53 protein-coding genes (1 of these 53 only partly in view) are annotated in these 55496 nt (G+C 71.6%); 25 read left to right on the top strand and 28 right to left on the bottom strand.

The genetic code is table 11. The features are described from left to right. Window positions 1-835 carry the 3' portion of an alpha/beta hydrolase gene (locus ACFVTF_RS26930; RefSeq protein ID WP_387817028.1) on the top strand. Its footprint begins 854 nt before the window's first position, so 835 of the gene's 1689 nt are visible here — the last part of the coding sequence; the start codon falls outside the window, past its left edge; it ends in the stop codon at window positions 833-835. Window positions 836-867: 32 nt separating this feature from the next. Further along, complete coding sequence (locus ACFVTF_RS26925) at window positions 868-1452, top strand: hypothetical protein (RefSeq protein WP_387817027.1); 585 nt, start codon at window positions 868-870, stop codon at window positions 1450-1452. 11 nt (window positions 1453-1463) lie between these two features. Here the strand turns inward: ACFVTF_RS26925 and ACFVTF_RS26920 are convergent, their stop codons facing one another. Further along, on the bottom strand, window positions 1464-2396 hold the full coding sequence (locus ACFVTF_RS26920) for a hypothetical protein (protein WP_387817049.1): 933 nt from the start codon (window positions 2394-2396) through the stop codon (window positions 1464-1466). A gap of 265 nt (window positions 2397-2661) precedes the next feature. Between ACFVTF_RS26920 and ACFVTF_RS26915 the strand changes: the two genes are divergently transcribed. The 3 genes from ACFVTF_RS26915 to ACFVTF_RS26905 all read left to right on the top strand — a co-directional run bounded on the left by ACFVTF_RS26915 (window position 2662) and on the right by ACFVTF_RS26905 (window position 5074). Then, window positions 2662-3336: a papain-like cysteine protease family protein gene (locus ACFVTF_RS26915; protein ID WP_371517293.1), complete on the top strand. Its 675-nt coding sequence runs from the start codon at window positions 2662-2664 to the stop codon at window positions 3334-3336. Between the two features lie 8 nt (window positions 3337-3344). Then, window positions 3345-4193: a hypothetical protein gene (locus tag ACFVTF_RS26910; protein ID WP_387817026.1), complete on the top strand. Its 849-nt coding sequence runs from the start codon at window positions 3345-3347 to the stop codon at window positions 4191-4193. A gap of 398 nt (window positions 4194-4591) precedes the next feature. Then, on the top strand, window positions 4592-5074 hold the full coding sequence (locus ACFVTF_RS26905; protein WP_387817025.1) for a hypothetical protein: 483 nt from the start codon (window positions 4592-4594) through the stop codon (window positions 5072-5074). Here ACFVTF_RS26905 and ACFVTF_RS26900 read toward each other — a convergent pair. Next, the gene (locus tag ACFVTF_RS26900; RefSeq protein ID WP_371517290.1) at window positions 5045-5740 is read right to left on the bottom strand and encodes a hemolysin III family protein; all 696 of its coding nucleotides are present in this window, start codon (window positions 5738-5740) and stop codon (window positions 5045-5047) included. The two genes, ACFVTF_RS26905 and ACFVTF_RS26900, sit on opposite strands and share 30 nt — an antisense overlap. 285 nt (window positions 5741-6025) lie before the next feature. Here ACFVTF_RS26900 and ACFVTF_RS26895 point away from each other — a divergent pair, with 285 nt between their 5' ends. Next, the gene (locus tag ACFVTF_RS26895) at window positions 6026-7852 is read left to right on the top strand and encodes a phosphoenolpyruvate carboxykinase (GTP) (RefSeq protein ID WP_363585457.1); all 1827 of its coding nucleotides are present in this window, start codon (window positions 6026-6028) and stop codon (window positions 7850-7852) included. A gap of 193 nt (window positions 7853-8045) precedes the next feature. On the opposite strand, the gene ACFVTF_RS26890 is transcribed toward ACFVTF_RS26895, so the two are convergent. Continuing rightward, window positions 8046-9260, bottom strand: a complete 1215-nt coding sequence (locus ACFVTF_RS26890) for a pyridoxal phosphate-dependent aminotransferase (protein ID WP_350879977.1) — start codon at window positions 9258-9260, stop codon at window positions 8046-8048. Window positions 9261-9360: 100 nt separating this feature from the next. Then, on the bottom strand, window positions 9361-10059 hold the full coding sequence (locus ACFVTF_RS26885; RefSeq protein WP_387817024.1) for a hypothetical protein: 699 nt from the start codon (window positions 10057-10059) through the stop codon (window positions 9361-9363). Between the two features lie 96 nt (window positions 10060-10155). Here ACFVTF_RS26885 and ACFVTF_RS26880 point away from each other — a divergent pair, with 96 nt between their 5' ends. Beyond that, window positions 10156-10869 carry a prepilin peptidase gene (locus ACFVTF_RS26880; protein ID WP_387817023.1) on the top strand — a complete coding sequence of 238 codons (714 nt, stop codon included), beginning with the start codon at window positions 10156-10158 and terminating at the stop codon, window positions 10867-10869. Between the two features lie 140 nt (window positions 10870-11009). Here the strand turns inward: ACFVTF_RS26880 and ACFVTF_RS26875 are convergent, their stop codons facing one another. Next, entirely contained in the window at window positions 11010-12623 is a 1614-nt protein-coding gene (locus tag ACFVTF_RS26875; protein ID WP_387817022.1) for a chitinase, read from the bottom strand. Between the two features lie 444 nt (window positions 12624-13067). On the opposite strand from ACFVTF_RS26875, the gene ACFVTF_RS26870 reads away from it, so the two are divergent. The 4 genes from ACFVTF_RS26870 to ACFVTF_RS26855 all read left to right on the top strand — a co-directional run bounded on the left by ACFVTF_RS26870 (window position 13068) and on the right by ACFVTF_RS26855 (window position 18473). Further along, window positions 13068-13862, top strand: a complete 795-nt coding sequence (locus ACFVTF_RS26870; RefSeq protein WP_208869076.1) for an isoprenyl transferase — start codon at window positions 13068-13070, stop codon at window positions 13860-13862. Between the two features lie 206 nt (window positions 13863-14068). Continuing rightward, on the top strand, window positions 14069-15403 hold the full coding sequence (locus tag ACFVTF_RS26865) for a PhoH family protein (RefSeq protein ID WP_063347994.1): 1335 nt from the start codon (window positions 14069-14071) through the stop codon (window positions 15401-15403). Between the two features lie 433 nt (window positions 15404-15836). Continuing rightward, window positions 15837-16595 (top strand): transglycosylase SLT domain-containing protein, encoded by a 759-nt coding sequence (locus tag ACFVTF_RS26860; RefSeq protein ID WP_350879965.1) that lies wholly within the window; start codon window positions 15837-15839, stop codon window positions 16593-16595. A 471-nt stretch (window positions 16596-17066) separates the two neighbouring features. Next, a complete protein-coding gene (locus tag ACFVTF_RS26855) occupies window positions 17067-18473 on the top strand; it encodes an AI-2E family transporter (protein ID WP_387817021.1) in 1407 nt (468 codons plus the stop codon). 74 nt (window positions 18474-18547) lie between these two features. Here ACFVTF_RS26855 and ACFVTF_RS26850 read toward each other — a convergent pair whose 3' ends face one another. Next, window positions 18548-19090 carry an alkyl hydroperoxide reductase gene (locus tag ACFVTF_RS26850; RefSeq protein ID WP_063347992.1) on the bottom strand — a complete coding sequence of 181 codons (543 nt, stop codon included), beginning with the start codon at window positions 19088-19090 and terminating at the stop codon, window positions 18548-18550. A gap of 3 nt (window positions 19091-19093) precedes the next feature. Beyond that, window positions 19094-19645 (bottom strand): peroxiredoxin, encoded by a 552-nt coding sequence (locus ACFVTF_RS26845; RefSeq protein WP_371517285.1) that lies wholly within the window; start codon window positions 19643-19645, stop codon window positions 19094-19096. 192 nt (window positions 19646-19837) lie between these two features. On the opposite strand from ACFVTF_RS26845, the gene ACFVTF_RS26840 reads away from it, so the two are divergent. Next, on the top strand, window positions 19838-20788 hold the full coding sequence (locus tag ACFVTF_RS26840; RefSeq protein ID WP_387817020.1) for a LysR substrate-binding domain-containing protein: 951 nt from the start codon (window positions 19838-19840) through the stop codon (window positions 20786-20788). Window positions 20789-20827: 39 nt separating this feature from the next. On the opposite strand, the gene ACFVTF_RS26835 is transcribed toward ACFVTF_RS26840, so the two are convergent. Further along, a complete protein-coding gene (locus ACFVTF_RS26835) occupies window positions 20828-21451 on the bottom strand; it encodes a TetR/AcrR family transcriptional regulator (protein ID WP_387817019.1) in 624 nt (207 codons plus the stop codon). A gap of 155 nt (window positions 21452-21606) precedes the next feature. On the opposite strand from ACFVTF_RS26835, the gene ACFVTF_RS26830 reads away from it, so the two are divergent. Then, the gene (locus ACFVTF_RS26830) at window positions 21607-23793 is read left to right on the top strand and encodes an MMPL family transporter (protein WP_387817018.1); all 2187 of its coding nucleotides are present in this window, start codon (window positions 21607-21609) and stop codon (window positions 23791-23793) included. Window positions 23794-23907: 114 nt separating this feature from the next. On the opposite strand, the gene ACFVTF_RS26825 is transcribed toward ACFVTF_RS26830, so the two are convergent. From ACFVTF_RS26825 to ACFVTF_RS26815, 3 genes are all read right to left on the bottom strand, one after another. Beyond that, the gene (locus ACFVTF_RS26825) at window positions 23908-25773 is read right to left on the bottom strand and encodes a SpoIIE family protein phosphatase (RefSeq protein ID WP_387817017.1); all 1866 of its coding nucleotides are present in this window, start codon (window positions 25771-25773) and stop codon (window positions 23908-23910) included. Between the two features lie 81 nt (window positions 25774-25854). Beyond that, window positions 25855-26619, bottom strand: a complete 765-nt coding sequence (locus ACFVTF_RS26820; protein WP_387817016.1) for a methyltransferase domain-containing protein — start codon at window positions 26617-26619, stop codon at window positions 25855-25857. A 471-nt stretch (window positions 26620-27090) separates the two neighbouring features. Beyond that, window positions 27091-30054, bottom strand: coding sequence for a BTAD domain-containing putative transcriptional regulator (locus ACFVTF_RS26815; protein ID WP_387817015.1), 2964 nt, complete (start codon window positions 30052-30054; stop codon window positions 27091-27093). A 213-nt stretch (window positions 30055-30267) separates the two neighbouring features. Here ACFVTF_RS26815 and ACFVTF_RS26810 point away from each other — a divergent pair, with 213 nt between their 5' ends. After that, window positions 30268-30552, top strand: a complete 285-nt coding sequence (locus tag ACFVTF_RS26810; RefSeq protein WP_387817014.1) for a hypothetical protein — start codon at window positions 30268-30270, stop codon at window positions 30550-30552. A gap of 281 nt (window positions 30553-30833) precedes the next feature. On the opposite strand, the gene ACFVTF_RS26805 is transcribed toward ACFVTF_RS26810, so the two are convergent. Further along, entirely contained in the window at window positions 30834-31034 is a 201-nt protein-coding gene (locus ACFVTF_RS26805; protein ID WP_387817013.1) for a hypothetical protein, read from the bottom strand. A gap of 197 nt (window positions 31035-31231) precedes the next feature. Between ACFVTF_RS26805 and ACFVTF_RS26800 the strand changes: the two genes are divergently transcribed. Beyond that, window positions 31232-31990 (top strand): GntR family transcriptional regulator, encoded by a 759-nt coding sequence (locus ACFVTF_RS26800; protein WP_387817012.1) that lies wholly within the window; start codon window positions 31232-31234, stop codon window positions 31988-31990. A gap of 33 nt (window positions 31991-32023) precedes the next feature. On the opposite strand, the gene ACFVTF_RS26795 is transcribed toward ACFVTF_RS26800, so the two are convergent. From ACFVTF_RS26795 to ACFVTF_RS26785, 3 genes are all read right to left on the bottom strand, one after another. After that, window positions 32024-32284, bottom strand: coding sequence for a Txe/YoeB family addiction module toxin (locus tag ACFVTF_RS26795; protein WP_363372471.1), 261 nt, complete (start codon window positions 32282-32284; stop codon window positions 32024-32026). Then, entirely contained in the window at window positions 32281-32553 is a 273-nt protein-coding gene (locus ACFVTF_RS26790; protein WP_063351171.1) for a type II toxin-antitoxin system Phd/YefM family antitoxin, read from the bottom strand. The genes ACFVTF_RS26795 and ACFVTF_RS26790 overlap by 4 nt, the downstream gene beginning before the upstream one ends. 142 nt (window positions 32554-32695) lie before the next feature. Next, entirely contained in the window at window positions 32696-34363 is a 1668-nt protein-coding gene (locus tag ACFVTF_RS26785) for a fumarate hydratase (RefSeq protein WP_063347981.1), read from the bottom strand. Window positions 34364-34567: 204 nt separating this feature from the next. Here ACFVTF_RS26785 and ACFVTF_RS26780 point away from each other — a divergent pair, with 204 nt between their 5' ends. Beyond that, a complete protein-coding gene (locus ACFVTF_RS26780; RefSeq protein ID WP_371522693.1) occupies window positions 34568-35293 on the top strand; it encodes a DUF1707 domain-containing protein in 726 nt (241 codons plus the stop codon). 313 nt (window positions 35294-35606) lie between these two features. Beyond that, the gene (locus ACFVTF_RS26775) at window positions 35607-35990 is read left to right on the top strand and encodes a WhiB family transcriptional regulator (RefSeq protein ID WP_371522692.1); all 384 of its coding nucleotides are present in this window, start codon (window positions 35607-35609) and stop codon (window positions 35988-35990) included. 87 nt (window positions 35991-36077) lie between these two features. Here the strand turns inward: ACFVTF_RS26775 and glpX are convergent, their stop codons facing one another. Next, window positions 36078-37118, bottom strand: a complete 1041-nt coding sequence (gene glpX, locus ACFVTF_RS26770; RefSeq protein WP_063347979.1) for a class II fructose-bisphosphatase — start codon at window positions 37116-37118, stop codon at window positions 36078-36080. Window positions 37119-37354: 236 nt separating this feature from the next. Here glpX and ACFVTF_RS26765 point away from each other — a divergent pair, with 236 nt between their 5' ends. Then, window positions 37355-37870, top strand: coding sequence for a DUF4245 domain-containing protein (locus tag ACFVTF_RS26765; protein ID WP_063347978.1), 516 nt, complete (start codon window positions 37355-37357; stop codon window positions 37868-37870). Between the two features lie 149 nt (window positions 37871-38019). On the opposite strand, the gene ACFVTF_RS26760 is transcribed toward ACFVTF_RS26765, so the two are convergent. Then, window positions 38020-38622 carry a malonic semialdehyde reductase gene (locus ACFVTF_RS26760; RefSeq protein WP_363585443.1) on the bottom strand — a complete coding sequence of 201 codons (603 nt, stop codon included), beginning with the start codon at window positions 38620-38622 and terminating at the stop codon, window positions 38020-38022. Window positions 38623-38735: 113 nt separating this feature from the next. Next, window positions 38736-38993: an exodeoxyribonuclease VII small subunit gene (locus ACFVTF_RS26755; protein WP_363585442.1), complete on the bottom strand. Its 258-nt coding sequence runs from the start codon at window positions 38991-38993 to the stop codon at window positions 38736-38738. Window positions 38994-39144: 151 nt separating this feature from the next. Between ACFVTF_RS26755 and ACFVTF_RS26750 the strand changes: the two genes are divergently transcribed. Continuing rightward, window positions 39145-39639: a GNAT family N-acetyltransferase gene (locus ACFVTF_RS26750; RefSeq protein WP_387817011.1), complete on the top strand. Its 495-nt coding sequence runs from the start codon at window positions 39145-39147 to the stop codon at window positions 39637-39639. Window positions 39640-39667: 28 nt separating this feature from the next. Here ACFVTF_RS26750 and xseA read toward each other — a convergent pair whose 3' ends face one another. Together xseA and ACFVTF_RS26740 are read right to left on the bottom strand one after the other, a co-directional pair. Then, window positions 39668-40888, bottom strand: coding sequence for an exodeoxyribonuclease VII large subunit (xseA, locus tag ACFVTF_RS26745; protein WP_387817010.1), 1221 nt, complete (start codon window positions 40886-40888; stop codon window positions 39668-39670). A 46-nt stretch (window positions 40889-40934) separates the two neighbouring features. Then, window positions 40935-42299, bottom strand: coding sequence for an APC family permease (locus ACFVTF_RS26740; protein ID WP_387817009.1), 1365 nt, complete (start codon window positions 42297-42299; stop codon window positions 40935-40937). An 87-nt stretch (window positions 42300-42386) separates the two neighbouring features. Here ACFVTF_RS26740 and ACFVTF_RS26735 point away from each other — a divergent pair, with 87 nt between their 5' ends. Together ACFVTF_RS26735 and ppgK are read left to right on the top strand one after the other, a co-directional pair. Continuing rightward, window positions 42387-43361 (top strand): 4-hydroxy-3-methylbut-2-enyl diphosphate reductase, encoded by a 975-nt coding sequence (locus ACFVTF_RS26735; protein WP_387817008.1) that lies wholly within the window; start codon window positions 42387-42389, stop codon window positions 43359-43361. A gap of 208 nt (window positions 43362-43569) precedes the next feature. Beyond that, window positions 43570-44316, top strand: a complete 747-nt coding sequence (ppgK, locus tag ACFVTF_RS26730) for a polyphosphate--glucose phosphotransferase (protein WP_387817007.1) — start codon at window positions 43570-43572, stop codon at window positions 44314-44316. A gap of 22 nt (window positions 44317-44338) precedes the next feature. Here ppgK and ACFVTF_RS26725 read toward each other — a convergent pair whose 3' ends face one another. After that, on the bottom strand, window positions 44339-44971 hold the full coding sequence (locus ACFVTF_RS26725) for a DUF6542 domain-containing protein (RefSeq protein WP_387817006.1): 633 nt from the start codon (window positions 44969-44971) through the stop codon (window positions 44339-44341). A 254-nt stretch (window positions 44972-45225) separates the two neighbouring features. Here ACFVTF_RS26725 and ychF point away from each other — a divergent pair, with 254 nt between their 5' ends. Continuing rightward, window positions 45226-46299, top strand: a complete 1074-nt coding sequence (ychF, locus tag ACFVTF_RS26720) for a redox-regulated ATPase YchF (RefSeq protein ID WP_371517267.1) — start codon at window positions 45226-45228, stop codon at window positions 46297-46299. Window positions 46300-46433: 134 nt separating this feature from the next. Here ychF and ACFVTF_RS26715 read toward each other — a convergent pair whose 3' ends face one another. From ACFVTF_RS26715 to ACFVTF_RS26705, 3 genes are read right to left on the bottom strand one after another with little or no spacing between them, the layout of a single operon-like run. Next, complete coding sequence (locus ACFVTF_RS26715; protein ID WP_387817005.1) at window positions 46434-47567, bottom strand: glycosyltransferase family 4 protein; 1134 nt, start codon at window positions 47565-47567, stop codon at window positions 46434-46436. Beyond that, the gene (locus tag ACFVTF_RS26710) at window positions 47564-48871 is read right to left on the bottom strand and encodes a hypothetical protein (RefSeq protein ID WP_387817004.1); all 1308 of its coding nucleotides are present in this window, start codon (window positions 48869-48871) and stop codon (window positions 47564-47566) included. The genes ACFVTF_RS26715 and ACFVTF_RS26710 overlap by 4 nt, the downstream gene beginning before the upstream one ends. A 43-nt stretch (window positions 48872-48914) precedes the next feature. Then, window positions 48915-50171, bottom strand: a complete 1257-nt coding sequence (locus ACFVTF_RS26705) for a nucleotide sugar dehydrogenase (RefSeq protein WP_387817003.1) — start codon at window positions 50169-50171, stop codon at window positions 48915-48917. A 29-nt stretch (window positions 50172-50200) separates the two neighbouring features. Between ACFVTF_RS26705 and ACFVTF_RS26700 the strand changes: the two genes are divergently transcribed. Continuing rightward, a complete protein-coding gene (locus ACFVTF_RS26700; protein ID WP_387817002.1) occupies window positions 50201-50974 on the top strand; it encodes a glycosyltransferase family 2 protein in 774 nt (257 codons plus the stop codon). Here the strand turns inward: ACFVTF_RS26700 and ACFVTF_RS26695 are convergent. The 3 genes from ACFVTF_RS26695 to ACFVTF_RS26685 all read right to left on the bottom strand — a co-directional run bounded on the left by ACFVTF_RS26695 (window position 50971) and on the right by ACFVTF_RS26685 (window position 53750). Continuing rightward, window positions 50971-51924: a TauD/TfdA family dioxygenase gene (locus tag ACFVTF_RS26695; RefSeq protein ID WP_387817001.1), complete on the bottom strand. Its 954-nt coding sequence runs from the start codon at window positions 51922-51924 to the stop codon at window positions 50971-50973. The two genes, ACFVTF_RS26700 and ACFVTF_RS26695, sit on opposite strands and share 4 nt — an antisense overlap. 257 nt (window positions 51925-52181) lie before the next feature. Further along, window positions 52182-52688 carry an NUDIX domain-containing protein gene (locus ACFVTF_RS26690; protein WP_387817000.1) on the bottom strand — a complete coding sequence of 169 codons (507 nt, stop codon included), beginning with the start codon at window positions 52686-52688 and terminating at the stop codon, window positions 52182-52184. Between the two features lie 513 nt (window positions 52689-53201). Then, window positions 53202-53750 (bottom strand): ATP-binding protein, encoded by a 549-nt coding sequence (locus ACFVTF_RS26685; protein ID WP_387816998.1) that lies wholly within the window; start codon window positions 53748-53750, stop codon window positions 53202-53204. A 230-nt stretch (window positions 53751-53980) separates the two neighbouring features. On the opposite strand from ACFVTF_RS26685, the gene ACFVTF_RS26680 reads away from it, so the two are divergent. Further along, on the top strand, window positions 53981-54832 hold the full coding sequence (locus ACFVTF_RS26680) for a helix-turn-helix domain-containing protein (RefSeq protein ID WP_387816997.1): 852 nt from the start codon (window positions 53981-53983) through the stop codon (window positions 54830-54832). A 1-nt stretch (window position 54833) separates the two neighbouring features. Then, window positions 54834-55082, top strand: coding sequence for a DUF397 domain-containing protein (locus tag ACFVTF_RS26675; RefSeq protein WP_387816996.1), 249 nt, complete (start codon window positions 54834-54836; stop codon window positions 55080-55082). Between the two features lie 75 nt (window positions 55083-55157). On the opposite strand, the gene ACFVTF_RS26670 is transcribed toward ACFVTF_RS26675, so the two are convergent. Further along, the coding region (locus tag ACFVTF_RS26670; protein WP_387816995.1) for a hypothetical protein at window positions 55158-55496 on the bottom strand (339 nt) is incomplete at its 5' end.

The raw sequence follows: 55496 nt of genomic DNA, 5'->3' as shown, positions 1-55496 counted from the left end.
CGACCGGCTGGACGCGAACAGAGGAGACCCGAGCCGTCCCCCGATCTATCTCCTCGGCCTCGGCAGCGAGGGCAAGGGCCGGGCGATTCTCTCGTACGGGAACCCGGACTCCGCCACCGACATCTCTGCCTACGTGCCGGGGATCACCACCGAAACCGCCAGCCTGGGGACGGGGGGAGACGTGCACGACGGTACCAACGAGGCGGAGAACGCGCTGAGCCTCTATCGCAGCGCGAGCAAGAAGGCTCCGGACGGTCATTCGGTCGCCTCGATCGTCTGGCTCGGGTACGACCCGCCGGGAGCCGACCTGGGGGCCGCCTCGACCAAGGCGGGCAAGGACGGCGCTCCGGCGTACGCGAAGTTCCTGAGCGGAGTGCGGGCGAACCACGAGGGCGCCCAGCCGCCGCACATCACCGCGATCGGACACAGCTACGGCTCGTACCTGGTGGGCCAGGCCACCAAGCTCGCCACCCAGCCCGGGTCGCACTACGCGCCCCCGGACGACGTGGTCTTCATCGGCAGCCCGGGCGTAGGAGTGGACAAGGCCTCCGACCTCAAGCTGCCGCCCGGCCACGTCTGGGTCGGCGCGGCCGACAATGACGTCGTGACGCACGTTCCGTCCAAGTTCAGCATCGACCCGGACGAACGCTGGTACGGGCGGGATCCGGCGAGCAAGCACTTCGGCGCGAACCGCTTCGCCGTCGACGACTGGAGCAGGGGCAACCCCATCGACGCGCACACCAAGTACCTGACGGGCCGCGGCGGGCCCTCGCTGGACAACGTCGCGGCCATCGTCACCGGCAGCGGGGACGTCAAGCGGACAGGCGGACGATGAAGCGGCCGCGTCGGGTGCTTGGTTGTTCCATCGTGGCGGCGGCAGTATTGGCTGCCGGAGCGGGACTGTTCTACAACGGCTACGGGCCGATGGCCCTGAAGGATCGGGGCGCCAACCAACTGGGCTCGCTTGAGGCGAAGGGACAACTCGACGAAACCCTGCGGACGGCCATGGACGCGATAGCCCCACCGGTGACCTACTTCGGCGGTGGCTATGTCGTGGACCGCGATCCGGAGCACGCGGACGGTGAACCGAGCCTTCTGTCCCAGGTCATGCTCTCTGCCAGGTTTCGGACGAAGGTCGCCCCGGCGAAGTTGCCGGTGCTGCTGGACCGGCTGACGCAGCTCTGGGGCGAGAGGTGTTGGCGTCAGGACGACACCATTGGATCCGAGGCGAAGCGTTACGTCGAACTGAACTGCCCGGGGCGCGGTACGGCGGGCTTCAACCTGTTGGCGGTCAACACCCCGAGCGACCTGTACTTCGACGTGTCGATCAGCGCCCGGGTGACCCCGGTCCGCTACCAGCCCGAGAAGGACTACGGCGCCAGCCCCGTCGGCCCCCGCCTGACCGGTCACGAGGGCGCACCCGACGTCGACGACCCGTACTGGTCGCACTGACGGCGTGCCCGTCACTCCCAGTCCCACCTGATTCCCAGCAGGCACGGCCGCAGGGCCGTCGCGACCAGGTGGACGCAGTGGTGGCCGTCCAGGGTCAGTTCCTCCGTCTCGTAGGGGGCTTCGCCCGGGGAGTGGAGGGCGAAGCGGTGGCAGCGGACGGGGAGGGCGGCGGGGTGGAAGGTGATCTGGAGGACGTACTGGCCGGCGCCGGAGTTGAAGCCGCGGACGTATTCGCAGCTGGGGTCGGGGGAGGGGGCGTCGTCGAAGCCGTAGCCGAGGAGGTGGGTGTCGCCGGCGCGTAGGCGGCGGTCGAGGAGGAGTTCGGCGACGAGCAGGTGGTGGGTCTGGTCGCGGCGGATGCGGCCGGGGCGGCAGTTCTCTTCGGCGCGGACGCCGACGTGGGTGATGTCGCTGCCGGGGTCGCCCTGGTAGAGGGCGAGGTAGCGGTCGATGCCGTCGCGGTGGGCGCGGAGGGCGTGTTGGGAGTCGCGGCGGGCGAGTTGGCGGTCGGGGCCGAGGCGGATGCGTTCGATGTGGGTGATGGTGTGCAGGCCGGTGTCGCGGGGGCCGGCGATGGTGGCGAGCAGGTCGTCGACGGCGGTGGCGGGGGAGATAAGGTCGCGGTAGGGGCGGACGGGCGGGCCGGCGGGGGTGGTGTCGGCGGCGCGGCGGGGGCCGAGCAGGCGGGTGAGGGAGTGTTCGGGGAGGTCGAGGACGTCTTCGAGGGCGGAGACGGCGCGGAGGGATTCGGGGCGTTCGGGGCGGCGGCGGCCTTGTTGCCAGTAGCTGAGGCTGGTGAGGCCGACGTGGACGCCGCGCAGGGCGAGGTGGCGTCGGATGCGGTGGAGGGCGAGGCCGCGGGTGGCGATGGCGGTGCGCAGGGCGAGGTGGAAGGGGCCGGTGCGGAGGGCGGCGGTGAGGTCGGCCTGGTCGGTGCGGTGGATGACGGCCTCCTGGGGGACGGGTGCGGGCAGACCGTGTTTGACCGTGAATATTCACATCAGGGCGGCGGTTTGTCACCGGGCCTGGCGTGCCACGCGGGGGTCTTCGGGGTGGCGTTCACACCCGTGGCCGGTCGTTCACACCTGAACTGTGATGGTCCTGAAGGCCGTTGACCGGCTTCCGGGGGCGGCGGGATGCTCATGGCGCGATCCGGACCGCGCCCCCACACAGCACCTCGCTCCGCTTGTGCAAGGAGGCACTTCCCCCATGCCAGTTCCACGGATACGACTGCGCCGCGCGGTCTCGCTGCTCGCCCTCGGCGTGCTGGGCCCGGCGCTGACCGCGGTGGCGGCCACTCCGGCGCTCGCCGCCCCCGCCCAGGGCCTCGCTCCCGTCCAGGACCGCGCCCCGGCGCAGGTCCGCCAGGCTGCCGCGCCCGGCAGCACGGCCGATCTGGCCGGCACGTTCAAGAAGCTCAACATCACCATGCAGCAGCAACAGCAGACCAACTGGTGCTGGGCGGCGAGCGGGAACACGATCGCCACCTGGTTCGGCTACAACTACAGCCAGAACCAGTTCTGCAACGCCGCGTTCGGCCGTTCGGTCAACTCCAGTTGCCCCAACAGCCAGGCCTCGCTGGCCGATGTGCAGAACGGGCTGGACTGGGTCGGCATCAACCCGGGTTCGTACGTCACCGGCTACCTGCGCTACAACACCGTGCAGACCGAGGTGGACGCGAACCGGCCGATCGAGACCCGGATCCAGTGGAGTTCCGGCGGCGGGCACATGCACGTCGTCTACGGCTACGACACCAGCAGCAACTGGGTGTACTGGGGCGACCCGTGGCCGTCCAACTACCGCTACAACTGGGCGGACTACAACTACTACGTGAACAACAACACGTTCTCGTGGACCCACTCCCTGTACCGGATCGGCGCGTGAGGGCGACCATGACCGACCTCGGAAAGGCCCGTCGGGCCGCCGTCACCGCCCTGCTCGCCGCCGGCCTCGGGCTGGGCCTGGCCCCGGCCGCGCACGCGGACGGGCCGGCCGGCGCCCCGGTGCCGGTGCCCGCCGCGGATCTGGCGAAGGCCCGTGGCGTGGTCCAGGACCAGGCCGTCCTCGACAAGGTGGGCCACTTCTTCGCCCGCAAGGGCGTCCCGCCGACCCAGCAGCTGACCATCGGTGCGGCGCAGGAGGCGCAGGCGGCGAGCGCGGCCGCGCCGCGGCTGGCCGGCGACACCGTGCCGGTGTACACCCTGGACGCGGGTTTCGTGGCCGGCGCCCCGGGTGCGCCGGTGGCGAAGGCCGAGTTCACCGCGAGCAAGGTGGTCGCGGCGGACGGGCAGACGGCTTCGGTGTGGACGATCCGGCAGGGCGACTCCTGGCGGGTGGTCAACGTCGCCTCCGGCGGTGACGAGAGCGACTACGCGGCGAAGGCGGCCGGCGGCGGTGGCGGTACGGCGTTCCGCGAGCCGCAGGTGAACGCCTGGTACGTGCTGCGCGACGGCCGGGTGCTGCCGCTGGACGACGAGGCCCGGCGCTCGGTGGGCGCGGGCGGGGTGTCGCTGGCCGCGTACCAGAAGCTGGTGCACGAGCGGTACGGGGACAAGCTGCCGGGCTCGGCGTACGACCGGGAGGGCAAGGGCGGCGGCTACCAGCTGGCGGCCGACCAGGAGCGGGCGGCGGGCGGCGGTTCGGCGCTGCCGGCCGTGACGGCGGTCGCGGCCCTGGGCGTCACCGCGCTCGTGGGTGCGGGTGCGGCCGTGCGGCGCAGGGCGGGTGTCCGACGGGGGTAGGGCCTCTCGGGCACGACATGCGCGGCATGCACGCCATGCACGACATGCGCGCCATGCGAGACGTGCACGGCATGAGCGACATGCGCGGCATGCACGCCATGCGAGACAAGCGGCGGGGTCCGGCTGACACAGCCGGGCCCCGCCGTGCTGCGTGCGACCCCGGCCCGTCGGTCCGTAGTCGAGCGGGCGCGCAGCGTGATGTGTCCTGGAAGTAATGCTTCCGCACAAGGAATTGACGCAACGTTGATCTGTCGTTCGCCGCCCGGGGGCAGCTCCGGGTGACGGACGGTAGATACCATGTGGCAATCGGTCAGTGCTGACTGACGCGTGCCGAGAGCGGAGAAGGGGTGGGGCGGCCGGAGCCGACCACGAGCCCGGCGCCGGGAAAGGGGAGTCGAATGGCCGGCAGGGAGTCGAGCGCCCAGGTGTGGGGTGCGGCGGTGGTGGTGGCGTCCGCGCTCGCCGTGGTCGCGGCCTACCTGATCAACGGGGCGATGCTGGTCCTGGTCGTCGCCGGGGTCGAGGTGCTGCTGCTCATGGTCTACGTGGGCCGCCGTTGGCGGGCGCTCCACCGGCCGGTCGTCCCGCGGGGGCACCGGCCGTCGGTCGTCACCCCGGACGCCGCGCACTGCGAGCGCTGCCGCCGGGCCCGCGAGGCGTTGGACGCCCGGCAGGCGCGCGGCCGCACCACCGGGCCGGCGGTGGAGCCGTGGCCGGAGGCCGGCACGGGGGACCACCCGCCGTACCCGCGCCGCCCGCAGGGCCGGGCGCCGTACGAGCGCCCCTGGACAGCGGAGCGGGCGGTCGCCCGGTCCGTGGACCGCGCGGCCGCCCGCCGTGGCGCGCCGGGTTCAGCCGGCCGCGCTGTACGCCACCAGTGAGACCCCGACGTACTGCACGATGAACGCGCCGAGGGTGAAGGCGTGGAACACCTCGTGGAAGCCGAACCAGCGCGGTGACGGATTGGGCCGCTTGAGCCCGTACACCACGCCGCCGATGCTGTAGAGCACCCCGCCGACGATCATCAGCACCAGGACGGCGACGCCGCCGGCGTGCAGGAAGTCCGGCAGGAAGAAGGCGGCGGCCCAGCCGAGCGCGATGTACACCGGCGTGTACAGCCAGCGCGGCGCGCCGACCCAGAACACCCGGAACGCTATTCCGGCCAGCGCGCCGCCCCAGGCCACCCAGAGCAGCACCTGCTGGTCGGCGCCCTTGAGCAGCAGGATCGTGAACGGCGTGTAGGTGCCCGCGATGATCAGGAAGATGTTCGCGTGGTCCAGCCGCCGCAGCACGGCGTCCCCGCGCGGGCCCCAGTCGAAGCGGTGGTAGACCGCGCTGACCCCGAACAGCAGCCAGGCGCTGATCGAGTAGATCGCGCAGGCGATCTTGGCGGGGGTGGAGTCGGCCAGGCAGATCAGCACGATCCCGGCGGCGACGGTGGCGGGGAACATCCCGGCGTGCAGCCAGCCGCGCCACTTCGGCTTGCGTCCCGAGGCCCCGTTCTCCGCGCCCTCGTTCTCCGTGCTCTCGACGAGCTCAGCAGTCATGCGCAGCATGCTACCCGCTACCTACGGGGCCGTAGGTTACTGACGCGTAGGAAAGTGGCGATCATCACTCTTGGACGTTTTGGAGTGTTCGGGGTGTCCGCGAAGGCGTCCGGGCCGGGATGTGGACGACCTATTACTGGCCAGTAGTCATACTTACTGTAGTAAAAGATGAGTCAATTTCGACGCTGTGCCGCAGTTTGGCGTTGGAGCCGGAGCTACGCTGCAAGCACCCTCAGACCCCCGCTACGCCACCTCCTCGCCGAGATGGTGTGAAACGGAGCGATCGTGTCGTACGAGATCTCTGCTCTCAGCGCCTCCGCGCCCACCCGCCACCAGCGCCTGCTCGCGTGGGTGAACGAGATCGCCGAGCTCACCCAGCCGGACCGCGTCGAGTGGTGCGACGGCTCCGACGAGGAGTACCAGCGCCTCGCGGACCTGCTGGTGGCTCAGGGCACCTTCAAGAAGCTCAACGAGGAAAAGCGCCCCAACTCCTACTACGCCGCCTCGGACCCGACGGACGTGGCGCGCGTGGAGGACCGCACCTACATCTGCTCCGAGCAGGAGAAGGACGCCGGTCCGACCAACAACTGGAAGGCCCCGGCCGAGATGCGGGAGGTCTTCCAGGGCGAGAAGGGACTGTTCCGCGGCGCGATGAAGGGCCGCACGATGTACGTCGTGCCCTTCTCGATGGGCCCGGTCGGGTCCCCGCTGGCCGCGTACGGCGTCGAGATCACCGACTCCGCCTACGTCGCCGTGTCGATGCGCGTGATGACCCGCATGGGCAAGGCGGTGCTGGACCAGCTCGGCGAGGACGGCGACTTCGTCAAGGCCGTGCACACCGTCGGCGCCCCGCTGGCCGAGGGCCAGGCGGACGTGCCGTGGCCGTGCAACAGCACCAAGTACATCTCGCACTTCCCGGAGACCCGGGAGATCTGGTCCTTCGGTTCCGGCTACGGCGGCAACGCCCTGCTCGGCAAGAAGTGCTACGCGCTGCGCATCGCCTCGACCATGGCCCGTGACGAGGGCTGGCTGGCCGAGCACATGCTGATCCTGAAGCTCACCCCGCCGTCCGGCGAGGTCAAGTACGTCGCCGCCGCCTTCCCGTCGGCCTGCGGCAAGACCAACCTGGCCATGCTCCAGCCGACCGTCCCGGGCTGGAAGGTCGAGACGATCGGCGACGACATCGCCTGGATGCGCTTCGGCGCCGACGGCCAGCTCTACGCGATCAACCCCGAGGCCGGTTTCTTCGGCGTCGCCCCCGGCACCGGCGTGGACACCAACGCCAACGCCATCGACACCCTGTGGGGCAACACGGTCTTCACCAACGTCGCGCTGACCGACGACGGCGACGTGTGGTGGGAGGGCCTGACCGAGGAGCCCCCGGCGCACCTCACCGACTGGCGCGGCAACGACTGGACCCCCGAGTCCGGCACCCCGGCCGCCCACCCGAACGCCCGCTTCGCCGTCCCGGCCGCGCAGTGCCCGACCATCGCCCCCGAGTGGGAGGACCAGTCGGGCGTGCCGATCTCGGCGATCCTGTTCGGCGGCCGCCGCGCCACCGCCGTCCCGCTGGTGACCGAGTCCTTCACCTGGCAGCACGGCGTCTTCCTCGGCGCCAACATCGCGTCCGAGAAGACCGCCGCAGCCGAGGGCACCGTCGGCGAGCTGCGCCGCGACCCGTTCGCGATGCTGCCGTTCTGCGGCTACAACATGGGCGACTACTTCGCCCACTGGCTGAAGGTCGGCGCCCAGGCGGACGCCGCGAAGCTGCCGAAGATCTACTACGTCAACTGGTTCCGCAAGAACGCCGAGGGCGCGTTCGTCTGGCCGGGCTACGGCGAGAACAGCCGCGTCCTCAAGTGGATCGTCGAGCGCCTGGAGGGCACCGGCGAGGGCGTCGAGACCCCGATCGGCGTGCTGCCGACCGTCGACGGCTTCGACCTCGGCGACCTGAAGCTGTCCCAGGAGGACCTCGACCTGCTCTTCACCGTGGACGCCGACATCTGGCGCCAGGAGGCCGCGCTGGTGCCGGCCCACCTGGAGCTGTTCGGCGACCACACCCCGAAGGAGCTGTGGGACGAGTACCGGAGCCTCGTCGCGCGTCTCGGCTGAGCCTGAGCCTCAGCAGAGCGAGAGGCGGCCGCGCGGCACGAACCGCGCGCCCGCCGAGTGACAGGACGGCCGGAGTTCCCCCGGGCGGTCTTTCCCCGACCAAGGAGACCGCCCGGGCCGGGACTCCGGCCGTAGTGCTTTCCCCGCGCGCCGGGCGCGCGGGGGGTCACGGCTGGGTGCGGCCGTTCACGCCCTACGGCTGGGTGTAGCCGCTCAGGAAGTCGCCGATCCTGGTCACCGCGTCGGTGATCTCCTCCGCCCGGGGCAGCGTGACCAGCCGGAAGTGGTCCGGCTCGGGCCAGTTGAAGCCGGTGCCCTGGACCAGCAGGATGCGCTGGGAGCGCAGCAGGTCCAGCACCATCTGGGCGTCGTCCTTGATCTTGTAGACCTTCGGGTCCAGCCGCGGGAACGCGTACAGCGCGCCCTTGGGTTTGACGCAGCTCACCCCCGGGATCTCGTTGAGCAGCCGGTACGCCGCGTCGCGCGAGGCGAGCAGCCGCCCGCCGGGCAGCACCAGGTCGCGGATCGACTGCCGGCCGCCGAGCGCGGCGGCCACCGCGTGCTGGGCGGGCATGTTGGCGCACAGCCGCATCGAGGCCAGCACGGCCAGGCCCTCGATGTAACTGTGGGCCCGCTGCCGGTCGCCGGAGAGCACCATCCAGCCGGAGCGGAAGCCCGCGACCCGGTACGCCTTGGACAGGCCGTTGAAGGTGACGCAGAAGAGGTCGGGCGCCAGGGTGGCCAGCGGGACGTGCTCGGCGTCGTCGTAGAGGATCTTGTCGTAGATCTCGTCCGCGTAGACCACCAGCCGGTGCCGGCGGGCGATCTCGACGATGCCCTCCAGCACCTCGCGCGGGTAGACCGCGCCGGTGGGGTTGTTCGGGTTGATCACCACGATGGCCCGGGTCCGGTCGGTGACCTTGGCCTCGATGTCGGCGAGGTCCGGGTACCACTCGGCCTGCTCGTCGCAGCGGTAGTGCACCGCGGTGCCGCCGGCCAGCGAGACCGAGGCGGTCCACAGCGGGTAGTCGGGCGCCGGGACGAGCACCTCGTCGCCGTCGTCCAGCAGCGCGGTCATGGCCAGCTGGATCAGCTCGGAGACGCCGTTGCCGAGGAAGACGTCCTCGACGCTCAGCCCGTGCAGGCCGCGGTCCTCGTAGTGCATGACCACCGCGCGGCGGGCGGCGAGCAGGCCCTTGGAGTCGCCGTACCCGTGCGCGGTCGAGAGGTTGCGCAGGATGTCCTGGAGGATCTCCGGCGGCGCCTCGAAGCCGAAGACGGCGGGGTTTCCGGTGTTGAGCTTGAGGATGCGGTGGCCCTGTTCCTCCAGCCGCATCGCCTCGTCGAGTACCGGACCGCGGATGTCGTAGCAGACATTGGCGAGCTTGCTGGACTGGATGACCTGCATGCCTGCCTACTTTAGGGGCACCTCCGGGCACTTCGGTGCGCGTCCCGGGACGCGCACCGAACCGCCCGGAGCGGGCTCCTTTGATCGGCAGGCGGGGGTGTCAGCCGACCTTCCAAACCAGGGGCGCGGTGTCCAGGATGTTCCCGTACGTGAGGAAGCTGGGCGGGGTCTCGTTCGGGACGAGATAGACGGCACACAGCTTGACGGACTGCCCGTCCGCGAGCGTGACCAGCGACCGGGTGTCGCACTGGGGGATCGCCTTCTGTAGCGTCGCGGCCGGCAGCGCGCCCGCCGAGTGGTCCTTGGGCTTCACCCAGACCCGCATCATGTAGGCGTCCTCGGCCAGCGGGGCGCCGGTGCGGTTGGTGAAGGAGACGGTGACGTAGTACGGAGTCTTGCCGCTGGTGCTCGTCGACGGGAGGTTGAGCGGGGCGATCTCCGCGGCGGTGCCCTTGACGATCGAGACCGCGGCGGCGTCCACCACCGAGCTCTTGCCGACGTAGCGGCCGGCGCTGCCGAGCGGCAGCGGGCGGTCGTAGCTGACCTGGGTGACGTTGTTGCCGCCGGCGGTGGCGGACGGCTGCGGTCCGGCCGGGGTGGTGGGGGCCGCCGGGGCGCCCGGGGTGGTCGGGGCCGCGGAGCCGGTCGGGGCGCCGGGGGCCGTGGCGGCGCCGGTGGGCGGCGCGGTCGGGGCGGCCGCCGGGTCGGCGATGTCCGGCCCGCAGGCCGACAGCGCCAGGACGAGCGCCGCCGCCGGCAGGCCGGCCGCGATTCTCCGGATGGACTGGGTCTTCGTCATGGTCGTTCCCCCGTTGGATGATGTGGTCGGTGCGCCCCGCCCGGTCCCCGGGTGCCGCACGGGCGTGCGGACGTTGATCGAAAAGGGGGTGCGCCGGTGATGGTAGCCGCAGTCGGCGCGGTGCTGGCCGGAATTCTGGTGGCTCCGCTGCTGCGCGGGCTGGTCGCCCGGTTCGCCGTGCCGGAGGGCGAACCCTGGTGCGCTGCCTGCCCGTTGTGCGGGCGCGAGGTGCGACTGCTGCCGCCCACCGGGCGCTGCCCGGGCTGCCGGGAGCGGTTGGGCGCGGGCGCCTGGTCGGTGGAGCTGGTGGCGGCCGTGGTCGCCGCCGGGCTGGCGTACGCGGCGGACGGGCCGTCGGTCGCGGCGCTGGGCTGGGCGGCCGGGCTCGGCGTGGTGCTCGGCTTCGTCGACGCCCGGGTGCGCCGGCTGCCGTACCGGCTGACCCTGCCGCTGGCCGGCGGGGTGGCCGCCCTGCTGGTGGTGGCGGCGCTGGCCGCGGGGCGCCCGGGGGTGCTGCTGCGCTGCCTGCTGGTGGCCCTCACGGTCGGGGCCCTGCTCGAACTGGCGGTCTGGATCGGCGCGTTGGGCCCGGGCGACTCGCCGCTGGGGTTCGCCCTGGGAGGGCTGCTCGGCTGGTACGGCTGGCCGGTGGCGGTCGGCGGACTGTTCGCCGCGGTGGTGCTCGTCGGGCTCTGGGCGATCCTGTGCGCCGTCGTCGCGCTGGCCCGCCGGCGCCCGGTGCGCGGGATCGACGTCCCGGTCGGGCCGTTCCTGCTGCTCGGCGCGCTGCTGGCGGTGCTGGCCCGGTAGCACCCGGGCCCGATGGCGCTCGGACGGGCCCGGACGCGGAAGGGCCCGCCGTACCGGGTCGGGTACGGCGGGCCCCGCCGCCGGCGCGCAGGCCCCACCCTCAAGGGGAGGCGCGCCGGTGGGGGATTGGCGGTGGGGGGTTACGGCATCTTGTGGACGAACGGGCCGACCGCGTTGGAGAACGCGTTGCCGTTGTTGGCGTCCCAGTTGGTGGACCAGGTCATCGCGCCGCGGATGGTCGGCCACTTGGCCGGCGGGACGAAGCTGCCGCAGTTGTTGCCGGTGGCCAGGCAGTCCAGCGCGTTGTTCACCACGGTCGGCGAGACGTAGCCGCCGCCGGCCGCCCTGGCGGAGGCGGGGACGCCGATTCCGACCTGGTCAGGCCGCAGGCCGCCCTGGATGTGGGTGCAGACCTGCGAGGTGATGAAGTCGATGGTGCCCTGGTTGTAGACCTTGCCGTCGCAGCCGTTCATGCCGCCCGAGTTGTAGAACTGGGTGTTGACGACGGTCAGGATGTCCTTGGTGTTCAGCGCCAGCTGGAAGTAGGCACCGGCGGTGCTGTACATCCCGATCGTCTCGGGCGCCATGGTCAGGATGAAGCCGGGGCCGACCTTGGCCTGGAGGGTGTGCAGCGCGTTGCCGAGCGGGCCGGCCTGGACGCCGTTCTCCAGGTCGACGTCGATGCCGTCGAAGCCGTAGTCCTTGATGATCGCGTAGGCGCTGTTGGCGAAGTTGTTGCCGGCGGTGGAGTCGCCGACGGTGATCGCGCCGTTCTGGCCGCCGATGGAGAGGACGACCTTCTTGCCGGCCGCCTGCTTGGCCTTGATGTCGGCGCGGAACTGCGCGTCGCTGTAGCCGCCGAGGGCCTTGGACAGGCCGGGGTCGAGGGTGAAGCTGATCGCGCCGGTCTGGGTGGGCACGGCGTCGGCGAAGGACACCGCGATGATGTCGTAGGCGCTCTGCACGTCGCTGAGCCGCTGCGGGGTCGAGCCGTTGTCGAAGTTCTGCCAGTAGCCGGTGACCGCGTGCGCGGGCAGGCCGGTGACCGGCGGGGTGGTGGAGGTCGCGGTGGCCGTGGGGGTCGGCGTGGCGGTCCGGGTGGGCGTCGCGGTCGGGGTCGCGGTGGCCGTCGGCGTGCCGGTCGCGGTGGGGGAGGAGGTCGCGGTGGCCGTGGCGGTCGGCGACGGGGTGGCGGTGGCGGTCGGGCTCGGGGTGGAGGGGCCGCCGGGGCCGATCAGACTCACGTCGTCGGCGAGGTAGGCGCTCTGGCCGTACCAGCCGTGCAGGTAGACGGTGACGCTGGTGGCGTTCGCGCCGGTGGTGAAGGTGGAGGACAGCTGGTTCCAGCTGTTCTGGTTCGACCAGGTGGACGGGTCGGTGCCGCCGGTGCCGCGCGCACCGAGGTAGACGTACGGGCCCTGGACCCAGGCGCTCAGCGTGTAGCTGGTGTTGGGCAGCACGCTGATGGTCTGGGTGCACTCGGCGGTGTCGCCGGCGCCCGGGGTGGCCTGCAGTGCGCCGGTGCCGGAGTGGACCGGGGAGGAGACGGTGGTCGCCGCGCCGGCGCAGTTCCAGCCGCCCAGCCCGCTGTCGAAGCCGCCGTTGGTGACCAGGTTGCCGACGGCCGCGCTGGCGCCGCCGGCGAAGAGGGCCAGGCCGCCGCCGGCCAGGGCGAGGGCGGTGGCGCCGGCCGCGACGGCCGGGAGGGGGCTGCGCCGGCGCTTGTGCGCGGGCTGGTTCAGCGTACGGGCCATGGGGTGACGCTCCTGGGGAGGGAGCGGCCGCCGCGGTGGGGGGCGCGGCGGCCGCGTGTGGGGGAGGGGAGGTCCGTCGTGGTGCGGGGGGTCGTCGTACGTGGGGGTGGGCGACCGCGTCGGTGCATGGTGGTGCACGGTGGTGCGTGGGGGTGGGGCGGGGCCGTGGGGTTCGTTCCGCCTTGGATCAAAAGCTGGACTAGACCATTGCCGGTCGTCAAGCATTGGACAGTCGGCTTACGGATTCTTTAAGGATTCGGAGACCGTTCCGTGTCCGCCGTCGGAGCCGTCGGGCGAGGCCCGCGACACGCCCGTCGGGACGGACTCCGTACAGGACCGTGACCAGACCGCTACCTGCGGCTTTACCGTGTGCCTGCCCGCCGGAGTAGGCTGCGCCGGGGCGTTGACGCACCAGCTGAAACGAGCACGGAGGGGCCGGGAATCATGGGTCTGCGCGATGTCGCCGAACGGACGCCGGGTCTGCGTACCCTGCTGGGCGGGATGTACGGGCTCTACGGCCGCCGGGTCGAGGTCCACCTCGCCCGCACCCCGCACCACATCGGCGTGATCCTGGACGGCAACCGCCGCTGGGCGAAGGCCGCCGGGGGCACCACCGTGTACGGCCACCAGCGCGGCGCCGACAAGATCAGCGAGTTCCTCGGCTGGTGCGACGAGACCCACGTCAAGGTCGTCACCCTCTGGATGCTCTCCACCGACAACCTCGACCGCCCCGCCGACGAGCTCGTCCCGCTGCTGGGCATCATCGAGGACGCCGTGACCGGGCTGGCCGCCGCCCGCCGCTGGAAGGTGCACCCGGTCGGCGCACTGGACCTGCTCCCGCAGCACACCGCCGACGTGCTCAAGCGGGCCGCCGAGGAGACCGCCGACATCGACGGCATCACGGTCAACGTCGCGGTCGGCTACGGGGGCCGGCACGAGATCGCCGACGCCGTCCGCTCGCTGCTCCAGGAGCACGCCGGGCGCGGCACCTCGATCGAGGAACTGGCCGAGATCCTCGACGTCGAGCACATCGCCGAGCACCTCTACACCCGCAACCAGCCCGACCCGGACCTGATCATCCGCACCTCGGGCGAGCAGCGCCTGTCCGGCTTCCTGCTCTGGCAGAGCGCGCACAGCGAGTTCTACTTCTGCGAGGCGTACTGGCCGGCCTTCCGCAAGGTCGACTTCCTGCGGGCGCTGCGGGCGTTCGAGCAGCGCAACCGGCGACTGGGCCTCTGAACGGGTGAAGTGACCGCCGTAGGGCTGGCCTACCCGGAGCCCTCGTGAGGCCAAACGTTCACCGGCAATGATCCGTCAGTTCGCCGGGGGCGCGAATGCACCGCCCCTCGCCTGGGAATACTCCAGGCAGTCCGGTCCCGAGGCCACCGGGGCAGCGGGGGCCGGCTTGCCGCGGATGACGCAGGGTCATCCGCTCTGGAGGCCTAGTGGTCAGTTCCAAGAGCCGCCGGACGCCAGACCGGCGCACGTACGTTCTCGACACCAGCGTGCTCCTGGCGGACCCGCTCGCCATGACCCGCTTCGAGGAGCACGAGGTCGTCCTGCCGGTGGTGGTCGTCACCGAGCTGGAGGCCAAGCGGCACCACCCGGAGCTGGGCTACTTCGCCCGCCAGGCGCTGCGACTGCTCGACGACTACCGCATCCGCCACGGACGGCTCGACGAGCCGATCCCGGTCGGCGAGCTCGGCGGCACCATCAGGGTCGAGCTCAACCACTCCGACCTGTCGATACTGCCGGCCGGCTACCGGGTCGGCGGCGGCGAGGCGGACTCGCGGATCCTCGCGGTCGCCCGCAACCTCCAGGCCGAGGGGTACGACGTCACGGTCGTCTCCAAGGACCTGCCGCTGCGGATCAAGGCCAGCTCGGTGGGCCTGCTCGCCGAGGAGTACCGGGCCGAGCTCGCCATCACCTCCGGCTGGACGGGGATGTCCGAGCTGCACGTCCCGGCGGAGCAGGTGGACGCGCTGTTCGCGGCCGGCCACGACGCCGCGGTGGACGTCGAGGGGGCGGACGAGCTGCCCGTGCACACCGGGCTGGTGCTCACCTCGGAGCGCGGCCGGGCGCTCGGCCGGGTGACCGGCGACGGCCGGGTCCGGCTGGTGCGCGGCGAGCGCGAGGCGTTCGGACTGCGCGGGCGCAGCGCCGAGCAGCGGGTCGCGCTGGACCTGCTGCTCGATCCGGACGTCGGCATCGTCTCGATGGGCGGCCGGGCGGGCACCGGCAAGTCCGCGCTGGCGCTGTGCGCGGGGCTGGAGGCGGTGCTGGAGCGGGGGCAGCACCGCAAGGTGATGGTCTTCCGGCCGCTGTACGCGGTCGGCGGGCAGGAGCTCGGCTACCTGCCGGGCTCCGAGACGGAGAAGATGAGCCCCTGGGCGCAGGCGGTCTTCGACACCCTCTCCGCCGTCACCACTCCGGACGTGATCGAGGAGGTGATCTCCCGGGGGATGCTGGAGGTGCTGCCGCTGACCCACATCCGGGGCCGCTCGCTGCACGACGCCTTCGTGATCGTGGACGAGGCCCAGTCGCTGGAGCGGAACGTCCTGCTGACGGTGCTGTCCCGGATCGGCCAGGGTTCGCGGGTGGTGCTCACCCACGACGTGGCGCAGCGCGACAACCTTCGGGTGGGCCGGTACGACGGCGTGGTGGCGGTGGTGGAGAAGCTGAAGGGGCATCCGCTCTTCGCGCACATCACGCTCACCCGCTCGGAGCGTTCGCCGATCGCGGCGCTGGTCACGGAGATGCTGGAGGACATCCACCCGTGATCCGTCCCTGACCAGGACATAGTCGGACAATACGGTCAACTCTTGATGCGGGGCCCGCTCCTGACGGGGCGGGCCCTCATCCCTTTCATCACATCGAGTGCTTTCCGTCCGGGGAACTCCCGTGCGGTGAATGTGACGTGCGCCACGCGAACGGGAATTGCGTCGACAGCGTCCGGTGCGGCATGGTGAGGGTTCTGTCAGGCCCCGCGTACGGCGTGGCAGGGCTTCCGGACTCCACGAGTCCGGCCCCGGATGGTCCACCAACTCCGGTCGGTGGACGCATAATTGAAGACCGATGAGCCGTACGCCGCCCGATTCCAACGCCCGGTCGCCTCACCTCGGCCGGACGCCGGGCCAGCACCTCCCGTGACCAGAGCACCTGCGGAGGTCAGTGCCAAGGGGCATGTTGCGCCCGCACGGTCACGCGTGGGCGATGCTGGAAGGAATCCATGTGACTCGGATCTCGGTCCGGGGAGTCGCTGTGGCCTCCGCCACCGCCGTCACCGCTGTCGGTGCCGTCGTGGGTGTGGCCTCGGGCAGCGAGGGCAAGACGACGCAGACGGTCGACGTCGCGGGCGCGACCCTGCTTGCCGAAGTCCCCTCTGGCGCCCAGGCGCAGACCATCAGTGACAACATCGGCCAGCAGGCATCCGCCCAGCAGGCCTCCGCCGACGCCGCGGCCAAGGCCGCCGCCGAGCAGAAGGCCGCCGAGGAGGCCGCGCGCCAGAAGGCCGCCGCGGACGCCCAGGCGAAGGCCGATGCCCAGGCCAAGGCCGACGCGGACAAGGCTGCCAAGGCCGCCGAGGACAAGCGCAAGGCCGACGAGGCCGCTGCCAACCGTTCCAAGGCGCGTTCGGCGATGGCCGCCACCGACAACAGCGCCCCGCCGGTCTCGGTCAGCCCCGGATCCGTCCAGGACATCGCCCGGCAGGTCGTCGGCGACGACGCCCAGTTCCAGTGCTTCAGCCAGATCGTGAAGCGCGAGAGCGGCTGGGACTACACCGCGACCAACCGGAGTTCCGGCGCGTACGGCCTGGTCCAGGCGCTGCCCGGCACCAAGATGGCCTCGGCCGGTGCCGACTGGCGCACCAACCCGGCCACCCAGATCAAGTGGGGTCTGGGCTACATGAACAGCCGCTACGGCAGCCCCTGTGGCGCCTGGTCGTTCTGGCAGTCCCACAACTGGTACTAGGAGCCGCCACCGCCCGGCGGTGGACTCCCGTACGGCCCCCGGTCGCTCGTCCCGCCCGACGAGCGACCGGGGGCCGTCGCGTTCCCGCCCGCCGGGAGCCGGGTCGGGCCGCGCCGCCCGGGCTGCGCTGACCAGTGCGCCTGCGGGCGGTGCGGACCCGGTGCGGACGCGGGGTGCGGGAAGGGGTCCTGGTTGCTTCCCGCACCGGCCGGTCCGCCGACAGTTGGTCCGTGGTCCGAGGCCTCGCTCTCCCCGGGGGCCTCGTTTCGACTCCTCCCCAGCGATCCCGGCCCGAAACCAGCTGAAACCTGATGTTTTGCCCCGGTTTGATGACGAGGTTGTTCGAGCCGAACCCGGCGGGGGCCGGACTCGCCGGGCCGCCGCCGGGTAGCGTCATCCCTGACGGCCGTGGCGGGACCCACGGCGTACCGCCGGGCACGGCGGCTCAGCAGGGGAGCGGTGGTAGCGAGGATGGCGCGGGGCGGAAAGGCCTTCAAGGCCGTGGCCAAGGGCATGGCCGTGGTGGCGAGCGCGGCCGCCGTGATCGAACGGCGCCGGCGTGCCGCGATGGCGGCCGACCCGCACGAGCTCGCCGTCCCCGCACTGGCGGAGGCACCCGATCCGGTGCCGGCCCCGCGGGTCGAACCCGCCGCGGTTCCGGCCGCCGCCCCGGTGGCCCCCGCGCCGGCGGCCCCCGCGCCGGCCGCACCGCCCGGCCCGGCGCGGGAGTACCACCCCGGACGGCCGGCCACCCCGGCCGAGGCCGTGCCCTGGGGGCTGCGGGTGGCCGCCGAGTCGACCTGGCGGCTGCTGCTGCTCGGGGGCGCGCTCTACGTCGTCTTCTACATCGTCGACATGCTGAGGCTGGTCGCCTTCGCGGTGCTGGCCTCGCTGCTGATCTCCGCGCTGCTGGAACCGACGGTCTCCTGGCTGCGCCGGCACGGGGTGCCGCGCTCGCTGGCGGCGGGCGCGGTGTTCCTGAGCGGGCTGGCCGGAATCGGGCTGGTCGGTTGGTTCGTGGTCTGGCAGGTGTCCACCAACCTGTCGACGGTCACCAGCAAGGTGAAGGACGGTGTGGACCAGCTGCGGGACTGGCTGAGCACCGGTCCGCTGCACCTGACTCAGCAGCAGATCAACGACTACGCCGACCAGATCGGCAAGGCGATCACCACCAACACCGACCAGATCACCTCGGCCAGCCTGACCGGCGCGCAGATCGCCGTCGAGGTGCTGACCGCCGTGGCGCTGGCCTTCTTCACCACCTTCTTCTTCCTCTACGACGGCTCGCGGATCTGGAACTGGGCGTTGCGCGGACTGCCCCGGCACTCCCGCTTCGCCATGGCCGGCGCCGGCCCGAAGGCCTGGGCGACGCTCACCGCGTACGTGCGCGGCACCGTTGGCGTGGCCTTCATCGACGCGGTCTGCATCGGCATCGGCATCGACCTGCTGGGCGTGCCGATGGCGATGCCGCTGGCCGTGATCATCTTCCTGGGCGCCTTCGTCCCGCTGGTCGGCGCACTCGTCACCGGCACGGTCGCGATGCTGATCGCGCTGGTCACCGAGGGGCCGTGGACGGCGCTGATGGTGCTGATCGTGCTGGTCGCGGTGATGCAGATCGAGAGCCACATCCTGCAGCCGCTGATCCTCGGCCGGGCCGTCCGGGTGCACCCGCTGGGCGTCGTCCTCGGCGTCGCGGCCGGCGGCATCATCGGCGGCATCGGCGGCGCGGTGGTGGCCGTCCCGCTGATCGCCGTCACCAACACCGTGATCACCCACCTGCGCCGCCGCAACGAGGCCGGCCAGGCCGTCTTCACCGCGATGGAGGCCGCCCGCGAGGCCGCGGGCCGGACCTCCGCCGCCCCGGCCGGGGACGGCTGAGGCCGGAGCACAACGCCGACGGGCCCTCCCGGACGTGGTGTCCGGGAGGGCCCGTCGGCGTTGTGCGGGGTCCGTCAGGCGCCGGCGGCGGCGAGGGCGGCCTCGGAGTCGAGGACACCCGCCACGGCCTGGAGCACGGCGGCGATCTTCATCGAGGCCTGGACGACCTCGCGCTCGACACCGGCCTTGCGCAGCACGGCCTCGTGCGAGTCGAGGCACTGGCCGCAGCCGTTGATGGCCGAGACGGCGAAGCACCAGAGCTCGAAGTCGACCTTCTCGACGCCCGGGGTGCCGATGATGTTCATCCGCAGACCGGCCCGCATCGTGCTGTACTCCTTGTCGGAGAGCAGGTGCAGCGTCCGGTAGTAGACGTTGTTCATCCCCATGATCGCGGCCGCGCCCTTGGCGGCGGTGTACGCCTCCGGGGACAGGTTGGCCTTGGCCTCGGGCTCCAGCTCACGCAGCACGGCGGCGCTGCGGGTGGCCATCGCGCAGGACAGCACGGTGCCCCAGAGCTGCTGGGCGGGGAGGTCGGAGTTGCCGATGACCGAGCCCAGGTTGAGCTTGAGGTCCTTGGCGTAGTCCGGGAGGGCGGCCTTCAGGTCGTCGAGGGCCATGGGTCAGCCCGCCAGCAGGGCCTGGGCGTCGAGGGTGTCCTCGCCCTTGGTCCAGTTGCACGGGCACAGCTCGTCGGTCTGCAGGGCGTCCAGCACCCGCAGGACCTCCTTGGGGTTACGGCCGACGGAGCCGGCGGTCACCATGACGAACTGGATCTCGTTGTTCGGGTCGACGATGAACACCGCGCGCTGGGCGGTGCCGTCGGCGCCCTCGACGCCGCAGGCGCGCATCAGGTCGTGCTTGACGTCGGCCAGCATCGGGAAGGGCAGGTCGCGCAGGTCCTTGTGGTCCTTGCGCCAGGCGTGGTGCACGAACTCGGAGTCACCGGAGACGCCGAGGATCTGGGCGTCGCGGTCCGCGAACTCGTCGTTCAGCTTGCCGAACGCGGCGATCTCGGTCGGGCAGACGAAGGTGAAGTCCATCGGCCAGAAGAAGACGACCTTCCACTTGCCCTCGTAGGACTTGTGGTTGATCTCGGCGAAGGCGTTCGCGGCGTCCAGGTCGACGCAGGCGTTGAGTTCGAACTCGGGGAACTTGTCACCGATCGTGAGCACGTTCGCTTCTCCTGAAGTGAGACTGAGGGGAGTTTTGTCCGGATTCCGGACACGTCCTACGTTTCCACATCGTGGACTGATCAGGGAAATAGCTACACTTGATGTGTCTGATCGGAGATGGCTATCAGTACCGAACCGCCCACGTCGCGGCCCCGCCCCCGCAGGGCCGCCGCCGCCAAACCCGACGCCGCTGTGGCGAGCGCCACAGTCCGCAGCCCCCGGGCGCCGACCGTCGCCCAGCTCAAGGCCTTCCTCGCGGTCGCCGAGCACCGGCACTTCCGGGAGGCCGCCGCCGCCACCGGGACCAGCCAGCCGGCCCTGTCCGGGGCGGTCGCGGCGCTGGAGGAGTCGCTGGGCGCGCAGCTGGTCGAGCGTACGACGCGCAGGGTGATTATCACCCCGCTGGGTGAGCGCGTGCGCGAGCACGCACGCCGGGTGCTCGCCTCGCTGCAAGCCCTCACCGAGGAGGTCGAGGCCGCCCGTCGCCCGTTCACCGGGCCGCTGCACCTCGGCGTCATCCCGACCGTCGCGCCCTACCTGCTGCCCACCGTGCTGCGGCTGGTCCGCGACCGCTTCCCGGAGCTGGAACTGCACGTCCACGAGGAGCGCACCCCCGCGCTGCTGGAGGGGCTGGCCGCCGGGCGGCTGGACGTCCTGCTGCTCGCGCTCCCGGCCGGCGGCACCTCGCCGACCCGCGACATCCCGCTGTTCGATGAGGACTTCGTCCTGGTCACCCCGCCCGAGCACCCGCTCGCCGGGCGGATCGACGTCCCGCGCGACGTGCTGCTCGACCTGGACGTGCTGCTGCTGGAGGAGGGCCACTGCCTGCGCGACCAGGCCCTCGACATCTGCCGTGAGGTCGGTGCCGATCCCGGGGGTTCCACCACCCGCGCGGCCGGCCTGTCCACCCTGGTCCAACTGGTCGCTGGCGGCCTCGGGGTGACGCTGCTGCCCGCCACCGCGCTGGACGTCGAGGCCGGCCGCACCGACCGGCTGGCCGCCGTCCGCTTCGCCGCCCCGGCCCCCGGCCGCCGGATCGGGCTGGCCACCCGCCCGGGCTCGGCCCGCAGCGCCGAGTACGAGCGCTTCGCGGCCGCGCTGCGCGAGGTGCTGGCCGAACTCCCGGTCCGGATCGCCTCCTAGCGGCCCTGCGGCCCGGCGAAGCCCTGTGGTCCTACGGCCTCACGGCTTCGCCGGGGCGCCGAGGCAGAGCCCGACCGTGGTGGCCACCAGCAGGTCCAGGGCCCGCAGGGTGCCCTGGTCGGGCTGCTCGCCGGGCGCGCGCAGGGCCAGGTAGCGGTCGGTGAGGCCGTCGAAGCCGGTGAGGAAGTGGACGGCGATCTGCTCGGCGGGCGTGGCCAGTTCGAGGCCGTGTGCCTCGGCGAGGGCGGTGAGCATCTCCGCCGCGGTGCGCTCGATCCCGTGCTGGAGCGCCCGCATGATCTCCTGCAGGTCCGGGTCGCGCATCGCCAGCGCCGCGAACTCGCTCAGCAGCACGCAGCGCCCGTCCGTGCCGGTCGAGCTCTCCCAGAGCGCGTGGACCAGGGTGGCGACCTGCTCGCCGAAGGAGCCGTCGCCCGGGTAGGCGGCGCGGACGTGGCCGATGAACTCGGCGGTCAGCTGCTCGACGACGGCCCGGTAGAGGTCCTTCTTGGTGCCGAAGGTGTAGTGCACCGTCGCCTGCGCCACGCCCAGCTCGGCCGCGATCGCCCGGGTGCTGCCGGCGGCGACCCCCTCCCGGGTCATCAGGTCGAGGGCGGCCTGGACCAGTTGCGGTCGGCGTTCGGAGGCGGGGACATGAGCCATCCAGCCAGGGTATCGCCATGGTCGGATAACTGCGTCGAATGATTCTGTCGCCCGATTCTGTCGACTAACTTTGTCGCCTGACAAGGTTGCGCGTACGGTGGACCGCGACCTGTTCAGGCACCTGCCTGCCCGACGACCTGACCGAGGGGTCACCCATGGCCACGTACCTCTACCGACTCGGCCGCTACTGCTTCCGGAAACGGCGGGCGGTGCTGGCGGTCTGGATCGCCGTGCTGATCGCGATCGGCGGGGCCGCAGGGGCCTTCGCCGGCAAGACCAGCGACGAGTTCAAGGTGCCGGGCACCGAGGCGCAGACCACCCTGGACCGGATCAAGGACACCTTCCCGGAGCAGGGCCACGGCTCCGCCCAGGTCGTCTTCGCGGCCCCCGCGCCCGGCGGAGCCACCACGCCCGAGGCGGGCAGGGCGGTCGGCGAGGCGGTCGCCCGGATCACCGCCGTCCCCGGCGTGGCCGCCGTGCCCGACCCGTACGCCACCCACGCCGTCTCACCGGACGGCCGGGTCGCGATCGCCCTGGTCTCCTTCGACCACAAGCTCGCCGACGTCACCGACCAGCAGCGCGAGGCCGTCAAGGCCGCCGCCGAACCGGCCCGCGCGGCCGGGTTGGACGTCACCTTCGGCGGCGACGCGTACAACCGGATGGCGCAGGTCGACGGCGGCGAGGCGATCGGTCTGGCCGTCGCCGGGGTGGTCCTGGTGATCACCCTCGGCTCGTTGGTCGCCGCCGGGCTGCCGCTGCTGACCGCGCTGGTCGGGGTCGGCGTGGCGATGGCCGCGATCATGGCGCTGTCCGGCTCGTTCGAGATCATCACCACCGCGCCGGTGCTGGCCCTGATGGTCGGTCTCGCCGTCGGCATCGACTACGCGCTGTTCATCCTCTCCCGGCACCGCCGCCACCTGGACGAGGGCCTGGAGCCGGACGAGGCCGCCGCCCGCGCCACCGCCACCGCCGGCAGCGCCGTCGTCTTCGCCGGCCTCACCGTGGTCGTGGCGCTCGCCGGGCTCGCCGTCGCCGGCGTCCCCTTCCTGACCGTGATGGGCCTGGCCGCCTCCGGCGCCGTCGTGGTGGCCGTCCTGGTCGCGATCACGCTGCTGCCCGCGCTGCTCGGCTTCGCCGGCCGCGCCATCGACCGGCTGCCGGTCTGGAAGCGGGCGCTGCGCACCGGCGGCCGCACCACCCTGGGCGAGCGCTGGGGCCGTTTCGTGGTCCGCCGCCCGCTGGCCGTGCTGCTCGTCGGACTGGCCGGCCTGGGCCTGCTCGCGGTGCCCGCCGCGAGCCTCCAGCTCGGCCTGCCGGGCGGCGGTTCGCAGGCCGCCGGCACCGATGCGCGCAAGGCCTACGACCTGGTCGGCGAGAGCTTCGGGCCGGGCTTCAACGCGCCGCTGGTGGTCGTCGTGGACGCCGGGGGCGTGCCGCGGCCGGAGCAGGCGGTGCAGGGGGTGGCGGCCGGGCTGCAGACCCTGCCGGGCGTGCGGACGCTGCTGCCCCCGGCCGTCGACCAGACCGGGCGCACCGCCCTGCTCACCGTCATCCCGCAGACCGGACCGGACGACGCCGGCACCAGGACGCTGGTCAACGAGATCCGCGACCAGCGCGCTCCGCTCAAGGCCTCGACCGGCGCGGACATCGCCGTCACCGGCACCACCGCCGCCAACATCGACGTCTCCACCAAGCTCGGCCAGGCACTGCCGCCGTTCCTCGCGGTGATCGTCGGCATCGCGGTGGTGCTGCTGGCGCTGGCGTTCCGCTCGGTGCTCGTCCCGCTCAAGGCGGTGGCCGGCTTCCTGCTCAGCATCACCGCCTCGCTCGGCGCGGTGGTCGCGGTCTACCAGTGGGGCTGGTTGGACGGCCTGATCGACGTGCCGAAGGTCGGGCCGGTGGTGAGCTTCGTGCCGATCCTGCTGATCGGCGTGCTGTTCGGGCTGGCGATGGACTACGAGCTGTTCCTGGTCTCCGGGATGAAGGAGCAGTACGTCCACGGGAAGGCGCCGCGGGACGCCGTGGTGGCCGGGGTGCGCGGCGGCGCCCGGGTGGTCACGGCGGCGGCGCTGATCATGGTGTCGGTGTTCGGCTCGTTCGTCTTCGGCCACGACCCGATCGTGCAGCCGATCGGCTTCGCCCTCGCGGTGGGCGTGCTGGTGGACGCCTTCGTGGTGCGGATGGCGCTGGTGCCGGCCGCGATGGCGCTGTTCGGCAAGGCCGCCTGGTGGTTCCCGAAGCGGCTGGAGAAGGTCGTGCCGCGGGTCGACATGGAGGGCGAGCAGCTGATCGCGCGGCTGGAGTCGGCGGAGCAGCCGGCGAAGGAGCCGGCCGGGGTCTGAACCGCTCCCGGGCGCCCGGCGGGCCGTTCCCGTCGGGCGTCCGCGCGCCGCGGCAGCCGCTGCTCGACGGGCGGCCGCGGGCGGCGGCGGGCGGGTACGGGCGGGTACGGGCGGTTACGGCAGCCGTGGCTCGACGGGCGGTTGGGGCAGTCGCTGCTCGAACCAGACCACCTTGCCGGTGCCCAGCCGGGTGGCGCCCCAGCGGTCCGCGCACCGGGCCACTATCTGCAGGCCGCGACCGCGTTCGTCCTCCGGCCCGGTACGGCGCGGCCGCGGCAGCAGCGGGCTGTCGTCGCCGACCTCGCAGCGCAGCCGGGTGGTGCGCACCAGGCTCAGGGTGACCGGGCGGGTCGCGTGCTGGACGGCGTTGGTCACCAGCTCGCTGATCATCAGCTCGGTCGCCTCGCTGAGCTCGCCGAGCCCCCAGCGGCGCAGCGTGTGGGCGGCCAGCCGGCGGGCCCGGCCGGGCGTCTCGTTGCGCGGCTGGAGGTACCAGTGCGCGACGTCCCCGGCCGGGATCCCGTCGAAGCAGGCGCCCAACAGGGCGATGTCGTCGCCGCGGTCGCCGGGCGGCAGGATCCGCAGCGCCTCCTGGCACAGCTGCTCGGGGGACTGCCAGCGGGCGGCGGCGATCCGGGCGCGGAGGACCTCCAGGCCGTCGCTGATCGGGCGGCTGCGGGTCTCCACCAGGCCGTCGGTGAACAGCAGCAGGGCCGAGCCGGGCGGGGCGGGCAGCTCGACCGAGTTGAAGTCCACCCCACCGACCCCGATCGGGGCCCCGGAGTCCAGCTCCACCAACTCGGCGGTGCCGTCCGGCCGGACCAGGACGGGCGGGACGTGCCCGGCGTTGGCCAGCACCACCCGGTTGGCGATCGGGTCGTACACCGCGTACACGCAGGTCGCCAGGTGCTGTTCGCGGCCGAGCCGTTGGGCCTGCTCGTCCAGGTGGTAGAGCACCTCGTGCGGCGGCAGGTCGAGGGCGGCCAAGGTCTGGGCGCTGGTGCGCAGTTGGCCCATGATGGCGGCCGAGGTGAGCGAGTGGCCCATCACGTCGCCGACGATCAGGGCGACCCGGTTGCCGGGCAGCGGCACGGCGTCGTACCAGTCGCCGCCGACCTGCGCGCCGCGCTCGCCCGGCAGGTAGCGCTGGGCGAGGCGGACGCCGTGCGGCTGCGGCAGGCGCAACGGCAGCATGCTGCGCTGGAGTTCGTTGGCTATCTCCCACTCGCGGGCGTACCGCAGGGCGGTGTCCACCGCCAGGCCCGCCTGGGTGGCGAGGTGCGCGGCGGTCGCGGTGTCGGCGGCGTCGAAGGCGGGCCGGCCGGTGCGTTCAGGAGGGCGGCGGATCAGCACCAGCAGGCCGAGCACGGCCTTGCGGCCGCGCAGCGGCAGGGCCAGCACCGAGGTGCCCGCGGCCAGCCGGGCCAGCCCGCGGGTGCCGTACAGCTCGCGCAGCAGCGCCTCGGTGCGTTCGGCGCCGGGCGCGCCGAGCACCGCGGACTCGGCGGGGCGGCGGCTCAGCAGGGCGTGCGCGAGCGCCCCGCCGCGGGTCACCGGGGTGGCGGGGCCGGTGTCGGCGGTGGAGCGGGAGCCGTACCGGGAGCGGTGCCGGTCGTCCGCGCCGCTCGGCCGGCCGCGCCGTCCGATCCGGGTGCCGGTGCTGTGGTGGATCCGCAGCTCGTCCGGGAAGCCTGGCTCGCGCTCGACGTTGGGCAGCGGGTCGCGCAGGTGGACCACGGCGGCGTCGGCCAGCGTGGGGACGAGCACCCGGCCGATGTTGCGCAGCGTCGCGGACAGGTCGAGCGCGCTGTTGATCCGCCGGGTGGCCAGGTCGAGGTAGCCGAGCCGGCCCGCCACGTCCTCGCGCTCCGGGCGCGCGGTCGGCTGGTGCGGCGGTGCCGGTACTGGTGCCAGGGGCAGGCCGCGCTGGCCCGGGACGGCAGGCGGCTGTCCGGCCTCGGTCTTGAGCTGGTCGCGCACGGGCTGCCTGTCCTGGATTCGGTGTGGTCTCTGTGGTGGTCTGCGGTGTCCTGCTGGCGGGCCCTGCTGCCGTGCGGTGGGTCAGCCGACGCGTCGACAGCACAGGAACAGCTGTTCCTCCGGCGGCAGCGTGGTGCTGGCCGGCGCGTACGGATGCCCCGAGCACTCCTCGACGGCGAAGCCCGCCGTGACGAGAACCCGCTCCAGATCCTCCCTCAGATACCCACTGATCCGCAGCTCTCTGCCAAGGAACGGAAGCGGAACGTGATCCAGATCCGCCTCGACCATACCGAGCGCCAGCAGTCCGCCCGGCCGGAGGAGTTCGCGCAGCCGCGTGAGCACGGTCGGGATCTCGTCCTGCGGCAGCAGGATCAGTGAGAAGAACGCGGTGACGGCGGCGAACCCGCCCTTGCCCAGGGGCCCCAGTCCGGGGGCGTTCCAGACCTGCCCGGCGCGCTCGGTGGCCAGATCGAACAGGTCGATCCGATGGAACTCCGGCGGGTGTTCGCCCGGGAACCGGGCCTGCCGGGCCAGCGAGAGCATCACGTCCGAGAGGTCTATCCCGGTCACCCGCAGCCCGCCCGCGACCAGCTGCCGGACCGTCGGGTCCCCGGTGCCGCAGCCCACGTCCAGCACCCGCGCGCCGGGTTCGAGCTCGGCCAGCAGCTGCCGTCCGCAGGCCAGCTGCCCGTCCTTGGCCGGGAACGCCTCGCCGTACCCGGCGCCGATGGTGTCGAAGGCGACGGCTTGCAGGGCACGCGCCGCCCGGCGCCGCCGCACGTCGGGCCCGTCGTCTCCCGCGTCCTCGTCGACGGGGTACGAGTCGGATATCTGTCCGGTCGTCACGATTGAGAGGCACCCTTCCACCCGTGGCCTCCGGCCGGCTGCACGCGGCCGCACGGGAGCGGGATGCCGTCCGCCCCGGCGCCCGTCCTGCCTCGCCGGCCCACACGTTGCCGGCAGACACTCGTGTGTGTACTGGCATCTGAGAATATGCGTGATCTCTGCGCCATGGGGTCCCTTTCCAGCCAACTCGTCATGCTTGGGCCGGTGTGGACGGGGTTGCGGAAGCACGACGGTGCGGGCAGGGGTGGTGCGCGCCGGCTCCGCGCGCCGCATGGCGCGCCGTGGCGTAACGACTGACCTGCGGTTTCGCCGGGGCGAGGGCCGGCCGTCGGGCGTTTATCGAACGTCAATCGCCGGAGTGCAGAGTGGAGTCCAGCGCCGGGGAAGCGTTGAGGGCGCTCCCGCAGCCGGGGGGCTGCGGGGGCGTCGACGCGCACAACGGGGGTGGGGGCTCTGCCGGGGGGCGGAGACCTACGGCGCTGGGGAAGATGGGGGAGGCTCGGTGTGCTGTTGGGAGATGAGGTCCGCCACGGGGGAGGCCTCCGGCACACCGAGCCGCGTGAAGATCGCGTGCGCCTCGCGCAGGCAGGCGAGCCCGCGCGCGGGCTGCGCCAGCGCCAGCAGCGCCTCGCCGAGGGTGGCGTTCGCGAGGCCCTGGCAGTAGGCGGAGTCCAGTTCCTGGGCGATCACGAGCGACTCCTCGGCGGCTTCGGCCGCCTCCGCGTGCTGCCCGGACGCGAGTAGCGCCGAGGACAGCCGGGCGAGGGTGTAGCCCTCCCAGAGCGGGTTCTGCTGGGACTGGAAGAGCTGGTGCGCCTCCCGCAGGTGCGGGACGGCCTCGCCGGTGGAGAGCACCACGCCGAGCTGGTAGAGGGTCTGGGCGAGTAGGGGTCCGTTCTCGGACGTCCGCGCGACGGCGACGCCGTCGCGGGCGGAGCGGATCGCCGTCTCGGTCATGCCGAGCCGGTTCTGCACCCGGGCGATGTTGCTGATCAGCCTGGCCTCGCCGATCGCCGTGCCGACCACCCGGCTGATGGCGAGAGCCTGTTCGAGGAACGGCAGCGCCTCGGCCGGGCGGTTGCCGACACTGAGGGTCCAGCCCAGCGTGTTGGCCGCGGCCATGCGAAGAACGGTCGGGGCGTCCGGTGCCTGGTGGTCGAGGCTGCGCCGGAGGGACTGCTCGGCCTCCTGGAAGTCGCTGGTGACGGACTGCAAGGTGCCGAGCGCGAAGTACACCCGGGCCAGCCCGGCCGAGTCGCCGCGACGTTCCGCGGCCCGGCCGATGGTCTCCAGGATCCGACGCACCCGGCGCCCGCGTGTCGGGTCCGGGTCGAGGCTGAACAGGAGGTTCAGCAGGTCGACCGCCGCGCGCTGCAGGGTGCCGGAGCCGTTCGCGGTCGCCTCGACGGCGCTGAGCAGCAGGGCGCCCTCGGTGCGGAGCCAGTCCTGTGCGGACCGGCTCGTCGGCAGGCCGAGCCCCGGCGAAGCGGGCGTGGTCAGCAACTCCGGCAGCGGGTCGTCCGGCTCCACCGCCTCGGCCGCGTTGCGGACGGTCGGGATCAGCAGGTCGAGCAGCCGCAGTACCGCCTGTTCCTGCTCCTCGGTGTCCCCGATCCGCTCGTTCTGGCGCTGGGCGTACAGCCGGAGCAGGTCGTGGTAGCGGTAGCGGCCGGGGGTGAAGCACTCCAGCATGTTCGCCTCGACCAGCGCCTCGGCGAGATCCTCGGCGGTGTACTCGTTCGCGCCGAGCAGCGCCGCGGCGGCGGGCAGCGGGATGTCCGGGGAGTCGATCAGGGCGAGCAGCCGAAAGGCGCGGGCCTCGTCCGTGGAGAGCTGGCCGTAGCCGAGTCCGATGGTGGTCTCCACGGCGAGGTTGCCGAGCTGGAGTTCGTCCAGTCGCCGCCGCTGGTCGGCTAACCGTCTGGCCAGGTCGGAGACGCTCCAGCGCGGACGGCTGGCCAGCCGGGCGGCGGCGATGCGGACGGCGAGCGGCAGGAACCCGCAGGCGGTGACCACCTGCATGGCCGCCTCCGGTTCGGCGGCGACCCGCTGCTCGCCGACGATGGCCGAGAACAGCGCCAGCGCTTCGTTCGGGGTCAGCTCCTCGACGTCGAACAACTGCGCACCCGGGATGCCGGCCAGCCGGGAGCGGCTGGTGGCGAGCACGGCGCAGCCGGAGACGCCGGGGATCAGCGGTCGGATCTGCTCGGCGTCGCGCGCGTTGTCGAGCAGGATGAGCATCCGTCGGCTGGCCAGCAGCGACCGGTAGAGGGCGGCGCGCTGTTCGAGCGAGTCGGGGCTCTCGGTGACGCCGAGCGCGTGCAGGAAGTCGCCCAGGACGGCCACCGGGTCGGCCGGCGAGGTGCCGGCGCCGCGCAGGTCGACGTACAGCTGCCCGTCCGGGAACTCGCCGCGGACGCGGTGGGCGACGTGGACGGCGAGGGTGGTCTTCCCGACCCCGCCGATACCGGCCAGCGAAGTCACCACCACGGCCTGGCCGGTGGCGTTCATCAGGACCGTCGAGAGGTCGCTCACCAGGTCGGTGCGGCCGCTGAAGTCCGATACGTCGGCCGGGAGTTGGGCGGGCGCCGGGGGAGCGGCCGGACCGTCCTCGCGGCTCGCCGGGGCGGGCACGGCCGGGAGGGCGAGCGTCGGGTCCGCCGCCAGGATGCGGGCGTGCATCGCGGACAGGCCGGCGCCGGGCTCGACCCCGAGCTCGTCGATGAGGAGCTTGCGGGTGTCGGTGTAGACGCCGAGTGCCTCGGCCTGGCGTCCGCAGCGGTACAGCGCCAGCATCAGCAGCTCGCGCAGCCGTTCCCGCAGCGGGTGTTCGGCGGTGAGGGTGTTGAGTTCGCCGACGATCTCGGCGTGCAGGCCGATGTCGAGGGCGGCGGTGCACAGGTCTTCGGAGGCGGCGACCTGGCGTTCGGCCAGGCGGAGCCGCTGGACCTCGGCGTAGGGGCCGGGGATGCCGGTGAGCGGGCGGCCGCTGAACAGTTCCAGGGCCTGCGTCAGCAGCCGGTGCGTCCCGGGCTTGTCGCCGGAGGCCCGGGCGGCCACGGCCTCGGCGGAGAGCTGTTCGAAGAGCGTCAGGTCGAGAGCGTCGCCGGGGATTCGCAAGGCGTAGCCGTCGGCGACCGAGATCAGCAGTGCGGCGGGCGTGCGCACCTCGCGGCGCGGCTCGATGACGGCGCGCAGGCGCGAGACGTACGTGCGCAGCGCGGCCACGGCCTGGGCGGGCGGCCGGTCGCCCCACAGGCTGTCAACGAGGTCCTGGGTGGTGACGGGGCGGCCGGAATGCAGCAGAAGGGCGGTGAGAATCGCCTGCTGCTGAGGGGAGCCGAGGGAAAGGGGCTTCCCGTCGAGCCAGGCCTGGACCGGGCCGAGGACCTGGAAGCGCAGCGCAGGCGCAGGCGGCGTCTTCCGAAACTCCATGAAGTCCCCTGATGGCCTGTTGTGTTGATTTCGCGAAGGGCGCTCGGCGGTGCGCCGTGGTGCTTCAGCTTAGGCGGACGCCCGACTCTGCCGGACGGCACCGCAAGCTGCACGATGTTTATCGGACATTTAATCAACCCTACGATACTGTCCGCACGCCCGTGCCACGGAGGTCGGGCGGGACACATTTGATGACCGAAAGGCGGCCGCCCAATGGCCAACGACCAGAGCGAGACCCCGGTGCCGTCGACGCCCGACAACACGGCGCAGACCCCGGCCCCGGACGCCGCTGTGGAGGCGGGCAAGGCTGTCGAGGGTGCGGTGGCCGCGTCCTCGGACTCGACCGGGTATGCCGAGCCGACCGCGGCCCAGAAGGCCGAGCTCGAGAACGGCCTGTTCGGTGACGAGGCCGAGCACGTGGTGGAGCCTGCCGCTCCGGCCACGGGCGGGCCGGGCAAGCGGTACGAGCCGGAGAGTGTCATCTCCGGCCACCCGTAAAGCGGATCGACCCGGTGCCCCCGGTGCCCCCGTTCGGGCACGGGGGCACCGGTCGTTTCGCGTTCGCCAATTGCCGTCCGTGCCGGCCGACGGCCGATTCGGTCGGGCTGATTCAGGTGGCTGATTCGAGCCCGTGGTGCACGCATGGTGACCGGTGTTATCCGTAACGTGCCCGGCGGCGGGCCCGGCGCGTTCCGGAATTCTGGATTCACCGGGGGGATTGCAGGCCCGGAATACCGTGGTTTGCGTGGATTTTGCCGCAATTACCGGCCTGATCACATTCAGGTGAATCGCGGGGTGTCGGGGGCGGGGCCGATGTGTCCGGGTTCGGCGGTCCATTCGCGGCCGCCGCCCTCGGGGCGCAGGTAGTGCTCCCCGCCGATGGTGTCCATGTAGATGCCGGTGCGTCCGGTCCTCCGGTCGAGGACGAGTTCACCCACGTGCGGCCGGTAGGCCGCGGAGTCGCGCTGACGGGTGCTCACCGCACTGCTCCTCGCTGTTCTGGTGCGGGTGCGGCTCCGGGTGGGGGTCGCGCCCTGGTCGCTGTCCGTGTGTGTGGTGCTCGGCGACTACCCAGCATCTCTAGAGAAGCTAATATCTCTAGAGATGTCAACAGTCGTAGCCGCTTACCGTCCGCCGCGGTCGCGCCTACGATTTGTTCGAGGGAGAGGGAGCGGCGATGACCGGCAGCAGTGGCGACAAACAGCCCAAGTACCAACGGATCGCCGACACGCTGAAGGCGGCCATCGACGACGGCCGGTACCGCGCGGGCGACCGGCTGCCGGGCGAGAACGACCTCATGGACGAGTACGGCGTGGCCCGGATGACCGCCCGCCAGGCGCTCGGCGTGCTGCAGAGCGAGGGCATCGCCGAGGCGCGCCGGGGCGCGGGGGTCTTCGTCCGGGACTTCCGGCCGCTGCGCCGGCGCGGGATCCAGCGGCTGGCGCAGGGGCAGTGGGGCTCGGGCCGCTCCATATGGTCGGCGGACATCGACAACCGCCTGCTGGTGGTCGACCAGGTGTCCGTCACCGAACGGGGCGCGCCGGAGCACGTCGCCCGGGTGCTGGGCGTGGATCCGGGCGCGTCGATGTGCGTACGGCACCGCCGCTTCGTGCTGGACGGCAAGCCGGTGCTGCTGTCGACCTCGTACCTGCCGGCCGGCCTGGTCGCCGGCACGGCCATCACCCGCGAGGACACCGGCCCGGGCGGCACCTACGCCCGGCTGGCCGAGATCGGCGCGAAGCCCGTCCACTTCCGCGAGGAGGTCCGCTCCCGGATGCCCGGCGCGGAGGAGGCCGCCCGCCTGGAGCTGTCGGCGGGCACCCCGGTCATCCTGATCTGCCGCACCGCCTTCGCCGACGACGGCCAGGTCGTCGAGCTCAACGAGATGATCCTCGACGCCGCCTCCTACGTCCTGGAGTACGACTTCGACGCGTGAGCACGCGCAACGCGGCCGGGGCGGGGTTCGTCGCTACTGGTAGTGGTAGCGGGCCTTGAGGATCATCACTTCCTTCTCGTCGGCCCGGTACACGAGGCGGTGTTCGTCGTCCATCCGGCGTGACCAGTAGCCGGCCAGGTCGCCCTTCAGCGGCTCGGGCTTGCCGATCCCGCTGAAGGGGTCGCGCTGGATCTCGCCGACCAGGCGGGTGATCCGCTGAGCCATCTTCCGGTTCGATCCGAGCCAGAACAGGAAGTCCTCCCAGGCGTCCGGGTCGAAGTGGACACTCCTCACACCTCACCCGCCAGGGCTTCCAGCTCCTCCAGGGTCCTGGTGACGCCGGGGTGGCCGGCCTTGTCGCGGGCGACGGCCGCCATGAGCCGCTGGGCGTTGGCGGGGGAGCGCAGGAGGTAGATCGTCTCCTGCCACGCGTCGTAGTCCTCGGCCGACATGAGGACCGCGTCCCCGCTTCTGGAGGTGATCCTTATCGGGGCGTGGTCGTCATTGACCTTCTTGATCAACGGAAAGAGCTGGGTGCGTGCCTCGCTCGCACTGATCGCCATCGCGGTGCCCTCCGTGTTCGTACCGGTTCTCGGTACCGTCATGGTACGAGTCCCGAGTACCACTTGCCACCGCATTGCGCCCATGCAGAACCGCCCCGGTCGCGACGGGCGCGGCCGGGGCGGCTGAGGGGGGCCGGGGTGGTTACTCCTTGGAGCGGACCCGGAGGCTGGTGATCAGCGGGCCCTCGGTGGTCTCGCGGAAGAAGTCGTTGCCCTTGTCGTCGACCACGATGAAGGCCGGGAAGTCCTCGACCTCGATGCGCCAGACGGCCTCCATGCCGAGCTCGGCGTACTCCAGGACCTCGACCTTCTTGATGCAGTCCTGGGCGAGACGGGCGGCGGGGCCGCCGATGGAGCCGAGGTAGAAGCCGCCGTGGGCGGCGCAGGCGTCGGTGACCTGCTTGCTGCGGTTGCCCTTGGCGAGCATGACCATGGAGCCGCCGGCGGCCTGGAACTGGTCGACGTAGGAGTCCATCCGGCCGGCGGTGGTGGGGCCGAAGGAGCCGGAGGCGTAGCCCTCGGGGGTCTTGGCCGGGCCGGCGTAGTAGACGGGGTGGTCCTGGAGGTACTTGGGCATGCCCTCGCCGGCGTCCAGGCGCTCCTTGATCTTGGCGTGGGCGATGTCGCGGGCGACGACCAGGGTGCCGGTGAGCGAGAGCCGGGTCTTGACCGGGTACTTGGACAGCTCGGCGCGGATCGCGGACATCGGCTGGTCGAGGTCGACGCGCACGACGTCGTCGTCCAGGTGCTCGTCGGTGGTGTCCGGCAGGTACTTGGCCGGGTCGGTCTCCAGCTGCTCCAGGAAGACGCCCTCGGCGGTGATCTTGCCGAGCGCCTGGCGGTCGGCGGAGCAGGAGACGGCCATGGCGACCGGCAGCGAGGCGCCGTGGCGCGGCAGGCGGACGACCCGCACGTCGTGGCAGAAGTACTTGCCGCCGAACTGGGCGCCGATGCCGATCTTCTGGGTCAGCTCGGTGACCTTCGCCTCCAGCTCCAGGTCGCGGAAGCCGTGGCCGGTCTTGGCGTCGCCGGAGGTCGGCAGGTTGTCCAGGTAGTGCGCGGACGCGTACTTGGCGGTCTTGAGCGCGAACTCGGCGCTGGTGCCGCCGATCACGATCGCCAGGTGGTACGGCGGGCAGGCGGCGGTGCCGAGGGAGCGGATCTTCTGCTCCAGGAACGAGAGCATGCTCGCCTCGTTCAGGATGGCCTTGGTCTCCTGGTACAGGTACGACTTGTTGGCGGAGCCGCCGCCCTTGGCCATGAAGAGGAACTTGTACGCGCCGCCGTCGGTGGCGTACAGCTCGATCTGGGCCGGCAGGTTGTTGCCGGTGTTCTTCTCGTCCCACATGGTCACCGGGGCCATCTGGGAGTAGCGCAGGTTGAGCTTGGTGTACGCGTCGAAGACGCCGCGCGCGATGGCCGACTCGTCGCCGCCCTCGGTGAGCACGTTCTGGCCGCGCTTGCCCATGACGATGGCGGTGCCGGTGTCCTGGCACATCGGCAGGATGCCGCCGGCCGAGATGTTGACGTTCTTCAGCAGGTCGAGCGCGACGAAGCGGTCGTTCGGGCTGGCCTCCGGGTCGTCCAGGATGCGGCGCAGCTGGGCGAGGTGGGCGGGGCGCAGGTAGTGCGAGATGTCGTGCATCGCCTCGGCGGTGAGCAGCCGCAGCGCCTCGGGCTCGACCTGGAGGAAGGTGCGACCGCCGGCCTCGAAGGTGGAGACACCCTCGGAGGTCAGCTTGCGGTACGGGGTCGGGTCAGCGCCCAGGGGGAGCAGGTCGCTGTACTCGAAGTCTGGCGTGGGAGCCATGGGGGCGGTCCTTAGGTTTCCGTGGTCCGGCTGCGTCGGCGAAGCACCCTCAAGGGTAGGACCCGGCTCCGGGTCGCACGCGGACAGGGCAGCCTGCGTGACCGGGCTCACTCGGCCGCACGTACGAGCGACTAGTCTTGGGCCGTGGACAACTCGCCGTCGCAGGACGATCCGGGGCAGCCGTCCGTGCCGGCGCCCGTACCGATGACCAAGCCCGAGAGCCGGCCCGAGCCGCAGCCGCAACTCCGGCCGCTGCCGGAGCCGAAGACCCAGCCGTCGCACGCCCCGGTGGCACAGGCGGAGATGCGGGTGTCGGACGCCGACCGCGAGCGGATCGCGGAACTGCTGCGGGACGCCTACGCCGAGGGCCGGCTGGACGCGGACGAGCACGCGGACCGGATCGGGGCCGCGTACGCCGCCAAGACCTTCGGCGATCTGGTGCCGCTGACCAGGGACCTGCCGGGCCACCGGCCGCTGTCGTTCGAGAAGCCGCCGCTGGAGGCCCCGGCGCCGCGTGCGGTGACGCCGGCGCTGCCGCCCGCGCGCCAGGAGTCGCCGTCGATGGTGGCGATCTTCGGCGGTTCGTCCCGCAAGGGCCGCTGGCGGGTGGGGTCGCACCTGAAGGCGTTCGCGGCCTTCGGCGGGGTGGAGATCGACCTGACCGACGCCGTGTTCGAGTCGCCCGAGGTGGAGATCGAGGTGACGGCGCTGTTCGGCGGCGTCGAGATCCGGGTGCCGGAGAACGTGAGCCTGCACGGCGGTGGCGTCGGCATCTTCGGCGGATTCGACGTCAAGGAGCAGACGGCGGCGGACCCGTACGCGCCGGTGGTCCGGGTCAAGGGCGTCGCGGTGTTCGGCGGTTGCGAGGCCAAGCCGCGCCGGGGCAAGAAGCTCAAGGAGTGGGTGCGCAAGCAACTCGGCACCGAGTAGCCGGGGTTGACGGATCGAACGCCCGGTCGGGGATCAACTCCCGGCCGGGCGTTCCGCGTTGTCTCAGGTGCGCTCCGTAGTCGATTGCGTGCAGTGTGCATGAATCGCGGGCGGGCGGGGTAGTTCCTTCCGCACATCGCTTCTTGTACGGCTGCGCACCGGAGGCGGCCCAGCGGCCGACTCGGGGTTGGACAGCGGGGGCTCGCAGCCGGGCAGGGGAGCGAGCTTCCCCGTGTCCGAGAGTCTCGTCAGGAGTACGGCCGTGCTGCATCCGATCGAGTCCCGCACCACCTCGCCCGTCGCCGCCGCGCAGTTGCTGGAGCGCAGTCCGCAGCCGCACCCCCCGGGCGGCCAGGGCCCCCAGACCGCCGCCCAGGGCGCGTCCTCGGGCGAGGACAGCCCCTGGCACACCGGCGCGGCCTGCCGGCGGGACGAGGTGGGGCTGTTCTTCGCGCCCTCGAAGGAGCCGACGGCGGCCCGGTTGTCGCGCGAGGAGCAGGCGAAGCAGGTGTGCGCCCGGTGTCCGGTGCTGCTGGAGTGCCGCGAGCACGCGCTGGCGCAGCCGGAGCCGTACGGGGTCTGGGGCGGGCTGACGGCCGCCGAGCGGCGGGTGGTGCTGGCCCGTCGCCGCCGCCGGGAGTCGGAGCTGCGCGAGGCGACCCGGGTGGTCGCGGGGCAGCGGCGGATAGCGGGCTGACGGGGCTCCGGGTGTGCCCCGGGCCGGACGCGCCGCGGCCTCGGCGGAGGGGGATTCCGCCGAGGCCGCGGGTGCGGTCGCCCGGTGTCAGTTGGCGCGGTCGAAGTCGATCGCGCTGTAGGCCCGCAGCTTCGACAGCTTGTGGACGGAGTTGATCTCGCGGATCGTGCCGCTCTTGGAACGCATCACCAGCGAGCTGGTGGTGGCGGTCTCCTGGCGGTAGTGCACGCCGCGCAGCAGCTCGCCGTCGGTGATGCCGGTGGCGACGAAGAACACGTTCTCGCCGCTGACCAGGTCGTCGGTGGTGAGGACCCGGTCCAGGTCGTGGCCGGCGTCGAGGGCCTTCTGCCGCTCGGCGTCGTCCTTGGGCCACAGCCGGCCCTGGATGACGCCGCCCATGCACTTCATGGCGCAGGCCGCGATGATGCCCTCGGGGGTGCCGCCGATGCCCATCAGCAGGTCGACGCCGGTGCCCTCGCGGGCGGCCATGATGGCGCCGGCCACGTCGCCGTCGGAGATGAACTTGATCCGGGCGCCCGCTTCGCGGATCTCCCGGACCAGGCCGTCGTGGCGCGGGCGGTCGAGGACGACGACGGTGACGTCCTCGACGGCGCTGCCCTTGGCCTTGGCGACCCGGCGGATGTTGACGGCCGCGGGGGCGGTGATGTCGACGAACTCGGCGGCCTCGGGGCCGGCCACCAGCTTGTCCATGTAGAACACGGCGCTGGGGTCGAACATGGTGCCGCGGTCGGCGACGGCCAGGACGGCGACGGCGTTGTTCATGCCCTTGGCGGTGAGCGTGGTGCCGTCGACCGGGTCGACCGCGACGTCGCACTCGGCGCCGGTGCCGTCGCCGACCCGCTCGCCGTTGTAGAGCATCGGGGCTTCGTCCTTCTCGCCCTCCCCGATGACGACCACGCCGTTCATCGAGACGGTCGAGACGAGGGTGCGCATCGCCTTGACGGCGGCGCCGTCCGCGCCGTTCTTGTCGCCACGGCCGACCCACCGGCCGGCGGCCATCGCGGCCGCCTCGGTGACCCGGACGAGTTCGAGCGCGAGGTTCCGGTCCGGAGCCTCGGGCGCGACCTCCAGGGCGCTGGGAAGGTGGTTCGGGTACTGCGTGGTCATCGTCGTTACCTCTCTGTACGCGACGGCCAGTAAGCGCCCGACTACTGCCTGGTCGAACGCCGTGGTGAGGGTCCTGCGATCGTATCTGCCTACGAGATGACTGTCTGTGGCGCGGGTCGCCACCCGGCGCCCGACCAGGTCGGTTCGTCCCGGTTCACCCGTACGCGGGCACCCCGGGTGGCCGTACCGCCGTAGGGATGAGTCACCATGTGGGGGTGGCTGGAGAGAGCAAACGCATGAGGGGCCGGGAGACCGTACGGGACATGGTCCTGTCGATGCTGGCGGTCGGCGCCGTGGTCTGGATCGGGTACCTGTTCCTTCCGCACGACGCGAACAGCGACCCGGTGCACGTGGTCGAGTACAAGGTGGCGGCGGCCTCCGCGAAGCGCGGCGCGCCGTACCCGCTGCTCTCCCCGGACGGGCTGTCCGACCAGTGGCGGGCCACCTCGGTCGGCTACCAGCCGGCCGCGATCAGCAAGGGCAAGGGCAACGCCTGGCACCTGGGCTTCGTCACGCCGTCCGGCCAGTACGCGGCGGTCGAGCAGAGCGACGTCCCGCGCGACGCGCTGCTGGCCGACAAGATCGCGGGCGGCAAGCCGGACGGCACCTCGGAGGTCGCCGGGCGCACCTGGGAGCGGGTGCAGGGCGAGAAGTCCCGCGCCCTGACCGTGCAGACCGGTGACGCGACCACCGTGCTCACCGGCACCGCCTCCTACGAGGAACTGGCCGAGCTGGCCCAGGCGCTCAAGTAGCCCGGTCCCCCCGGGTCTCCCCCGGGGGGCGGCTCCGTACGCCCCTGCGAACGCCCCGCGGACGCGCCCGTACGACCCCGAACGCCCCCGTGCGCATACGGAGAGGGCCCGCACCGGAAACCGGTGCGGGCCCTCTCGCGTGCGGCGGATCAGACCGTGGTGACGACCTGGTCGTACTCCAGGCGCGGCGAGCGCGGGAACCACGCGTCGTCGCCCGGCTTGCCGATGTTGACCACGGCCAGCACCGAGTGCTCGCCGTCGCCGAAGAACTCCTTGTTGATGCCCTCGGCGTCGTAGCCGGTCATCGGGCCGGCGGCCAGGCCGGCGGCGCGCACGCCGATGATGAAGTAGGCGGCCTGCAGCGCGCCGTTCAGCGAGGCGGAGCGCTCGCGGACGGTGCGCTCGGAGAAGAAGACGTCCTTGGCCTGCGGGAAGTGCGGGAACTGGGTCGGCAGCTCCTCGTGGAACTCGTTGTCCGCGGCGAGGATGGCGACCAGCGGGGCGGTGCTGGTCTTGGCCTTGTTGCCGTCCGCCAGGTGCTGGACGAGGCGCTCGCGGCCCTCGGTCGAGCGGACCAGGACGACGCGCAGCGGCTGCTGGTTGAAGGCGGTCGGGCCGTACTTGACCAGCTCGTAGATGGCCTGGACCTGCTCCTCGGTCACCGGCTCGTCGGTGAAGGTGTTCGCGGTGCGGGCCTCGCGGAACAGCAGGTCCTGAGCGGCGGCGTCGAGTACCAGGGCGTCGGTGGTCATGCTTGTCTGCACCTCATGCGGGAGGGGGTTCGTCGGACTGACCGGCCGCGGCCGGTCACACCATCTCAACATGGATGAAGATTCAACGATTCCCCGGCTCGCTGTGAGCCGCGTCACTGCCCGCCCGCGGCCCCGTCCTCCTCGGCGGCCAGCGCCGCGTCCAGCCGGGCCCGGGCGCCGTCCAGCCAGCGCTGGCACACCTTCGCCAGCTGCTCGCCGCGCTCCCACAGCGCCAGCGACTCCTCCAGCGACGTCCCGCCGTTCTCCAGCTGCCGGACCACCTCCAGCAGCGCGTCCCGGGCGTGCTCGTAGCCCAGCGCGTCGTCCGGGGTCGGTGCCGCCGCGTCCTGCTGCTCCTGCTGCTCTGCCATGCGTGCCAGCGTAGGGGCTGGAGCCGACAGAGCCTGCGCAGCACCGACGCAACGGCCGTGGCGGGGTGAAAGCGGCAGGGCGAAGGTGGCGGGTGCGGGCAGCGGCGAAATCGGGTGCAGCCGGCCGGCCGGCGGCGCTACCCTCCGCCGCATGATCACGGTCCGACCCGCCGCCCCGTCCGACGCCCCCGAGCTCGTCCGGCTGCGCAACCTGATGTTCGAGGCGATGCCCAGCATGGCCGGCCAGACCGGGCCGGGGCCCTGGCAGGCCACCGCCGAACGGATACTGCGCGAGCGCCTCGCCGCCCCGCCCGCCGAACTGACCATGCCGTCCTTCGTGGTGGACGATCCGCAGCGGCCCGGCCGGCTCGCCGCCTGCGCGGTCGGCACGCTGGAGCACCGGCTGCCCTCGCCGGGAAACCCGGACGGCCGGTTCGGCTTCGTCTTCAACATCTGCACCGACCCCGGCCACCGGCTGCGCGGCTACGCCCGGGCCTGCACCGAGGCGCTGCTGGACTGGTTCGACGACCAGCGGGTCGGGCGGATCGACCTGCACGCCAGCAGCGGCGGCGAGGCGCTCTACCGCAGCCTCGGCTTCGGCGAGCACTCCCGCGCGCTCTCCCGGCAGCGCTCCCACGAGGCCTGACCGTCGTCCACCCTGACGCCGGGCGTTCCTACGAGCCCTGGCCGTCCGCCACCGCGACGTCGAAGGCCCCGCCCGCGACCCGGGCGCGCAGCCCCTCGCCGGCCGTGACCTGCGCCGGGTCGGTCACCACCGCGCCGTCCGTCCGCTGGAGCACCGCGTAGCCGCGCTCCAGGGTGGCCGCCGGGGACAGCGCGACCACCCGGGCGAGGGTGTGCCCGAGGTCGCTCTGCGCGTGGTCCAGCCGGTGCCGCAGGGTGCGCCGGGCCCGCTCCAGCAGCGCGGTGACCTCCTGGCCGCGCCCGTCCAGCATCCGGTGCGGGGCGGCCAGCGCGGGGCGGCTGCGCACGCCGTCCAGCCCGTGCTGCTCGCGCTCGACCCGGCCGAGGACGTGCCGCCGGGCACGGTCCCGCAGCAGGAGGACCTTGGCCAGCTCCTCGCCGACGTCCGGAACCACCCGTTTGGCGGCATCGGTCGGGGTGGAGGCGCGCAGGTCGGCGACGAAGTCCAGCAGCGGCTGGTCCGGCTCGTGGCCGATCGCGCTGACCACCGGCGTACGGGCGGCCGCGACCAGCCGCACCAGCCCCTCGTCCGAGAACGGCAGCAGGTCCTCGACGCTGCCGCCGCCGCGGGCCACGATGATCACGTCCACCTCGGGGTGCTCGTCCAGCTCCCGGACGGCCGCGCTCACCCGCTCCACCGCGCTGACCCCCTGCACCGGGACGTTGCGCACCTCGAAGCGGACGGCCGGCCAGCGCCGCCGGGCGTTCTCCAGCACGTCCCGCTCGGCTGCCGAGCCGCGCCCGGTGACCAGCCCGACGCACAGCGGCAGGAACGGCAGCGGGCGCTTGCGCTCGGCCGCGAACAGCCCCTCCGCGGCGAGCCGCCGCTTCAGCTGCTCCAGCCGGGCCAGCAGCTCGCCCAGCCCGACCGGCCGGATCTCCGAGGCGCGCAGCGACAGTTGTCCGCGCGCCGCGTACCACTCCGGCTTGGCGTGCACGACGACCCGCGCGCCCTCCTGCACCACCTCCGCGACCTGGTCGAACACAGAGCGGAAGCAGGTCACCGTGAGCGACACGTCCGCCTGCGGGTCGCGCAGGGTCAGGAACACCACGCCCGCCCCCGGCCGGCGGCTGAGCTGGGTGATCTGCCCCTCCACCCAGACCGCGCCGAGCCGGTCGATCCAACCGCCGATCAGCGCGGAGACCTTGCCGACCGGGATCGGGGCTTCGGGGGAGCTGGTGTTGGCCATGCGTACGAGGCTAGCTGCGTCCGCCGACAGGGCCGCGCGTACGGGGCTAGCGGCGTCGGCCGACAGGGCCGCCCGAAGCGGGGGAGCCCTGGACGCCCAGCACCACCAGCCCGACCGCCAGCCAGATCAGCCCGACGAGCTGCGCGGTCGCCGAGGCCTCGTAGACCACCGCCGCGATCACCGCGATCCCCAGGGCCGGGACGAGCAGGTGCCGCACCCGGTCCCGGGAGCCGTGCCGCACCGTGTACCAGCCGATCACCGAGGCGTGCAGCAGCGCGAAGGCGGTCAGCGCGCCCACGTTGACCACCGAGGTCAGCTGGTCCAGCCCGTCGTCCCGGTTGGCCGCCCAGACCGCCGCGGCCATCGTGATCACCGCGGCCGCCAGCAGCGCCCGGCGCGGCACCGCGGTGGCCGGGTCGACCGTGCCGAGGACGCGCGGCAGCCGTCCCTCCCGGCCCATCGCGTAGACCAGCCGCCCGGCCGCCGCCTGCCCGGCCAGCGCTGCGAAGGCCGCGCCGATCGCCTTGCTGGCCGCCACCAGGACGTGCAGCCAGTGCCCGACCCCGCTCTCCACCGTGTCGTAGAAGGCCGAGCCCTGCGCCGCCGGGTCGGCCGCCAGCTGCTGCGGGCCCAGCGGTTCCAGCAGTGCCGCCAGGTAGGTCTGGGCGACGAACAGCACCCCGGCCAGTGCCAGGCACCAGAGCACGGCCCGGGCCACCGCCGCCGAGGCGCCGACCGCCTCCTCGACGAAGGTGGCGATCGCGTCGAAGCCCAGGTAGGAGAGCACCGCGACGGACACGGCCGAGATGACCGCGGTCAGCGAGAAGGCGCCGACGGCGGTGAACGGGGTGTCCCAGCCGCGCCGGGCGCCGCCCTGGACCAGCGCCACCACGGCCGCGGCGACGAACACCGCCAGCACCGCGATCTCCAGGGCGAGCACCGCGAAGCCGACCACGGCCGCCGTCCGCACGCCGATCAGGTTGAGCGCGGTGGTCAGCACCACCGCGAGCGCCGTCCAGACCCAGCGGGAGACCCCGGGCACCAGCGAGTTCAGCGCGATCCCGGAGAACAGGTAGGCGACCGCCGGGATCAGCAGGTAGTCGAGCATCGCCATCCAGCCGGCGATGAACCCGGGCCCCTCGCCCAGCCCGGCCCGCGCGTAGGCGAACACCGAGCCGGTCTGCGGCACCGCGCGCACCATCTGGGCGTACGAGAAGGCGGTGAAACCCATCGCGACGGTCGCGGCCAGGTAGACGGTGGCGACGGCGCCGTGGCTCCTGGCGTCCAGGACGCCGAACACGCCGACCGGTGCCATCGGAGCGATGAACAGCAGGCCGTAGACCATCAGGTCGCGGACGCTCAGGCTGCGGCGCAGGCCGCCCGGTTCCGTTTGCCCGTTCGCAGAGCTCATAGACACCACATTTGAGCACCGACGACCGGGTCTGTCCGGAAAGCGCCTCCCGTCGGCGCGGCTCGGCGCCGCCCGTACGATGGAGCCATGTCCAACACCGCGCCGCGCCGTGTCCTGCTCGCCGCCCCCCGGGGCTACTGCGCGGGTGTAGACCGCGCCGTGATCGCCGTGGAGAAGGCCCTGGAGCAGTACGGGGCCCCCATCTACGTCCGCAAGCAGATCGTCCACAACAAGTACGTGGTGCAGACCCTGGAGAAGAAGGGCGCGATCTTCGTCGACGAGACGGAGGAGGTGCCCGAGGGCTCGATCGTGGTCTTCTCCGCGCACGGCGTCGCGCCGTCCGTCCACGACGAGGCGAAGGCCGGCCGGCTGGCCACCATCGACGCCACCTGCCCGCTGGTCACCAAGGTGCACAAGGAGGCCGTGCGCTTCGCCGACGAGGGCTTCGACATCCTGCTGGTGGGCCACGAGGGCCACGAGGAGGTCGTCGGGACGATGGGCGAGGCCCCGGACCGGATCCACCTGGTGGACGGCGCCGAGGACGTCGCCAACGTGCGGGTCCGGGACGAGTCCAGGGTCGTCTGGCTGTCCCAGACCACCCTGTCGGTGGACGAGACCATGGCCACCGTCGGCGAGCTGAAGAAGCGCTTCCCGGCGCTGGTCAGCCCGCCCAGCGACGACATCTGCTACGCCACCCAGAACCGCCAGGTCGCGGTCAAGCAGATGGCCCCCGAGACCGACCTGCTGATCGTGGTCGGCTCCAAGAACTCCTCCAACTCCGTCCGCCTGGTCGAGGTCGGCCTGGAGTACGGCGCCAAGGCCGCCCACCTGGTGGACTTCGCCGAGGAGGTCCAGGAGGCCTGGCTGGAGGGCGTCGGCACGGTCGGTCTGACCAGCGGCGCCTCCGTCCCGGAGATCCTGGTCGAGGGCGTGCTGGAGTGGCTGGCCGCGCGCGGCTACGACACGGTCGAGACGGTCAAGACCGCCGAGGAGCACCTGACCTTCTCGCTGCCCAAGGAACTGCGCCGCGACCTGCGCGCCGAGGCGGCGGGCAAGCTGTAGGGCCGCTCCCGGGATCTCCCCGGGATCTCCCCGGGATCTCCCGGACCGCTCCCCGACGCTCCCGGACCGCTCCCGGGCCCTTTCGCGCAGAGCCCGGCATCCCCTCGGGGTTGCCGGGTTTTCTGCTGTGCGTCCACCCGTGCCCTCTCGTAGTTTTGTGCACAGGCTGTGGACAAGCGGTCCGCGGCCCCGGCGGAGGGTGGACGTGATGGCGGCGGTATTCGGCGTGGACATCGGCGGTTCGGGCATCAAGGGCGCCCCGGTCGACCTCGCCCGGGGCGTGCTGGCCCAGGAGCGGTACAAGGTGCTCACCCCCCAGCCGTCCGCCCCCGAGGCCGTGGTCGCCGCCGTCTGCGAGGTGGTCCGCCAGTTCGACCACCAGGGCCCGGTCGGGCTCACCTTCCCCGGCGTGGTGGTCGGCGGCCGGACCAGAACCGCCGCGAACGTGGACAAGGGCTGGATCGGCCTGGACGCCGCGGGCCTGTTCCGCGAGGCGCTCGACCTGCCCGCGACCGTGCTCAACGACGCCGACGCGGCCGGGCTCGCCGAGACCGTGCACGGCGCCGGGCGCGACCAGTCGGGCGTGGTGCTGGTGCTCACCTTCGGCACCGGCATCGGCAGCGCGCTCTTCGTGGACGGCGTGCTGGTGCCCAACACCGAGCTGGGCCACCTGGAACTGCGCGGCAAGGACGCCGAGCGCCGGGCCTCCTCGGCCGCCAAGGAGCGGCACGGGCTGACCTGGGAGCAGTGGGCCGAGCGGGTCGACGAGTACCTGGACCTGGTCGAGATGCTGTTCTCGCCGCAGCTGGTCGTGATCGGCGGCGGGGTGAGCCGCAAGCACGACAAGTTCCTGCCGCTGCTGCGGGAGCGGGAGGCGCGGGTGGTGCCGGCCGAGCTGCGCAACGACGCGGGCATCGTCGGCGCCGCCATGGCGGCGGCCCGGGCGGCGGGCTGAGGCCGCCCGCCCGAGGCGCCGCTCAGCGGGAGCGCTGGATCCGGCGCTGGGCCACGAACCGGGCGAGCACGATCAGTGCGGCCAGCCCGGTGCCGGAGAACAGCCAGCCGGCCCGCATCGCCAGCCCGGTCGCCAGCGCCACCACCTGGGCGGTGACGCCCGAGGAGGTGACCGGCCCGAGCAGCAGCAGTGCCAGCGCGAAGGCGATCGGCCCGCTGATCGGTGCGGCCAGCAGGTCGACGTAGCGCACCCGGACGGCCAGCTGGAAGCAGACGGCCAGGTAGCCGAGGCCGAACAGCCAGCCGAGGCCGTCGAACATCAGCCGGTCCAGGCCCGCGACGGCGAGCGTCGCCAGCACGGCGGCCACGCCCGTGCCGATGGCGGTCAGCCGGGTCGGCCGTCCGGTCCGGCGCCGCCCGTACAGCGGGGCCTCGGCGCGTCCGCGCAGCGGCAGCCGCAACCGCAGCCTGGGGGTGGCCGGGCGGGCGGTGGCGGCGGGCGGCCCGGCTACCGGGCGTAGCCGGGCGGCGGGGGCGGCGGCGGGGGCTCCGGCGGTCTCGGGAGCCCGGCCGGGCCCGGGGACGGCGGCCCCGGCCGCGCTGTTCGGCGGTCGGCGTCTGGGCCCTGGCGGCTGGGTACGGATGCTCTGCTCCACCCGCCCAACGTACGGTCCGATCATCGCCACACTGTGTAATGGACCGTTCAGGTCTTGCCCCGTGTCTCCTCGCGGAGTGCTGATGTGATCGTCGTTCAGCGGCCTGACCTGTCCGGCCCAGCCACCCGGGCGGCCCGCCGGAGTTCCCGGAGCCCCTCCCGTCGGCGACCGGGGCGTGAGGCGCTGCCCGTAGACTTGGGGGTCGGCCCGCATGGTGCCGACCCAACTCCTCCAAGCCCACGGGACTGCGCTTCATGTCGCTCACGATCGGAATCGTCGGCCTGCCGAACGTCGGCAAGTCGACCCTGTTCAACGCCCTGACCAAGAACGACGTGCTGGCGGCCAACTACCCGTTCGCCACCATCGAGCCGAACGTCGGCGTCGTCGGCGTCCCGGACGCGCGGCTGGCCAAGCTCGCCGAGATCTTCGGCTCCCAGCGGATCCTCCCGGCCACCGTCGACTTCGTCGACATCGCCGGCATCGTGCGCGGCGCCAGCGAGGGCGAGGGACTGGGCAACAAGTTCCTCGCCAACATCCGCGAGTCGGACGCGATCTGCCAGGTCGTGCGCGCCTTCACCGACCCGGACGTGGTGCACGTGGACGGCAAGGTGTCGCCCAAGGACGACATCGAGACCATCCACACCGAGCTGATCCTGGCCGACCTCCAGACCGTCGAGAAGGTCCTGCCGCGCCTGCAGAAGGAGGCGCGCCTCAAGAAGGAGACCGCCCCCGTGCTGGCCGCCGCCGAGGCCGCGCAGGCGATCCTGGAGACCGGCAAGACCCTCTTCGAGGCCGGCTTCGACACCGCCCCGATCCGCGACCTCCACCTGCTGACCGCCAAGCCCTTCCTCTACGTCTTCAACGTGGACGAGGACGAGCTGGCCGACGAGGACTTCAAGAACGCCCAGCGCGAGCTGGTCGCCCCGGCCGAGGCGATCTTCCTCAACGCCAAGATCGAGTCCGAGCTGATCGAGCTCGACGACGCCGAGGCCCTGGAGCTGTTGCAGTCGATGGGCCAGGAGGAGCCCGGCCTCGCCACCCTCGCCCGGGTCGGCTTCGACACCCTCGGCCTGCAGACCTACCTCACCGCAGGCCCCAAGGAGACCCGCGCCTGGACCATCAAGAAGGGCGCCACCGCCCCCGAGGCCGCCGGAGTCATCCACACCGACTTCCAGAAGGGCTTCATCAAGGCCGAGGTGATCTCCTTCGCCGACCTGGTCGAGACCGGCTCCATCGCCGAGGCCCGCTCCAAGGGCAAGGCCCGCATCGAGGGCAAGGAATACATCATGCAGGACGGCGACGTGGTGGAGTTCCGCTTCAACGTCTGACGGGTGACATAGCACAGCGCTTTTGATCTGGCAAACATGCAGGTCAGGGGGGGTCTGTTCCTTACGGTTCAGACCCCCTTGCAGCTCCCGTGCTGACTTGGTGCTGACCTGGAGACACCCCTGATCACCCCTCGTCAGCCGTCCGGTGCTGACTTCGTGCTGACTCCGGCGACGCTGGTGGTCAGGGCTGCCAGCCGCTTTGCAGTGCTGGTGATGTCGTACCGGCGCGCGTTGTCCAGCCCGGCTCGGACCAGAGCGTTGCGCCAGTACGCGTCGCGGGCCAACTCGTCGAGTGCAGACGCCAGGCTCGCCGGGTTGCTCGCCGTGAACGGGCTGCCGGCGTGACGCAGGGTCTCCGCCATTCCGGACAGGTTCGCGTAGACGACGGGGAGGCCGTGAGCCTGTGCCTCGATGGCCACTAGGCCGAACGCCTCCGAACCGGCGGTCGTGAAAACCAGGGCGTCGAACTCGTGAAAGCGAAGCCACAGCTCCTGGCGAGGCAGGAAGGGCACGAACTTCACCCGGTCCTGGATGCCGAGGGCGCGGGTGCGCTCGCGCAGTACTTCCTCTTCGGGGCCCTGGCCGATGATGGTCAGCCGGTGTGGCTGGCTTGTCATCGCGACGGCCTCGATGCCGGTCACCGCGGACTTGTTGGCGTCCAGGCGTCCGGCATACACCAGGGACAACGGTCCGGTTCCGACGGACGGGTACTCGCGTACCCGGATGTCGTCCAGGGAGATGCCCCAGGGGATCACGGTAATTCGGTCGACGCACCGCCTTTTGGTGAGCTGATCGATTCGGCCGGCGAGGGCGGCGGTCGGAGCCACGACCGCGGCGCTCGCGGCGACGACCTCATGCAGCAGTTCGCGGTCCCGCTCGTCGCGTTCGGCGACGATCACCTCCGGGCCGTGGGCAATGGAGATCACCGGGATGCTGCCCGCAGATCGGACGAGTGCCAGGCTGAGAGCGAACCCGGGGTTCTGGGCGTGGATCACGTCGGGCTGGCTCTGCTCGATAAGCGCGCCGACCTCGCGGGTCAGCCGGGCAAGGTAGGCGTCGAACTCGGGGCCCTGGGGACGCTTCGGCGTGACCAGGGGGATCAGCTCGTCGAACGAGTAGTTCCAGGCCGGATCGACCGGTTCCCGGCCCAGGAACGTCGTGCTGAACTTCGGCATCGCCCCGTAGATGTCGTTCACGATGATCGTGCTTCCGGACGAGGGCCCGGAAGTCCGGTTGATGCCGGTCAGGATGCGGAGCTTGGCGGTCATGCAGCTACCTCGTTCATCTCGCGCTGACGGGGAGGTGCCCACCACGACGCCAGGTGCGGCGTGACGGTGGCCTGGATTTCCGTGACCGGATGTAGAAAGCCCCTGGCGTCCCGCTCCGCCGTCCACACCCGGACCGACGCCCGGGGATAGGCGGGCTGGATTCCGATCTCCCCTTTCGGGAGGAGTCCGTTGAAGGGCGTGGGAATTCCATGCTGATTCCAGAAGGCCCATGCCTCAAGGGCCTTGGCCTTCTCGAAGTAGTGGTACAGCTCCCCATAGCGGGGGAGGTAGCGGACCTCGCGGAAGAGCATCTGGCCGATCAGCCCCGGCGCGAACTCCTGGACCGTCCCGAGACCGGCGCCCTGAAAGCTGACCGCCGCCGCATCCTGGAGCGGGTGCAATGTGGTCCGGGCGAGGAGGTGGGACAGCCGCCGCCGTACGTATTCGGCGGCTCCCGCGCTGAGTGCCGGTTCGATCCTGCTGATCAGTCGGACGAGCCTGTCGTAATGCGGCGCGAAGCGGGACAGGTCGAACAGCTTGCCCATGGTGTCCACCGCGGAGAATGCCAGCGCCTTGTAGAGCCGGCAGTTCAGTTCCCCGGCCTGGGCGAGGGACTTGGTCTCCGGGGCGGTGGAGTGGAGCATCAGGTATTCGGACAGGACCTCGAAGTACAGGTAGCCGAGGAACGGCACCATGACCACGGCCTCGGACAATCGGTCGACGAACTCCGGTGCTGCGGTGGGGCGGCCGGAGGCGTTGCGGAGGGCGAGGTCGAGGAACTCGGCGGCCCCGCGCAGGCCGGCCAGCACGATGCGGTCGATCCGGCCGGTCTCGGCCGGGGTGAGGAAGCTCCGGTAGTGCTGGTAGATCCGCAGGTGGATCGCGCCGAGATGCAGGTAGTCAACGCCCAGGGGCCGGATCGGGGCGTCCGGGGTGACCTCGAAGATCAAGGGCCGGCTGGAGGGCTTGGTCTCCATCAGGTAGGCCCCGAGGTTGTGAGGCCGCAGTCCCTCGCGCTCGGCTGTGAGGGGCGAGCAGTACAGGGCCCCGACCAGGCAGCCGGAGGAGACGTGCAGTTGTCGGCCGGCCCGGATGGCGTCCAGGCCGCGGGTGGTGTGCAGCAGGTTCAACGGCCGGCCGCTCACCAGCGCCTCGGTCAGGGCATTGTGCCGGAGCAGCCACCCGTTGGGGGCCGTCTCCAGGTACTGGCGCCAGTCGCTCTCGCTGTCGGTCAGCGAGGCGGGGGCGCGACGCTGCACGGGCAGCGTGAAGTCCGTGTGGGCCTGTTCCCATTCGGCGCGCAAGGAAGCTCCTGGAAGTGGAAGGCGGCAGGGAGTTCCGGGGAGGCTAGAGAACCTCGACGTTCGCGCCCGACAGCCGGTTTCGGCAGTCAAGAACGTAGGACGCATGCTCCTGGACCACGTCGAAGTCGAAGAGGGCGTGGTCCATGAGCAGCACCACCGCATCGGCGCTGGCGATCTCCCCCGGGCTCGCGTCCACGCGGAGAACGGCCGATTCCGTGTGGACGCCCTCGGGGAGGTTGGGGTCGGCGCCGCGCACTTCGGCCCCCAGGTCGCACAGAAGGCCGGCCACCCGCAGGGACGGCGATTCCCGAAGGTCGGTCGCGTTGGCCTTGTAGGTGAGGCCGAGCAGCAGAATCCGGGCACCCTTGACGGGAATCCGTCGCTCATAGAGAGCGTCCAGGAGGCGGTCCACGACGTACTCGGGCATGCGCCGGTTCACCTCGGTGGCGAGCTCCACGAACCGGAAGGGGGTGCCCGTCTCCCGCTCGGCCTTCCAGGAGAGGAACACCGGGTCAATGGGCAGGCAGTGCCCGCCGACTCCCGGCCCAGGGGTGAATCGCGTAAAGCCGAACGGCTTGGTCGCGGCGGCGTCGATCGCCTCCCAGAGGTTCACCCCGAGAGAAGGGGCGAGCATCGCCAGCTCGTTGATCATGGAGATGTTCACCAGCCGGAACGTGTTCTCCAGCAGCTTGGCCAGCTCGGCGACCTCGGGACTGGAGACCGGCACCGTGATGTCGAACATGGTGTCGTAGAAGCCCTTGATGGCGTCGAGGGACTTCGCGTCGATCCCGGAGACCAGCTTGGGCGTCTCCTCGAACGAGAACCGCTTGCTGCCGGGGGTGATGCGCTCGGGGCTGAACCCGGCCAGGAAGTCCCCGGCCCGCAGGCCCGACACCTCTTCCAAGATCGGCACCAGCAGCTCCCGTGTGGTGCCCGGGTAGCTGGTGGACTCCAGAACCACGGTCGCACCCGAACGCAGGTGTTCGCCCAGCGTCCGGGCGCAGGACTCGACGAAGGAGAGGTCCGGTGCGCCGTCGCGCAGCGGCGTCGGCACGGTGATCACCGCGATGTCGTAGCCGCCGGCCAGCGAGGTGGCGTCGGCGGTCACGGAGTAGGCCCCGGAGTCCAGCACCGCGCGCAACTGGACGGAGGTCACGTCCTGCACGAACGACTCACCGGCGGCGAGCTGCTTGGTACGGTGCTGGTCCACGTCGTAGCCGACGACGCGATGACCGGCTGAGGCGGCCCGCACAGCGAGCGGCAGACCGACGTAGCCTTGTCCGGCGACAACAACCCTCATGACGACTCCAACTGGGTAAAGGAGCAGCTGTGCCGCTCGTGTCTGTCGTGATGCCGGTGCACAATTCGGCCTCCACCGTCGGTTCCGCGGTTCGGTCGGTGCTCGCGCAGACGCACGGCGACGTGGAGGTGCTGATCACCGACGACGCGTCCACCGATGACTCCTGGGACCTGCTGATGGAGCTTGCCCGGCAGGATGAGCGGGTCCTGCCGCAGGCGGCGCCAGAGCAGGGCGGTGCGGGCCGGGCGCGCAACCTCGCGATGGAGCGCGCCCGGGGGGAGTGGATCGCCTTCCTGGACGCCGATGACCTGTGGCTACCGGGGAAGGTGGAGAAGCAGCTCGACCTGGGAGCCGCCACCGGCGCACTCCTCACACACACCTCGTACTACAAGATGGGTGCCGAGTACGCCGGCGAGGCTGCCGATTTCCTTCCGAACGGCCGCGTGGTTCGAGCACGCGCCCGGGTGAGCTATCGGGCGATGCTGCTACAGGACCACATCGGGTGCCTGACCGCGATGTATTCCCGGAAGGCGCTGGGCACGCGCCTGATGCCGGAGATGCGGCGGCGCCAGGACTACGCCCTGTGGCTGTCGATCATGCGTGACGGCGTCGAGGCGCGGGGACTGTCGGAGCCGTTGGCGGTCTACCGGTCCGGCCGTGCGGGGTCGCTGTCCAGCAACAAGCTGTCGCTCGTCCCGTACAACTGGGAGCTGTACCGTCAACACGAAGCGTTGTCAGTGCTCCGGTCAGTCGGGGCGCTGGCAGGGGCGACGTGGGCCAGCGTGCGGAAGTCGCGGATCTAGCTCGGCCGACCCCGGCCGGCGTCCCGCAGGAACGCCTGGAGGAGCCGCCTGCGATCGTCCGGTGCCACGTCGTGCTGTCCTTCGCCGAGCGCCTGGCGGCCGTGGAGCACGCGGTGGTGGTTCAGGAACAGGAGGTCGCCGGCCTGGAGGGTGAAGACCTCCTGCCCGGCGGTCAGCTGCGCCGCCAACTCCCGGGCCGCGTTGGCGTGCGGCTCGTCCATGTCGGACCGGGTGAGCATCTTGCCGGTGAAGCGAACGAAGCCGCGGTCGTGGGGCTCACCGTCCAGGACCGGGAACGGACGGAACTCCTCGCCGACGTCGGACAGCTCGAAGAACCGGCCGTAGGTGAACACCGGCTCAGCCAGCAGGTCGCGGCTGGTCTTCGTCAGGCGCTCCACGGCAGCACGGACGTCGGACACGATGCTCGCGCCCCCGCCGAGCGGGTCGGGCCGTTCGCACAGGAGCGCCGTGTAGTCCGGCGGCATCGTGGCGTTGACCAGGTCGATGTGGTGCGCCTGGTAGCCCGTCCCGCTGGTCATGTTGGGGTCCTTGCCGGGCTGGGTGCCGATCGGCTTCCACAGCTCGTACCGCTGCAAGGGCTGGAACGGAACGGCAACTTCGGCGAGGATCGCCGTCGCCAGGCGCAAGAACTGGGTCTCGCCGAGCGCCGGCGCGATGTTCCCCAGGCGCACGACGGCACGGCCGGCGCCCGTGGTGCTCAGCTTGGCGCGCAGGGCGGCCATGGTCTCGGCGAACTGCGGGACCGGAGCCAGCCCGGCCCGGTACCGCTCGATCGTGGAGGCCGCCAGGAAGGTGCCGTCCATGGTCGAAGCGGGGAGCGTTCCTCCGATCTTGACGAGAACCGCTTCCAGCTCTCCCGGCAGATCGAGGAAGACGCCGTCCGCCGGGTCCGGCCTGCTGGGTGCCGCCGCGATGTCGAACGAGGACATGTGAACTCCTCTCCTGGACCCTCCCTCCGGCGAGTGCCAGAGGGAGGGCCTGGGGGTTGGTGCCCCGGCACGCCGTTGTGCCGGGGTCTTGCATGGCGCCGCTCCTGTGGGCGCCTCCGCCCGTCCGACCGAGATAATCTGAGGGCGGAAATCTGGTTCACCAAGGGGAGGTTGCGCTAGCGCCCAGGCCAGGCCCGCGAACGTCTCCTCGTCGGTGGCTTGCTCCAGGCCCTCCTGGGCCTCGTCGTCGAAGGTCGTCAACTGGCCGGAGTCGAAACGCCGTTCACGAGAAGCGGCAGGTCACTTCCGTGCTCCCATGAGTCCCAGGCGTCCTGAACGCGGCGACTCTGACCGTCGTTCATCACGGTGGCGACCTTGGATCGGGGCACCCAGTGCAACCTGCGGATTTCCTTCGGCGGCCGGTGCAAGCGAACGATCTCGTTCTGCTCGGGCCTGATCAGCCCGCCGCTGTACACGAGGTCGATTCCCTCCGGGAACTTCGCCGCGGGCACGTAATCCACGGCGAGGATGGTCCGGAGGGGCAGGACGAGGCCAGTCTCCGTTTCGAGGTGGCGACGGGCCGCGAAGTGCGGCAGCTCGCCCTGCTCGGCGCTGCCACCGGGGAGGGTCAGCCCGTCCATGTACTCGGGATCGACCATGAGCGCCTCGATCCGGCCTGACCCCTCCGGGTCCACGCGGAGGACGAGAGCCTGCTGACCCAATCGCCTGCCCGGAGGGTTCTTCATGATGCCGATGTTGCTCAAGTGTGCTCCAACTGTCCGAAATTGACGTCGGGCCGCTCCCCGCCGGGGGGGCCGGCGGGGAGCGACGCGCGCTCGACGAGGGCCTTCGCCGCCAACGCAGCCCTCGGAGCCGGCCGACAGGCGGAAGGAGGTGGCCGCCTGTCGGCCCCCATCCGCGCACCCACGGATGGGGGTTTGAACCCCGCCGTCGAGGGGGCAGCGCCAACGACCTCGACGACGGGAGTTGTAGGAGGGGATAGCTTGTTTCAGGCCGATTTGATGCCCCTGGACCGAATGTCGGCCCGAAGCATCGGGGCGACCAAGTTCGGCAGGGCGGGGTGGTTGCCGGATGGCGAGGACGCGGTGGAAGTCCGGGAGTTGCGGAGTTGCCGCATTTGGGCGCCGTTGATCTGGGCCTTCAGGTCGCTCAACAGTGCGGTACTCAAGCGGAGTTCGAGGATGGGGGGTGGCTCGGCCCCGTCGGGGTCGGGGCGTATGCCGAGTATGATCAGGCGCATCGGATACGCGATGGGATCAAGCCCACCGGAGTCCGAGGGGTCTACTTCCTGGACGATGATTCGGCTGCCACTCCAACTCGGCCCCGAGCTGACTTCCAAGGGGCGGAGCACAAGTGGCTCCTCGGGTAGGGTGGTTGGAGTCATCGTCGGCTTCCCCCTTGAGTGTGAAACAAACGACCTTGGACCCGTTGAGCTGGTCAATGTCGTCGGCGTGCCAGTGGGACAGGCTGTCCATCAGCTCGTAGCCGCGACCACCGGGGTCGGTGGGGGTGGCGCTACGCGGCGTCGGGGGCCTGATGGACCAGTCCTTCACCTCGATCCACCAGGGACGCCCCTCCAGCGCGACGAAGGTCACCCGGCAGGGCGTCTCGGCGTGCACCAGTGCGTTCGTGACCAGTTCGCTAACCAGAAGCTCGGCTTCGCGAGACCTCTCGCCGATCTCTTCGCAGCACTGACGGACAAACCCCCGAGCGAGCGCCGCGGCCGTGGGATCGGCTGCGAAGTCGCGGGAACGGATCAGCCGGACGAGGCTGCCGAGGTGGAGATGGTCAAGCTGGATGGGCACAGCTCCTCCAAGATTCGCCGGAGGGGCTGCGCGCCATGGGGGACGCACTACACTCCGCCATTGGCTGGACGCGCTTGGTGCTCTCCCAGTGTGGCTTCGCGCGAAGTTCGCGCGCAAGCCCTTCGCGCGAATCCCCCCAGAAATCACTCCCTAGAGGCATGTGCCAGGCGGGGAGCGATACCCTGCACCGAGGAACAGCCCTGAGGTCCCCGGGAGGAGGAACCTTGTCCGTGAACCCGCAGGCGTCACGCACTCGGCGCGCGTTCGGTCGGCAGATGCAGGCCCTTCGCGAGCAGGCCAAGCCGCGGGTGACCCAGAAGGCGGCGGGCGAGGCGATCGGCAAGTCGAGGGACCTGGTCTCGTTTATCGAGCGTGGCGGTCAGTGGCCGACCGAGGAGCAGTTGGGCATCCTCCTGCGGCTCTACGGGGTAGATGACGCCACGCACGCGATGATGGAAGCGCTGTACCAAACCGCGCAGGAGGCCGTCGCGGTGTGGTGGATGGAGTACCCGGGTCTCCCGAAAGACCTCATCAAGCTCATCGAACTTGAAGATGTCGCCGAACGGGTCCTGGTTTACGGCGGCGGCACCATCCCCGGACTACTTCAGATCCCCGAGTACATCCAGGCCCTGTTCCGCTTCGAATCGCAGGAGTTCGGCGCCGCCCAGTCGGAACTGCTGGCCGAGGTTCGCCACCTGCGGGGCGACGTGCTCACTCGCCACCGCCCTCTCGTGCTGGACACCCTGTTGGCTGCCGGCGCCCTTCGGGAGAACACCGGCGGGCACGACGTTATGCGCAAGCAGCTCGAACACCTGCTGACGATGGGTCGTCGTCCGAACGTCACCATCCGGATCATTCCGAGGGAGGCTCCGGTAGCCGCGAGTGCCACCGCGCCGTACTGCGTCTTCGACTTCCCGAGTGACCCCAGCATGAGGCAAGCGGATGTCGCGGGCGGGCAGGCCTTCACGGAAGACGCGAAGGCGGTTCGTTATGCGCGGCGGCAGTACGACTACCTGGCCGGATTCGCACTCTCGCCGGAGGACTCAATGCAGCACGTCGAGCAATTGATCAAGGACAAGTGACATGGACAAGGGCATCCTTCGCTCCGCTGACCTCTCCGAGGCCGTATGGACGAAGTCGAAGCGGAGCGGTACCAGCGGGGACAATGCCTGCGTAGAGGTGACCCCGATCTTCGTCGGTGGCAGCCGACTCGGGACAGCCATGCGGGACTCCACCGACCCGAGCGGTCCGGTGCTGTTCTTCTGGAACGGGGAGTACGAGGCGTACGTGGAGGCCATCCGCGACGGGCAGGAAGACCTGCTTGCCCCCTGAGCTCACAACTCGCAGTTGCCCCCGAGTCGATCCGGTCCGGCTCGGGGGCAACGCATTTCCGACCGAAGATGCGCTTCAGCCTGTGGGCAGGTCGAAAGCGCCCCGATCAACGTCCGGTAGCTCGTCGTACCCGTCCACGTAGTCAACGCCGTTCAGGTGGGCAGCGATCTTCCCCACCCCTCGTTCGCAGCGGTAGCGGGCGGCCCGGCCGGTGACGCCCTGGAGCGTGCCGGCCTCCTCGTCCGGAACGTCGGCGCCGTACCGAAGCAGGAGAGCCTGGCGCTCGCCGAGGGAGAGCGGAGCGGTCGCCCACCCCTGCCGGATGTCGGCGAGGTGGGCGAACAGCAGGCTGGCCGTCCGCTTGTCGACCGTGGCTTTGGGCATGTCGGCGTCGGGCGCGGTGGGGTTGCGGAT

Source organism: Kitasatospora sp. NPDC057940, assembly GCF_042887425.1.
In the GTDB taxonomy this organism is placed as follows: Bacteria; Actinomycetota; Actinomycetes; order Streptomycetales; family Streptomycetaceae; genus Kitasatospora.
This window is presented reverse-complemented; position numbering and strand designations above follow the sequence as displayed.

What these genes read in the sequence shown, in the direction of transcription:
- ACFVTF_RS26915 (WP_371517293.1), top strand. Translation starts at nt 2,662, where the DNA reads ATGCCAGTTCCACGGATACGACTGCGCCGCGCGGTCTCGCTGCTCGCC.
- ACFVTF_RS26910 (WP_387817026.1), top strand. Translation starts at nt 3,345, where the DNA reads ATGACCGACCTCGGAAAGGCCCGTCGGGCCGCCGTCACCGCCCTGCTC.
- ACFVTF_RS26905 (WP_387817025.1), top strand. Translation starts at nt 4,592, where the DNA reads ATGGCCGGCAGGGAGTCGAGCGCCCAGGTGTGGGGTGCGGCGGTGGTG.
- ACFVTF_RS26900 (WP_371517290.1), bottom strand. Translation starts at nt 5,740, where the DNA reads ATGACTGCTGAGCTCGTCGAGAGCACGGAGAACGAGGGCGCGGAGAAC.
- ACFVTF_RS26890 (WP_350879977.1), bottom strand. Translation starts at nt 9,260, where the DNA reads ATGCAGGTCATCCAGTCCAGCAAGCTCGCCAATGTCTGCTACGACATC.
- ACFVTF_RS26885 (WP_387817024.1), bottom strand. Translation starts at nt 10,059, where the DNA reads ATGACGAAGACCCAGTCCATCCGGAGAATCGCGGCCGGCCTGCCGGCG.
- ACFVTF_RS26875 (WP_387817022.1), bottom strand. Translation starts at nt 12,623, where the DNA reads ATGGCCCGTACGCTGAACCAGCCCGCGCACAAGCGCCGGCGCAGCCCC.
- ACFVTF_RS26870 (WP_208869076.1), top strand. Translation starts at nt 13,068, where the DNA reads ATGGGTCTGCGCGATGTCGCCGAACGGACGCCGGGTCTGCGTACCCTG.
- ACFVTF_RS26860 (WP_350879965.1), top strand. Translation starts at nt 15,837, where the DNA reads ATGCTGGAAGGAATCCATGTGACTCGGATCTCGGTCCGGGGAGTCGCT.
- ACFVTF_RS26855 (WP_387817021.1), top strand. Translation starts at nt 17,067, where the DNA reads ATGGCGCGGGGCGGAAAGGCCTTCAAGGCCGTGGCCAAGGGCATGGCC.
- ACFVTF_RS26850 (WP_063347992.1), bottom strand. Translation starts at nt 19,090, where the DNA reads ATGGCCCTCGACGACCTGAAGGCCGCCCTCCCGGACTACGCCAAGGAC.
- ACFVTF_RS26835 (WP_387817019.1), bottom strand. Translation starts at nt 21,451, where the DNA reads ATGGCTCATGTCCCCGCCTCCGAACGCCGACCGCAACTGGTCCAGGCC.
- ACFVTF_RS26830 (WP_387817018.1), top strand. Translation starts at nt 21,607, where the DNA reads ATGGCCACGTACCTCTACCGACTCGGCCGCTACTGCTTCCGGAAACGG.
- ACFVTF_RS26815 (WP_387817015.1), bottom strand. Translation starts at nt 30,054, where the DNA reads ATGGAGTTTCGGAAGACGCCGCCTGCGCCTGCGCTGCGCTTCCAGGTC.
- ACFVTF_RS26810 (WP_387817014.1), top strand. Translation starts at nt 30,268, where the DNA reads ATGGCCAACGACCAGAGCGAGACCCCGGTGCCGTCGACGCCCGACAAC.
- ACFVTF_RS26800 (WP_387817012.1), top strand. Translation starts at nt 31,232, where the DNA reads ATGACCGGCAGCAGTGGCGACAAACAGCCCAAGTACCAACGGATCGCC.
- ACFVTF_RS26790 (WP_063351171.1), bottom strand. Translation starts at nt 32,553, where the DNA reads ATGGCGATCAGTGCGAGCGAGGCACGCACCCAGCTCTTTCCGTTGATC.
- ACFVTF_RS26785 (WP_063347981.1), bottom strand. Translation starts at nt 34,363, where the DNA reads ATGGCTCCCACGCCAGACTTCGAGTACAGCGACCTGCTCCCCCTGGGC.
- ACFVTF_RS26780 (WP_371522693.1), top strand. Translation starts at nt 34,568, where the DNA reads ATGACCAAGCCCGAGAGCCGGCCCGAGCCGCAGCCGCAACTCCGGCCG.
- glpX (WP_063347979.1), bottom strand. Translation starts at nt 37,118, where the DNA reads ATGACCACGCAGTACCCGAACCACCTTCCCAGCGCCCTGGAGGTCGCG.
- ACFVTF_RS26765 (WP_063347978.1), top strand. Translation starts at nt 37,355, where the DNA reads ATGAGGGGCCGGGAGACCGTACGGGACATGGTCCTGTCGATGCTGGCG.
- ACFVTF_RS26760 (WP_363585443.1), bottom strand. Translation starts at nt 38,622, where the DNA reads ATGACCACCGACGCCCTGGTACTCGACGCCGCCGCTCAGGACCTGCTG.
- ACFVTF_RS26755 (WP_363585442.1), bottom strand. Translation starts at nt 38,993, where the DNA reads ATGGCAGAGCAGCAGGAGCAGCAGGACGCGGCGGCACCGACCCCGGAC.
- ACFVTF_RS26750 (WP_387817011.1), top strand. Translation starts at nt 39,145, where the DNA reads ATGATCACGGTCCGACCCGCCGCCCCGTCCGACGCCCCCGAGCTCGTC.
- xseA (WP_387817010.1), bottom strand. Translation starts at nt 40,888, where the DNA reads ATGGCCAACACCAGCTCCCCCGAAGCCCCGATCCCGGTCGGCAAGGTC.
- ACFVTF_RS26740 (WP_387817009.1), bottom strand. Translation starts at nt 42,299, where the DNA reads ATGAGCTCTGCGAACGGGCAAACGGAACCGGGCGGCCTGCGCCGCAGC.
- ACFVTF_RS26735 (WP_387817008.1), top strand. Translation starts at nt 42,387, where the DNA reads ATGTCCAACACCGCGCCGCGCCGTGTCCTGCTCGCCGCCCCCCGGGGC.
- ppgK (WP_387817007.1), top strand. Translation starts at nt 43,570, where the DNA reads ATGGCGGCGGTATTCGGCGTGGACATCGGCGGTTCGGGCATCAAGGGC.
- ychF (WP_371517267.1), top strand. Translation starts at nt 45,226, where the DNA reads ATGTCGCTCACGATCGGAATCGTCGGCCTGCCGAACGTCGGCAAGTCG.
- ACFVTF_RS26715 (WP_387817005.1), bottom strand. Translation starts at nt 47,567, where the DNA reads ATGACCGCCAAGCTCCGCATCCTGACCGGCATCAACCGGACTTCCGGG.
- ACFVTF_RS26705 (WP_387817003.1), bottom strand. Translation starts at nt 50,171, where the DNA reads ATGAGGGTTGTTGTCGCCGGACAAGGCTACGTCGGTCTGCCGCTCGCT.
- ACFVTF_RS26695 (WP_387817001.1), bottom strand. Translation starts at nt 51,924, where the DNA reads ATGTCCTCGTTCGACATCGCGGCGGCACCCAGCAGGCCGGACCCGGCG.
- ACFVTF_RS26675 (WP_387816996.1), top strand. Translation starts at nt 54,834, where the DNA reads ATGGACAAGGGCATCCTTCGCTCCGCTGACCTCTCCGAGGCCGTATGG.